The sequence below is a fragment of the Bilifractor sp. HCP3S3_D3 genome, assembly GCF_052063915.1.
In the GTDB taxonomy this organism is placed as follows: Bacteria; Bacillota; Clostridia; order Lachnospirales; family Lachnospiraceae; genus Bilifractor.
Genome location: NZ_JBQHWP010000011.1, coordinates 1 through 57,671, shown reverse-complemented (window position 1 = coordinate 57,671; position 57,671 = coordinate 1). Strand labels below are relative to the sequence as shown.

Genomic DNA, 57,671 nt, shown 5'->3' with positions numbered 1-57,671 from the left:
GCCCTCAAGGTTATGCAGCACCTGAACGACAAGTGCGCCGAGTGGCGTGCCGCGGAGCATATCAGCTACTCCCTGTACGGAACCCCGATGGAATCCACCACATACAAATTCGCGAAGTGCCTGCAGAAGCGCTTCGGCGTGATAAAGGATGTCACCGACCACAACTACATCACGAACAGCTACCATGTCAACGTCCGCGAGAAGATCGATGCCTTCCAGAAGCTTAAGTTCGAGGCCGATTTCCAGAAGCTTTCCCCGGGCGGAGCCATCAGTTATGTCGAAGTTCCGAACATGCAGGACAATATCCCCGCCGTAATCTCGGTGATGCAGTTCATCTACGACAACATCATGTACGCTGAGCTGAACACCAAGAGCGATTACTGCGAGGTCTGCGGTTATGACGGAGAGATCCAGATCAAGGAGGACAAGCACGGAAAACTGATCTGGGTATGCCCGAACTGCGGAAACACCGATCAGAGCAAGATGTCCGTCGCGCGCCGCACCTGCGGATACATCGGAACCCAGTTCTGGAACCAGGGCCGCACACAGGAAATCAAGGACAGAGTCCTTCATCTATAATCTGTGTTCTTTAGCGCTGTAATATACAGTAAACCTCATACGATAGGCCGTGCCACACACTGTATATGCTGCGGATTGCTCCGTGCTTCGCACGGTATATGTCCCCGTGGCACGAGAGCTGCCTCACAGCTTCCGTGCCGCTGACAGGTATAAGCTACGAATTGATTGAGACCGCCACACCAGCCACCTTCCATGAATATATGTCTCCCGCATGTGTCTCCGGCAGCATCTACTGCCCGACTCCGTCATCCGGAACACCAGAGCGGACCAGGCGACACACGGAATCATGGAAGCGGCCGGTGCGGCGGTTTCTTTTGCATCGCGCATCATAAAGCAGGTGATCGCGGGATGATCCGGAGTTGCCGGAGCTTGTGGCGGCATGTGACAGTTTCTTTCTGCAGTATATTTTTTCGTCTGAAAAAATAATGCAAAAGTTAATCCGTCAAACAATTCATCAGGTGTCAAAAATGTTTTTTAAAGAAACTGAACAAGTATTTACGAAAGGATTGTGTCTATGAATTACGCGAACATCAAGGAGTTTGACATAGCGGATGGCCCGGGCGTCAGAGTCAGCCTCTTCGTCTCAGGCTGCAGGCACCACTGCAAGGGCTGTTTTAATTCCATGACCTGGGATTTCAATTATGGAACGCCTTTTACCGAAGAAACCACAGAAGATATTCTGAAGGCTCTCAGACCGGATTATATCCAGGGTTTCACGCTTCTGGGCGGCGAACCCTTTGAACCGGAGAACCAGAAGGTCCTTGTCGGACTTCTGAAGCGGATCCGTGAGACATACCCCTCCAAGGATATCTGGTGCTACACCGGCTACACCTATGATGTCGATCTGATGGAGGGCGGCAAAGTATACACCGATGTCACGGACGAGATGCTCTCCTACATCGACCTCATCGTCGACGGTGAGTTCATTGAAGCGCAGAAGGACGTCACCCTTCTCTTCCGCGGAAGCCGCAACCAGCGGCTCATCGGCCTGCATGGGTACAAGGCTCCTGAGGAACGGAAGCACAATCTTAAGAAATGATCCTTATCACCGCCCACTCGCACCAGGTAAGCCTGACTTTTTTCCCAGACTTTTATCATCCAGGACAAAGCTTTTAAATCATCTTTTTGGGGCTTATACCAGGGCAAAGCTTTTAAAGCATCACTGCCTGGTATAAGCCCCCAAAAAAAAGAAAAGAAAAAGAAAACTTTTTTGAATTACCTGTTGACAACAAGGGAGGTCAGGCCTATACTATAAACAGTAATCGTTCTCATTATTATTTTAAAGAAAGGATAAAGGCATGGCAGTATTGAAACACAGCCGCCAGAGGGAAGCTATCTACAATAATCTCCAGAATCGCAAGGATCACCCCACAGCGGATATGATTTTTGCGGATATACGGAAGGAATTTCCGAATATCAGTCTTGGAACTGTATACCGTAACCTCTCCCTTTTATCTGATCTTGGCAAAATCCAGAAGCTTGCCGCAGACGGTGTCGCGGACCGGTTCGACGGAAACGTCCTTCCGCACGATCACTTTATCTGCCGCAGGTGCGGAGCTATGACAGATATGGATTTTGTGGATACGGAACGGTTCAAGGAGGAAGCAGCCCGCCGCTTTGACGGCGAAATTGAAAGCTGCAGTATTGTTTTCTACGGGATCTGCGCAGACTGCAAGAAAAAGGAAGCGATGAACCTGTCTGAAGAAGAATATTCTTCTGAGACGCAGCACCCCGTCGGGATTCAGCCCACAGCATAAGCTGTCACTCCAATAAGATTTGTTGTGTAATTGTTTCAGTTGGTTATGATGGTTTTTGTCCGATTACCCTGAGGAGGTAAAACGACAGCACAATTTTTCTTTAAGAAAGGTGGTAACTCAAATGGCTAAATGGAAATGTACAGTATGTGGACACATCTATGATGAAGAGGTTGAAGGCGTAAAGTTCGAGGATCTTCCTGCTGATTGGAAGTGCCCGACCTGCAAACAGCCGAAATCCAAATTTGTAAAGATCGATGAGACTGCTGAGCGCACATGGGCTGCCGAGCATGTAGTAGGCATTGCCGCTGACGTTCCGGAAGATATCAAGGAAGGCCTGAAGGCTAATTTCGAAGGTGAGTGCTCTGAGGTTGGAATGTATCTGGCAATGGCCCGTGTAGCATTCCGCGAGGGATATCCGGAAATCGGTCTGTACTATGAGAAGGCTGCTCATGAAGAGGCAGAGCATGCTTCCAAGTTCGCTGAGCTCCTTGGCGAGGTTGTAACCACAAGCACAAAGAAGAACCTTGAGCTTCGTGTAGAGGCTGAGTATGGCGCAACCGAAGGAAAGTTCGAGCTTGCAAAGAGAGCAAAGGCTGAGAATCTGGACGCAATCCATGACACTGTTCATGAGATGGCTCGTGATGAGGCAAGACATGGCAAGGCATTCGAGGGACTTCTGAAGAGATATTTCGGAGAATAATCCGAGAAAACTGATATATAAACTCCCCGGCATCACATCTGAACGCTGTCAAGGCAGCGAACAGCTGATGCCGGGGAGTTTTTTGTATTCGGAAATATGGTATTCTGCCAAAGGGTGCCAGGCAGCCAGAGATTTACCCATCTTCAGGGATATAGCAGTTTTGTTGCTGAAGACTGCATAGCCTGAAAAATATTTGTCATGTAACCGGAGTATGCTTTACTCCCGACGAGGAATCCACATAATCCGCAGTGTCCTCCTTGCCGGACAATGCGTCCGCAAGATCCGCAAATTGCTTCAGATCCAGTGCCTCGCCCCGGATGTTCTCCGAAAGCCCGCATTTCTCCATGGCAGATTCAATCTGTTCTCTGGAAAAATCAAGCTCACGGCTGTTTCTCAGTCCGTTGAAAAGCGTTTTTCTCCGCTGCGCGAAGGAGGCACGGATCAGACGGAACATCAGTCCTTCATCTTGCACCTGAACCCTTTCTTCCGCTGACCTGCCGGTCAGACGGATCACCGCGCTTCCTACGTTCGGCCTTGGCATGAAGCAGTTCGGAGGCACATTTGCCACAATTTCAGGTCTGGAGTAATACTGAACTGCCAGCGACAGAGCCCCGTAATCCTTTGTTCCAGGGGATGCCTGCATCCGTTCCGCGACCTCCTTCTGGACCATGACAGTCACGGACTCCAGCGGAACCTTCTTCTCAAGAAGCTCCATCAAAATAGGGGTCGTGATGTAATATGGAAGGTTTGCCACAACCTTAACCGGTCTTCCGCCGTTGTGCTCCTCCACAAAGCGGTTCAGATCAATTGTGAGAATGTCCTGATTGATAACCGTCACATTGTCCCAGTCCGAAAGTGTGTCCTCCAGGATCGGTATCAGATTGCGGTCGATTTCCACCGCATACACCTCACGTGAAGCATAGGCAAGGTACTGGGTGAGTGTTCCAATTCCCGGTCCGATCTCCACCACACAGTCATCCCGTCCGATCCCTGCAGCACGAATTATCTTCTCCAGCACGTGGGGATCGATCAGAAAGTTCTGACCGTATTTCTTCTGAAATCGAAAGCCGTACTTCTGCAATATTTCAATTGTTCTGGCCGGCGTACCGAGCCAGGGCTCTTTTCTTGATTCACTCAATTCCTCTGTCCCCTGAAAAAAAATACAGCATGACGCTGTCTCTGGTCGTGTTGTCTCCGGTTCTGTGGTCTCCGGTTCTGCGATCTCCGGTTCTGTGGTCTCCAGTTCTGCGGTCTCCGGTTCTGAGATCCCTGGTTCTGCTGTCCCTGCTCCGCAAGCAGGCGCCGACGGATTTATGAAGCTGGCCGCGCCGGCTTCGTTTCCGGTGCGGCCAGAGATTCTCTGCCTGTTCAGGTAAGATTGAAATCCTTCTCCTGAAGCACAAGCCATTTATCCTTTTTGTTTTTCCTGCTTCTGCGGCGCTTCGCCGAGGAGCGGCTGATCGCCTTGTCAATCATGTCCTTCACGATCGAAATGGTCACAGGCTCTTCCTCTGTCTGCATATTGCCGATCATGGTGTAAAGCGCAAGGATCGCCATGTCGTCGATCTTATAACCATTTTCTGTCGCATAGGTTCTGGCGAATGTGATCAATTCATCGTTTGTGAAGACAGGAATAGAGATGACTCGGTCGAACTTCGCGGCAAAACGCGGATATTTCTTAAGAAATGCACGCATCGCCACCTTCTCATCCTCGATGATTGTGATCATGCAGTCCGTCCGGAATTCCATAGCCTGGCTCAGCTTCTCAACGGTAGCCTCGTTCATCCCCGAGACATCCTCGATAACGAAGAATCCGCCCGCCATTCTGGCTACAACCTTCGCAGGATCCTTCTCATTCAGATCAGCGCCTTTGACTCTGGCAACCTTTGCCGCATCCATGCCGAGATCCTTGCACATCGCGACGACGAGTCCGTGTGTCAGACGGGTTTTTCCGGTTCCACGAGCCCCCATGACCGCGATATTGCCGTGAAGGGATGTCTTCTCACCTGCATGCTCATATACACAGCTGATCGCTTCCAGAATCTGAGCGTCCATTCCGGGGATTCTTGCAAAATATGTGAAGATCTTGCGCTGTTCCTCATTCATCCGCGTCGGCTTTGCCCGGTTCATGATACGGATCCGGCGCTCCTCCGGAGTTTCTTCACTCAGGATCTTGTCGATTGAAATCGGTACAGTGTTAGCACCGATGGTATCCAGAGGTATCGTATGCGTATGAGATGCTCTCTCTTCCTCGCTTGGCTGCGGATCCGGAATCTCAAGCTCCTCGATGTAATGAATTTCCTTTTTCTTTGGTTTCGCAGAATCGGTGTCTGCTGACGCTTCATCTGTTCTGACCTCTTTCGACGGTACGCTTCCGGCGCCTGCAGCGGTTCCTTCTGTCTCAGTCCCAGCCCCAGCCTTCAGTGTCTCTGGTGTGACCTCTCTGGACAGGTCTTCTTCTTCAAGATCACGGAGGCGGATTCCGCCCGCCAGATCCTTCGATTTTTCTGTCTCCTCCTCGACCGTCTCAGCCTCTTCCGGTGATTCTTCCTCGACCACTTCGGCCTCTTCCGGTGATTCTTCCTCGACTACTTCAGCCTCTTCAAACCGGGTCCCGGTCTTAACCCCTGTCCCGTCAGAGACCTTTTCCTCTACAATCTCAGCTTCTGCTTCAGGAGTCTCGATTTCGACGGCCTCTGCCTCTTCCACCGGAGCCTCTGCTTTTACGGTATCTGCCTTTTCCGCGGCAGCCTCAGCCTTTGAAGCACCTGTCTCTTCCACCGGGGTCTCTGCTTTCACGGTATCTGCCGTCTTCGCGGCAGCCTCTGCTTTTGAAGCACCTCTTTCTTCCGCCGGAGCATCTGCTTTCGCAGTGCCTGCCGTCTCCTTCTTCGCAGCTCCCGCCGCGATTTCACTCGAGAAGGATCCTGCTGTCTCAGCGAGAAATGCATCCAGATTAAAATCTCCGGTATTCATCTTCCTGCTGGTTCCTTCTCTGCGCGCCTTCTCGGCTGCGGCAGCCGCCGGCGTCATTTTTCTCTCTGAAACAGAATTCTGCTGCTTTAATTCCGGATTATTCGACGGTCTCGCACTTCCACCGACACTCGAAGCCTGCGATTCGTCAGTGCTCCTCCGGAAATCCGATCGCAGATCTTCATCTGAGTATCTCTCTGTATCGGCTGTCCGTCCGGCATCTGAAGTTCCGCGAAGATCAGATCCCGCATACCGGCCCGGATTCCTTCCGGAATCGACGGTAGCATTCTGATCCCGATTTCTTCCGGAATCAACACTTTCCTCTGTAAAGGAGTGTATTACATGATGGAAGCCCTTTTCCAGTCTGTCCTTGAATTCCACTGCCGCGGACTCTGCCGGATGCTCCTGCTCCGAACCCGTTCCTCTTCCGGAGCTCTGATTGTCGGATTCCATAGAACCAACGGCTTCCGCGCGATTTCTGTCACGCTTCATGAATGAGGAAGATTCCGGGACTTCCCTTTCCTCTTCCTTAAATATGCCGGCTCTCGCGGAAGCGTCCTCCTCTGTGCTCTCTGTATCCTCAGAAGGCGCCCCTGCGCTCTGCTCCTGTTTCCTGCGGTTTGCCGCTGCCTTCATCCGGTTATAGTTCTGTTCCTGTGAAGGTGTCAGAGCCGCGTACTGCTTCTTGAGCTCCATCGCCTTCATGACATATCTGCCCTCGCTGAACCACAGAATCAGATCGTCACAGGTTTCCACGCACTTCTTTGTATCACCTGCTTTCGAATACAGGACGGCAAGCTCATAAGCCCATCGCTCGGTATACTCCCGTTCCTTGTATTCCTCCAGAACATCGATCTGTGCCTCCAGCGGCGCGCCCTTTGCCTTGAACAGCTTATACTGCAGAAGACAGCGTGAATTGTCGTTTTTGGCGACCTTGGAAAATTCCCGGAAATATTTTTCCGCCTCATCGATCTGATGCAGACGGATGCAGACTTCTACCAGGCGGTACAGAATATTACGCCCGATGGAGGCGCGGCTGTACGCGAGAACCAGTATATCCTTAGCGCTCTCATAGTCCTTATTCACTTCATATACATCTGCCACCATGTTCAGGGTGTTAATGCTCTTGACACGGCGCCAGTCAATCGAATCGACGATGCTCAGGGCGTTTTCATAATCCTTCTCCCTGACATAAGCCGTCAGTTCGTCTAATTTCTGATGATATTCCTCTTTATCCAAGGTTTATCGCCTCCCGTTAATATTATCTATACTCCTTGAAACCCCTTATCCATGCGCTGCCTGCGCTCCCCGGGCACAACTGGTTATTCCGGTGAAACCTCTCCGTGAAAATCAGATGACTTCACTTCGATCTTGTCCAGCTTCCAGATATCATCGACATATTCCTGGATGGTGCGGTCCGAGCTGAACTTTCCGGAATGTGCAATATTCAGAATTGCGCTCTTGTACCACTCCTCCGAATTGCGGTACTTTGATTCCACGCGTTCCTGAGCGGCCGCGTAGGACTTGAAGTCCGCGAGAATGAAGTAAACATCTGCGCGGTTTCCGTTCTGCGGGTACAGAAGGGAATTGTAGATGTCCCGGAACATCTCCATGTCTCCGTTGGAATACATGCCGTTGATCAGCTGCATGAGAACCTGACGGATATCGGCGTCGTTGTTGAAATACTGCATCGGATCGTAGCCGCCGTTCTTCTCATAATCGATGACCTGCTCCGCAGTCAGTCCGAAGATGAAGGCGTTATCCTCACCGACCTCATCGACGATCTCCACATTTGCGCCGTCCATCGTTCCCAGCGTCAGAGCGCCGTTCAGCATGAACTTCATATTTCCGGTTCCGGATGCCTCCTTGCTCGCGGTGGAAATCTGCTCGGATACATCCGCCGCCGCAAAAATAATCTCCGCGTTGCTCACGCGGTAGTCCTCAATGAAGACAACCTTGATCTTGTTCTTAATGCTCGCGTCATTATTGATCACATCCGCGACATTATTGATCAGCTTGATGATCTTCTTCGCCCGCTCATAGCCCGCGCTTGCCTTCGCTCCGAAAATGAAGGTTCTCGGGTAGAACGGAAGTTCCGGATGCTCCTTGATCTTATTGTACAGATACATCACATGAAGAATGTTCAGCAGCTGACGCTTATACTCATGCAGTCTCTTTACCTGTACGTCGAAGATGGAACGGGGATCGACCTCGATTCCGTTGTGCTCCTGAATATATTTTGCCAGACGCAGCTTGTTCTGGTACTTGATATTGCTGAATTCCGCCTGCGCCTTCTCATCATCCGCATAAATGGCAAGCTTGCTGATCGTGGACAGATCCGTTACCCACTCCTTGCCGACATGACCGGTTACCCACTCTGCCAGAAGCGGATCTCCGTGAAGCAGGAAGCGCCGCTGCGTGATTCCGTTTGTCTTGTTGGAGAACTTCCACGGATACATCTCATAGAAATCCTTCAGCTCACGTTTCTCCAGAATCTCGGTATGAAGCTTCGCAACGCCATTTACCGAGAATCCGCCTACAATTGCAAGGTTTGCCATCCGCACCTGGCCGTCGTAGATGATCGCCATGCTGCGGATCTTCTCATCACTGTTCTGCGGATACTTGATCTTTACTGCCTCACAGAACCTGCGGTTGATCTCCTCGACAATCTGATAGATACGCGGAAGCAGACGGGAGAACAGCTCGATCGGCCATTTCTCCAGAGCCTCGGCCATGATGGTGTGATTCGTATAAGCGCAGGATTTTGTCACAATCTCCCAGGCCTCATCCCACTCCAGGTGCTGCTCGTCCAGAAGAATCCGCATCAGCTCCGGGACGGTAAGCGTCGGATGTGTGTCGTTCATATGGAAGCACGCCTTCTCCGGAAGCTTATGAATATCATCATGTCCCTTCAGGAACTTCTTCACCGCGGTCTGGATGCTTGCGGAAACGAAGAAATACTGCTGCTTCAGGCGAAGCTCCTTGCCGGCCATATGATTGTCGTTCGGGTAGAGAACCTCGGTCAGCGTCTGCGCCAGATTCTCCTGCTCCACTGCCTTGTAATAATCACCCTTGTCAAAGGAATCCAGCGAAAAATCATTGATGGCCTCCGCATCCCAGATACGCAGGGTGTCTACCACATTGTTGTTGTAGCCTACAATCGGGAGATCATAGGGAACGGCACGAACGGACTGATAGCCCTCCTGGTGGTAGTAATTTCTCCCGGTTTTCTCATCGTAGTCGACCGCGACGTACCCGCCGAATTTGATCTCCTTCGCGTACTCCGGACGCTTCAGCTCGAAGGGGTAGCTTCCGTCCTTCAGCCAGTTGTCCGGCTTCTCAATCTGATAGCCGTCCTTGATCTCCTGCTTGAACATGCCATAGTGATAACGGATTCCGCAGCCGTACGCGGTGTAGCCGAGGGTGGCAAGCGAATCCATGAAGCAGGCAGCCAGTCTTCCAAGTCCGCCGTTTCCAAGTGCAGGGTCTCTTTCTTCATCCTCGATGGCATCCAGATCAATTCCCATCTCATCCAGTGCCTGCTTTACCTCACCGTATGCGGTAAGCGCCAGAAGGTTATTGCCGAGATATCTTCCGGTCAGAAATTCCATCGACATGTAGTAAACGATCTTCGGATCATCCTTCTTCATGGTCTGCTGGGTCGCCATCCAGTTGTCGATAATGACATCCTTGACGACATAGCATACCGCCTGGTAGATCTGATGATTGCTCGCTTCCTCCAGAGTCGTCCGGAACAGTCTTCTGATCTCATCTTTAACTTCCTTCTTGAAATTATCTTTCTTGAATATCGGATTAAGCATTCTTTCCCCTTTCACTGAAAAAACACTGCCGGAAACGCACCGGCGTATCCGCGGATAACGGAATACATGCGCTCTGCCACTTCTCCGGTTTTCGTCCCGCTGCCGCGACGCTCACCTGAGTGAAACAGCCATACGCCACATCTCTCGGCAAACTGTAAAGCCGCGGACCGCTCTGCGCCCGCCGCTCCCGCGATCCCACAGGTATGACATTCTAATTATACGATCATCAATCGCTTCGATATTCCTCAATCCCGCAATCCTGCAGGTATGACATTAGGGAGTCCGGCAGATCCGGGCTCCCAGAAATATCCTTACTGTTTCTCGACACCCAGAGTGACTTCCTCAGAATTGATCTTCCAATCCTTGGTATAGCCGGCCGTCTCGCCGATCACGATATCATCGGCCAGAACGACTCTGGAGATCTTTTCTTTGTTCGCCTTCAGAATGTCCGCGATATGACGGTTGCCCTTTGCGTAGACCTTGATGCGGTCCATAACCTCAAAGCCCGCTTCCTTGCGCATCGTCTGAATCTTGCTGATCAGCTCCGCGACGAAGCCCTCCTCAATCAGCTCCGGAGTCAGAGCGGTATCCAGCATCACGGTCACGCCCTGATCCGCCTGCGCCACATAGCCCTCGGTCTGCGCGATATCAATGAGGAGATCCTCTCTTGAAAGAGAAATACTCTGTCCGTCCACAGAAATCGTCAGCACACCGTTCGCGTTGAGTTCCGCTACCGCCTCTGCGCCGTCCAGCCCGGAAAGTGCCTTCCGGATACCTCCGACCAGCTTGCCGTACTTCGGGCCGACTGTCTTCAGCTGCGGCTTGATGCTGTACTCCACCTTCAGATCATCCGAGAATTCCACGGACTTTACATTCAGCTCATCGGTCACAATCTTGGTGTAGAAGTCATCCAGACGGAAATCCGCCTTGACATACATTCTGGAAAGCGGCTGACGGTTCTTGATACCGGAAGCATTTCTCGCGGCACGTCCGAGCACAACGATTCTCGTAACCTCACGCATGTTCTGCTCGAGATCCTTATCGATCCACGCCTCGTTCACGGTCGGATAATCACAGAGATGAATGCTCTCCGGAGCACTCCTATCGACGCTGCGGACGAGATTCTGATAGATGTCCTCTGTCATGAACGGAATCATCGGAGCCGCTGCCTTGCAGAGCTCGACAAGAGCAGTATAAAGCGTCAGGTACGCATTGATCTTGTCCTGCTCCATTCCCTTCGCCCAGAATCTCTCACGGGATCTGCGCACATACCAGTTGCTCATGTCGTCGACGAAGGACTCCAGAGTCTTGGCAGCCTCCGGGATCCGATACTGATCGAGATCCGCGTCCGTCTCCTTGATCGTAGAATTCAGACGGGACAGAAGCCATTTGTCCATGACAGAAAGCTTGTCGTAATCCAGCTTATACTTTGTCGGATCAAAATTGTCGATATTCGCGTAAAGCACCCAGAACGCATAGGTGTTCCAGAGGGTTCCCATAAATCTTCTGGAATACTCCATCACAGCCTTGTCATGGAACTTGTTCGGAAGCCACGGTGCGCTGTTGATATAGAAGTACCAGCGGATCGCATCCGCTCCGAACTTGCGCAGCGCGGACATCGGCTCCACCGCGTTGCCCTTGGACTTGGACATCTTGTTGCCGTCCTTGTCCAGCACAAGGCCGAGCACGATTACATTCTTGTACGCAGGCTTGTTGAACAGCAGTGTGGACTCGGCATGCAGAGAATAGAACCAACCTCTGGTCTGATCAACCGCCTCAGAAATAAACTGCGCCGGGAACTCCCTCTCGAACAGCTCCTTATTCTCAAATGGGTAATGAAGCTGTGCATAGGGCATCGCGCCCGAATCAAACCAGCAGTCGATAACCTCCGGCACACGATGCATCTCGCCTCCGCAGTCCGGACATTTGATCGTGAACTGATCCACATAAGGTCTGTGAAGCTCGGTGTGCTCCGCGTCCGGATTTCCGGTCAGCTCCGCGAGTTCCTTTCTGGAGCCGACACAGATCTGCTTTCCGCAGTCCGGACAGGTCCATACCGGAAGCGGCGTGCCCCAGTAGCGGTTTCTCGAGATTCCCCAGTCCTGGATATTTTCCAGCCAGTTTCCGAATCTTCCCTCTCCGATCGTCGGCGGGATCCAGTTGATCTCCTTGTTGTTCCGCACGAGATCATCCTTAACGGCTGTCATCTTGATGAACCAGGACTCTCTCGCATAGTAAATCAGAGGAGTGTCGCATCTCCAGCAGTGCGGATAATCATGCTCTACCTTCGGCGCCGCGAACAGAAGCTTTCTCTCGGAAAGATCCTTCAGGACCTCGGGATCCGCGCTGACCGCACCCTCATCCTTCATCTCGTGCTCGGTCGGCTTGCAGCGCATTCCCGCGAACTTTCCGGTCTCCGGCTTCAGACGGCCGTGATCGTCTACCATCTGAACAAACGGAGCGTCGTACTTTCTCCCGACGCGGGCATCATCCTCACCGAATGCCGGTGCGATATGAACGATACCGGTACCATCGGTCATCGTTACATAATCATCGCAGTACACGAAAAATGCCTTCTTGTGCTGCTTCGCGGCTGCATCCGCCGCGCACTGATACAGAGGCTCGTACTCCTTGTATTCCAGATCCTTTCCCTTGAAGGTCTCAAGGATCTCGTATGGCTTTTCTCCCTCCTCCTTCGCGACAGGCCCGAGAACCTTGTCCAGAAGAGCGACCGCCATGTAATAGGTATATCCGTCCGCGCACTTCACCTTCGCGTATGCGTCCTCCGGATTCACGCAGAGCGCAATGTTGGAGGGAAGCGTCCACGGCGTGGTGGTCCATGCCAGGAAATATGCGTCCTCGCCCTTTACCTTAAAGCGGACGATCGCGGTGCGGTCCTTGATGGTCTTGTATCCCTGCGCAACCTCATGGGAGGAGAGCGGCGTTCCACAGCTCGGGCAGTAGGGAACAACCTTGAACCCCTTGTACAGAAGGCCCTTCTTCCAGATTTCCTTCAGCGCCCACCACTCGGACTCAATATAATCGTCATAGTAGGTAACGTAGGGGTTGTCCATATCGGCCCAGAATCCGACCTTGCCGGAAAACTGCTCCCACATTCCCTTGTATTTCCATACGGATTCCTTGCACTTCTTGATGAAGGGCTCGATTCCGTAGGCTTCTATTTCATCCTTGCCCTCAATGCCGATTTCCTTCTCAACTTCCAGCTCAACAGGCAGTCCGTGCGTATCCCATCCGGCCTTCCGGGGAACCTCATATCCCTTCATCGTGCGGTATCTGGGAATCATATCCTTAATCACACGGGTCAGCACATGTCCGATATGCGGCTTACCGTTCGCAGTCGGCGGACCGTCATAGAACATATACATAGGATGCCCTTCATTTTTCTTTACACTTTTCTCGAAGATCCGGTTCTCCTCCCAGAACTTCTCTGTCTCTCCCTCTCTCTCTACGAAGTTGAGGTTTGTATCGACTTTTCGGTACATATCAGTAATTTCCTCCTTTGGTTTACAATGTTTTCTCGTCACATGTAAAAAACCATATATGCCTTTCAGGCAATCTATTATAAAAAGACGGCTGAAGCATTGTCAAGCCATTCCACTGGTTTCATGCCTTTTTTTGCGCCTTCTCGCGCGAAGTCCGTCCCGCTTGCTGCGGATCAGATCCGCCTCAGCCTCACTGCTGATCTTGATGGTCTTCACCACGTAGACCCTTCCCTCATCGGTATGCTTCATCCGGATCTTTCCCTTCAGATAACCGTGCTCCGGACACCAGGCCACGCTGTAGTAGTTCCGCGAATTCACGGAAAACCAGCGCATCTTCTTCCGGGACTTCCTTCCGCATCTGCAGCAGTAGGTACTGCAGACCTCCGGATCCTTCATCGCTTCCTCCTTGGTTTTGAACTCCCTGGAGATGTATTTGCTGTACCCGTTGTAAATCGTGTGGATTTCCTCGGTTTTCTTCTTCGGGTTCTGATATACGTCGATGGAGTCGTAGGCAAGCACGACATCCATGTCGATCTTCTGAAAAATCAGCGCGGTATACCTGGCATCTGACAGCGCCCGGTGGAATTCCTCGTCCTTTCCGAGCTTCAGGTAATCAATCCCGTATTCCAGTGCTCTGCGGCTCTTCATGTCCTCGAACTGAACCGCGAACAGTTTCTGAACATCATAGTAATGAAGCGGTCCCTTCAGCAGTTCAAGCACCTGATAATATTTCATATTTCGCTGAAGCTCCGTCAGATCAACGGTGCCCCAGGTGCAGAAAATCGATTCCGGACCGGCCCAGGCCAGGAACTGCCGGACCGCATCCGGAAAATAATCGCCGTTCTTCAGTTCTTCTCTGCCGATATGCACAATCTCCCGTGTGCGGTAATTCAAAGATTTATAGACAACCGGCCGTATCACACGCTGAAACGTATCGACAATCTCCCGGTTCTCATCCAGCTTTACGGCCCCGATCTCAATAATCTCAAACGGAAGACGTTTCACCTCACGGCTTTTGCCGTAGGGGCTCTGGTTCCACTCAAGATCAAAGACAATATAATTCATTGTTTCATGTCCTTTTTGCATAGATAGTTTTATCATAGCACATCCCTTTGTTGCCGCGCAATGCATACCCGCACTACTTTCTAAAGCTCCACCCGCCCGGTTACTGTTCGCCCCATCTATGTACGGCAAGAACTTAAGCGGTGCGTATACAGACAACCGTCATGCCCGCAAGCGGCAATCATGCTGACGACGAATTTCGCTGTGTCGCGGTGCGTATACAGAAAAACTTTCCCGGGCACAACGAGATAAAACACGCTGCGCGAGTTTTATCTCGCTATCGCGACGCTCGCCGCACACGAATACTTCGCATTCGGCTGCGGCTCACTGTTCGCGTAAACAAAGAGGCTGCTCAAGCGTACCCGCTTTCACAGCCTCTTTCTGAATCAGTATTCAATTTCCGGATATATACCGGATCAGCCTTTCACACCTCCGGCCGTAACTCCTCCGACGATATACTTCGAGAGGAAGAGATATACAAAGATGACCGGGAAGATGGAGAAGGTGATAGCCGCATATACCTGTCCCATATCAAACTTCAGCCAGTCCGCGGAACGAAGCTCCGCAATCAGCACGGGAAGGGTCTTCATGCTTTCCTTGTGCAGAATCAGCGCGGGAGTGAAGTAATTGTTCCAGCTGTTGACAAAGGTGAAGATCGCCTGCACCGCGATTGCCGGTTTCATAAGCGGCATAACGATGGTGTTGAAGATCCGGAATTCACCGGCTCCGTCGATCCTTGCGGCCTCCAGAAGAGATCCCGGAAGATTCGAGTCCATGTACTGCTTCATATAGAAGAATACAATCGGCGACGCGACAGCCGGAACTACAAGCGGGAGATAGTGATCCATCAGATTCATCTTGCTGACCAGCTGTACAAAACCAAGCGCGGACACCTGCGTCGGAATCATCATGATCGCGAGAATAAAGGTGTAAATCGCCTTCTTTCCCTTGAAGTCATATGCGTGAATTGCGTATGCGGTCATCGTGCTGAAATACGTGCTGCACAGGGCGCTGAGGCCGGCAATGATCAGCGAATTCAGCATGCCGCGCACGAAAGGAAGCGATCCGTGCAGCATATTGTACAGATTCTCAATTAAATGTGAACTCGGGACCGGTGTAAACCCTTTGCCCAGCTCGCCGTTGGATCTGGTGGTATTGATGAACAGAATGTAGAACCAGATCAGACACAGGAAGGTCAGAAGGATGAGTATTATATAGGAAAAAATTCTTCTTCCCCTGACAGTTCCCTTCGCTGTTTTTTCTTCGTTATTTTGTACTGCAGCCATCTCCTGTCCCCTCCTTTCAGTCCTGCTTGTCCGCTGTTGTCTTAAACACAACCATACTCAGTAAACCGGTAATGATCAGCAGAATCACCGAAAGGGCACCGGCCATTCCGTAGTTCTTGCTGTACAGATGCTTATTCAGATACATGATAAGCGTCATCGAAGAACGCATCGGATCTCCGCTTCCGTTCGTCAGGATCTGCGGAACATCGAACATCTGCAGGCCGCCGATCAGGGATGTGATCATGACATACACAAAAATCGGTTTCAGAATCGGCATCGTAATGCGGAAGAAAATCTGTCTCGCATTGGCGCCGTCTACCTCGGCCGCCTCAAACAGCGACGAGTCGATGCCCAGCATACCTGCCATCAGGAGGATCGTCGTGTTGCCGAACCACATCAGGAAGTTCATAAACGCGACCATACCCCGGACGCTTCCGATATGAGACATGAACTTATAGGGCTTCGCAATCAGGTGCAGAGACATCAGAATCGAATTGACAGGCCCGCTGTCCGCAAAAAGGGTGAAGAACAGCATGGCAAACGCCGATGCCATAATCAGGTTCGGGAGATAAATCACAGTCTTGAAAAATCTCTGCGCTTTCAAGTGCAGGGACGGATCGGTGAACCAGGCTGCAAGCGCCAGCGAGACTACGATCTGGGGCACAAATCCAAGCACCCACATGATCATGGTGTTCGCGAAATACTTCGGCAGATCACCGCTCGTAAACAGCTTTGCGTAATTTGCAAGTCCGATGAAATTCGGTCCGATCTGCTTCAGACCCGATCTGTAATTTTCAAAAAAACTGTTGTAAATGGTAGAAACCAGCGGAATCATCTGAAAGATTACAAACACCGCCATAAAGGGTATCAGAAAAATATATCCGTACCGGTTATGCCTTTTGATCCTGCTTTTCTTATGCTTTTCCATACCCTGACCTCCCGACTCAAATGGCTCCGATTTATATCTGCGTATAAAAACGGGGATCCGTCAGAGCAGATCCCCGACCGGGACGACGGATCCTTAAGCTTTCACGGATCCATCGCTCCTTTCCTTTTCCTTCTGTCAGTCTACGCTGACATCCGGATATTTCTCCTGAATTGCGCTCTTGAACTGCGCCAGTGCATCGTCATAGGAAGCATTTCCATCGAAGTAGTTCTTCATAGCGGTCTGGAATTCCTCGTTGCATCCCTGATCGTAAATGGAGATGTTGCTCATATCTACCTTCTCAGCACCTGCTGACAGCATCGCGTACGGATTCTGTCCGCCGAGGATCGGGTTTCCGAAGGACTCGTCGTTTGCGAGAGCATCCAGAACGGTCTTGTTGTTTACACAGTCAGAATCATCAACAGCGATTTCCTTCATGATATCATCGTTTGTCGTCATGTTCAGGATGATGTCCTTTACAAGCGTCGGGTTGTCCGTTCCATTTGCCGCGCAGATCCATGTGCCGCCCCAGTAGAAGCCCTGCGGTCCTGTTACCAGACCCCAGCCGCCGTCCTTGCCGACGGATCCGTCCTCATCGCTGTGCATCGAGAAGTTGATCAGCCATGCCGGTCCGAAGTAGCAGAATACCGGAGTATCCTTGAAGAATCCCTTTGACCAGTCGTCGGACCACAGCTCATAGGAGTTCTCCTCGCCTGCGTCTACAAGAGCCTTGGAATCATCCGCCCATGCCTTGATGTTGTCATCAACGACAACCTTGCCGTCCTGAACCCACGGTCCGGAAACGTTGTTGGAATATACACGATAGGTATCCATAGCGGAGCACATCTGATAGCCCGCATCCTTTACCTTCTTGGCGGTCTCATTGAATTTGTCCCAGCTGGAAACCGCATCCTGAACCGCGTCCAGATCATCTGTTCCGAGAACCTTCTTCGCGATATCACGGTTGAAGATCAGTCCTGCGGAGCATGCCTGCCATGAGGAACCGCGGATATCTCCGTTCGCGTCCGTCACGACATCCTTTGTATACTGATACTGCTTGGAGAGATCGTCATCGGTAATGCCAAGGTCTGAGAGCTTCATCGCAACATCCGCGTCAGCGTCAATATACTTCAGCGCGTAATCCGCTTCTACCAGGAAGATATCAACCTTCTTGTCCGCTGATGCATCCGCATTCTCCGGAAGTACGGTGTCCAGATTGTTCTGGTATGCGTTGTCATCGGAAGGAGTAACGGTAAATTTCACGGTAACGTCGCCGATCTTGCCGCCCTTCGTGGCATCATTCGGATCAGCAGCCTCAAATCCCGGATAGTGAGCCGCAAGACGATTCGCGAACTCATCATTCCAGCACTGGATATTCAGAACGGTTCCCTCTCCGGAAGCATCTGCAGACGAAGACGTCGCCTCGGCTGCCGAGCTTGAGGAAGCAGCCGTGGTCTCTTCCTCCGCACTGGAAGAAGCAGATGTACTTGCACTGCTTGCGGACGATCCGGACGAGGATGCCGCGGATGAGGAAGCAGTGGAGCTGCTGCCGCACGCTGCCATCGGCACTACCAGTGCCGCCGCCATTGCAAGACTGAGTAATGTTCTCATACGTTTCTTCATGTTTTTTCCTCCCTTACATTAAATAGCTCTGCTGTCATGATTTGGATTTTGATACAGAGTTTATTTTAGAAACAAAAACAACAGGTTACCTCTATGTATTACATCTTGGTGCAATGTTATTGCCTGCAAATTTCATCCGCGTCCTGCGCGGCGGGGCTTTCATCAGCTCAACTGCTCTTCCGGCGCATTCACATCACTCACATGCAAGACTCATGGAAGACGATTCCATGCCTTTCCGATCACGTCCGGTCCGGCACACCGCTTACACGGAAGTCTGCGGATCCCCGGAAATATCTCTGACCGTCTGCCCCTCCAGCAGCTTTCCCTCAACGAGAAGCTCCTCTGCGACGCAGCTCTTCTTGTGCTCGATGGACTCGACCAGCTTTCTCCCGGAGACTTCTCCGATCTTTGCCGCGTCCTGATACCACGTAGTAAGCTTCGGGCGGATCACCTGCGACAGATTGATGCCATCGTATCCGACCACGCTCAGGTCTCCCGGAATGGAAATCCCCATGCGCTCACACTGATTGCTTCCGCCGATGTACGAGAAATCATCCGGGTACATGATCGCGGTCGGCGGTTCTTTCAGCTCCATAAGCCGGCGTGTCGCCTCTGCTGATACCTTTGTGTCGTGATACCTGCCCTCGATGACATATTCCTCAGGCACATCGATTCCGAGTTCACCGCACGCCTTGTAGAATCCGCTCAGCCGTTTCTGTGTAACCGACGTCTGTTCTCCGTGAATGAACGCGATCCTCCGGTGTCCCTTGTCATACAGGTAATGCACCAGCTGGTACGCACCGTTCACGTTGTCACTCATCACACAGCTGTGATTATTAAACGTATAGTCTATCGTTACCGTTGGAAACTCACTGTCAATCAGTTCCCGAACCGCGCGACCTGTGAAGTCAACGCTGGCGATCAACACTCCGTCGCACTTGCGGTATCTGCAGTGTTCCGTGAAGGATCTCCCGCCGATGGCCTGGCTGATAAAGGTAATGTCATACCCCAGCGCTTCTACCGTATTCTTCGCGCTGTTCAGAATCTGCGAAAAATATTCATGAGTCAGACCGCTCATGGTCTCGTCCTCAAATACGACTCCGATATTATGTGAGATATTAGTCTTCAGCTGTCTCGCGGCTGCGTTCGGCATGTAATGCATCTCCCGGGCTGCCCTCAGGATCCGTTCCGTCGTCTCTTTTCCTACGTCGCCGTAGCCGTTCAACGCCTTGCTGACTGTCGCCGGAGAAACCTCACACATTTTTGATAGATCTTTAATCGTCACCATGATGTCCTGATCTCTCCTTTGGTCTGTCTCACTTAATCGTTTTCGTTGTTCTCATTCTAAATCGTTTTCGGTTATTCGTCAATTATTCTCATTTCACAATTATATTCCGATATTTTTGTCTAGTTTACATATACTTTATCTTTGAAAACGTTTTCGCTATTTACTTTCAAATAATTGAAGCTTATAATGAGCTAAAAATAGTTACGAAAACGTATTCGTACAGATTCTTCGAAAACCCAGTCGGGCGGCTGTCACGACACGCGCAAGAGATATGACAGATGATGAATCTTCACGATTACAATGCCGCCTGTCGCACAGCGCGCAAAAAAACTGACAGATAATGAATCTCGTCGATTACAATGCCGCCTGTCGCGGCACACGAAAGAGATATGACAGATGATGAATCTTCACGATTACAATGCCGCCTGTCGCACGGCGCGCAAAAGAACTATCTTATAATATGTGATTATGTATGCATATACAGAGCCATCTGAAAGGAGGATATCAGATGAAATTCGGACACTTTGACGACGCGAACAAAGAGTACGTGATCAGCACTCCCCGTACTCCCCTTCCCTGGATCAATTATCTGGGTTCGCAGGATTTTTTCAGCCTGATTTCAAATACGGCCGGAGGATATTCCTTCTATAAAGACGCGAAGCTCCTGCGTCTAACCAGATATCGCTACAATAACTGTCCTCTCGATAACGGCGGACGTTATTACTATATTAAAGACGGGGATACGATCTGGAATCCCGGCTGGCAGCCGACACAGACCGAACTCGACAGCTATTCCTGCCGTCACGGTCTGGGATACACCATTATCACTGGCAGCAAAAATCAGATCGAGGCTACGCTTCAGGCATTTGTACCGATTCATGACAACTGTGAGATCAACCGCATCATTCTGACGAACAACTCCTCTTCCCAGCAGCATCTGGATCTGTTCAGCTTCGTCGAGTTCTGTCTCTGGAACGCACAGGACGACGCTTCAAACTTCCAGCGCAATTTTTCCACCGGTGAGGTGGAGGTACTCGGGAATACGATCTACCACAAAACCGAGTATCGCGAGCGCCGGAACCACTATGCCGTCTATTCCGTGAATCGCGATATCGCCGGATTCGATACCAGCAGAGAGGCTTTCATCGGACTCTACAACGGCTTTGCCAATCCTGAGGCAGTGCTTGCAGGAGAAAGCAGGAACAGCATTGCACACGGCTGGCAGCCGGTTGGAAGTCACCATCTCAAGGTCGATCTCGCCCCGGGTGCCTCGGAGAGCTTTATTTTTGTTCTGGGATACTGTGAGAATCCGAAAGATCAGAAGTTCGAGGCTCCGAATGTCATCAACAAGAAGCCGGCAAATGAGCTTCTCGCAAAATACCAGACCGACGAACAGGTTGATCAGGCTTTTCAGGAACTGAAGGATTACTGGAGCCGGCTGTTATCCACCTATACCGTGCACACCGATGATGAAAAGCTGAACCGCCTTGTAAACATCTGGAACCAGTATCAGTGCATGGTGACCTTCAATATGAGCCGCAGCGCCAGCTATTTCGAAAGCGGTCTCGGGAGGGGAATGGGGTTCCGGGATTCCTGTCAGGATCTTCTGGGATTCGTCCATCTGATCCCCGAAAGGGCGCGTGAACGAATCATCGATATCGCGAATACCCAGTTCGAGGATGGCAGCACATATCATCAGTACCAGCCTCTGACCAAAAAAGGAAACGCGGACATCGGCGGAGGCTTTAACGACGATCCTCTGTGGCTTATCGCTGCGGTCTGTGCATACATCCGCGAGACCGGCGATTTCTCGATTCTGGACGAGAAATGCGCCTTTGACTGTGATTTTTCCAGGGCAGTTCCGCTGATAGAGCACCTGAGAAGAAGTTTCCGGTTCACCTCAACACACCGGGGTCCCCACAGTCTTCCGCTGATCGGCCGCGCTGACTGGAATGACTGTCTGAATTTGAACTGCTTCTCAGAGGAACCCGGCGAAAGCTTTCAGACCTTCGGCCCGAGCGAGGGCCCGGTGGCAGAGTCTGTTTTTATCGCTGGAATGTATGTCAAATACGGAACGGAGTATGCGGAGCTGTGTGATCAGACCGGTCTTGATGAAGAAGCTGCGGAAGTCCGCAGGAATGTGAAGGAAATGGAGACAGCCATCGAAGACGCCGGATGGGACGGCAGCTGGTTTGTTCGTGCCTATGACGCATACGGCAAGGCCGTCGGCAGCCATACCTGCGAAGAGGGCCAGATCTATATCGAGCCTCAGGGCATGTGCGTAATGGCAGGCGTCGGAGTAGACGACGGAAAGGCCGAAACCGCACTGAAAAGTGTTGAGCAGAAGCTCGAGACAAAATACGGCATCGTCCTGCTGCAGCCGGCTTACACAAAATATCATGTCGAGCTCGGTGAAATTTCCTCTTACCCTCCGGGGTATAAGGAAAACGCAGGGATCTTCTGTCACAACAACCCTTGGATTGCCTGTGCGGAGACCGTTCTCGGCCACGGCAACCGCGCCTTTGAGGTGTTCCGCAAGACCTGTCCGATCTACCTGGAAGATATCAGCGAGATTCACCGCACAGAACCATATGTGTATTGTCAGATGGTCGCCGGCATTGACGCGCCAACCTTCGGAGAGGGCAAAAACAGCTGGCTCACCGGCACCGCCGCATGGACCTTCACGGCTATGAGTCAGTACATCCTCGGTGTTCAGCCTACCTTCCACGGATTGAAAATCGATCCATGTATTCCTGACACCATGAAGGGATATACCATTGACCGAACCTTCCGCGGTGTCAGATATCACATCACCGTGGACAACTCCGCTCACGTACAGAAGGGTGTGAAATCCATGACGATAGACGGCAGTCCGGTCGAAGGCAACGTGATTCCGCCTGTTCAGGATAAAACTGACGTAAATGTCGTCGTGACACTCGGATGAATTGTATATACCGTTTAAGCAGCGAAGGGGGAAATGCCTGTTCTGGTGGACGGTTTAGTGCACGGATGAATTTTATAAGGCTTTTAAGCAGCGAAGGGGCTGTCGCATCAGATGACGCGACAGCCCCTTCGCTGCATTGCAATTCATTTCACTGCCATGCATTGCTGTTAATTTTTACCAGGCATATTTAACACCGAATTTAATGCCTGAATTTAATCGATGGATCTGATTGTCTGATTTACGAGAAGTTTGTAACCAGAGATACAATTCTCAGGCAGAACAGAACGAATACCACCCACATTACCGGGCTGACATCCTTTGCCTTCTTCTCGAATACTTTCAGAATAACCCATGACAGGATACCGAACATGATACCTGTCGCGATGGAGTACGCCAGCGGCATCATCAGCATTGCCATGTACGCAGCTGCCGTATCGGCGATATCTCCGTCAAATTCAATCTTCTTCGCTGACGAGATCATCAGCATGCCGACGTACAGAAGAGCCGGTGCTGTAGCAAAGCTCGGAATTGCAAGAAAAATCGGGCTCAGGAACAGGGACAGGATGAACATCACGCCGGTTGTAACCGCGGTCAGACCGGTGCGTCCGCCTGCAGCGACACCTGCGCTGGACTCTACGAAGGAAGTAATCGTTGATGTACCAAGGCAGGCACCTGCAACCGTACCAATAGCATCAGACAGAAGTACGCGGCCTACACGGGGAAGATTTCCGTTCTCATCCAGAAGTCCCGCCTTGTCTGCAACGCCGACAACCGTTCCAACGGTATCAAAGAGATCTACATACAGGAAACTGAACATGATCGCGATGAACTGAATCAGATGCTGTCCTGCCCATGCGAAATTAAACTTGAACGCCGTGTTCGCGATACCTCCGAGCTGAAGACCTGCGGAGAAGTTCGGGAATACACTGTAGACGCCCGCGTCAACGTCAACGACATACCAGCCGGCTGCCTGTGCGATCATTCCGAGAACCCAGGTAACGATAATGCCGATCAGCACAGAACCCTTTACATTGTAATGCACCAGGATCAGGATGATGATGAATCCGATCAGCGCCAGGGCGACATCCGGTTTACTGAAGTCTCCGAGGCCGACCTTTGTGGAATCATTTGCAACGACGATGTTCGCGTTCTGAAGACCGATGAACGCTACAAACAGACCGATACCTGCGGAGATACCGTTCTTCAGGTTTGCCGGGATTCCGTTGATGATCTGCTCACGTACCTTGAACAGAGACATGATGATAAAGATAATGCCCTCAATAAATACAGCAGTCAGACAGATCGTGAAGGCATCTGCCTGTCCTCCAAGTTCGCCCAGACATACGGTATAAGCAAAATACGCGTTCAGTCCGAGACCTGCGGAAAGAGCAATCGGGTAATTTGCGAAGAATCCCATGATGAAGGTAGCGATCGCCGAAGCAAGAGCTGTTGCAACGAATACGCCGCTCCGATCCATAACCGTACCCAGAATATTCGGGTTGACGGCAAGGATGTAAGCCATCGTCAGAAAAGTTGTGAGACCAGCGATGATCTCAGTTCTCACGGTTGTGCCGTGCTCTTTGAGTTTGAAAATTTTCTCCATCTCCACTCGCCGGAATAACCGGCTCCTCCTTTTGAAAAAATTTTAAATAGTTGATTTATGATTCATCCGAAAGGCAGATTCTGCCTCTGCGGAACAATCATCCTGATTTATTAACCACTCAATCATATTCATCATTTATTCCGCGGCGCGCATCTCAGCAATCCACCGCATATACGCGTGCCTGCCGCATCAGAGTGAAAAATCAAACGCGTCGCTTCCGATCTCCTGATTCTTCCAGTTCATCAGCCAGAGCATCATTTCTCTCTCACCGGCTCTTTCGAGAGTTTTAATGCAGCCCTCAATATTCTCCGCATTGAAAAATCCCTCTTCCGCCAGAAGTTTCAGCACCGGAAGGTTCCGGTCAGCCGCGAGATGACGCAGGACTTCCTCCAGCTTTGCGTTGATTCTGCCGCGGTACTCCGCCGCCTTCTCCGGGGCGAGATCCTCCGGATACTTCAGACGCATCAGAATCATTTCCACTCTCCTGGAATCCATCCAGGTACGGTCGAGCACCCTGTCATAGACCGAGAAATCATACTCCTTCCCGTTTCTGCCGAACCCGGTGAGCAGATCATTCATCATGTAGGTATTCTCAACCGGAAACACAAGAATCGTGCCGGAATTCTGAAGTTTTATTCTGTCTGTCTCGTTTTCTCCCGCGCTACGTGCATATTTTAACAGAAGTGCGTCTTTTTTTAAATACTTATCTATCGATACCATGCACTATTCCAATCTGTTTCACAACACATTCACTTCCCGGCACCATTCTTTCTCGCATTGCATTCATTTTCCCGGTACCATTCTTTCTCGCATTGCATTCATTTTCCCGGTATCATTCTGCTTTAAATCGCATTCACTTCCCGGGACAGCTCCTTTTCCCTCTCGGAAAGCATGAACTTTTTATGGTAGCGGAAATATTCCTCATTTCCGTGCGCACTGAGAAAACGGACGCTGTAATCGTTGACGGTGAGTTCTGTCACCAGGAGAAGCATTTCATTCCCGTCGCCGAAGGCGCGGCTGACAAAATCGAATACGTTGGAAATCTCCCTGCTGATCCGGGAGGTCTCCTCCTTCATAGAGCTGACGCGCCCCGAGAAAATTCTTTTTACAATTTCAAATTCTTTGTCGGATCCCGCAGGCTTCTCCAGACGAAAATCCTTCAGACACTCCCCGGCAAAGGCGATGGGGTACTGCCTCCGGAGTCTCTCATCGTCTGTGATCCCGTTTGCCGCCGTCAGCTCCTCCAGCTTCTGCTCTTCTTTCTGCATAGCTTCTGTCAGAAGCTCCGAGACGGACCGCGCATTTTTTTCCTGTATCCCGGCACCGATCTCAGCCAGTCCGGCGTGCAGACCCTTCAGGCAGTCTTCCTCCCGCACGTTCTGCCGGATTTCCGGCAGCAGCGCCTCCGTCAGAAGCCCAAGCAGAGTGATTCTCTCGTCAAAAGGAGCCTTCCCCGCCCTCGCGACAATCTGTCTTTCCGCAGTCCCGTCCAGGATGCGGCGAATCTGGTAGTCTTCCCGGTACTTCCGGTACAGCTGATAATACGTTGCAAATTCCGCGGCGATTCTCGGGTGGTGCAGATACTGTCCGATCAGCATCTCGTCAACCGGGAAGTTCTGTTCCTCATAGAGAAAAATTGCCTCGGAGAGATCTTCCCAGCCGCGCGCCGTCACGTAGTTCTTCCCGTCAACCGTCGTCTCGATCGAATAGAAATCGTCCGGATTGATATCCAGATAAGACTGAATTGCCTTGTGAATTCCCTGCTTTTCCGCATAAGTCTTCCATGTGGCATAATCCGGCTCCGCCTTCAGGACCTTAAGGCGGTCAAGTGTGACGATGTCAAACTCATGCACCGAACGATTGTACTCCGGCGGATTGCCGGCAGTCACAACGACCCAGCCCCGCGGGATCTGATGATTGCCGAAGGTCTTGTACTGTAAAAACTGAAGCATGGAAGGACCGAGCGTTTCCGATACACAGTTGATCTCATCCAGAAACAGTATGCCTTCCTTCTTTCCGGATTTCTCCATGTTTTCATACATGGAGGCGATAATCTCACTCATCGTATATTCGGAAACATTGCAGGCCTCGCCCTGATAGCTCTTGCGGGAGATAAACGGCAGACCGAGAGCGCTCTGTCTCGTGTGGTGTGTCATGGAATATGAGACGAGGGAGATATCAAGCTCCCTCGCGATCTGTTCCATGATTGCAGTTTTTCCGATTCCCGGCGCGCCGATCAGGAACACCGGTCTCTGCCTCTCCAGAGGAATTCTGTAATTTCCATATTCATCCTTCATCAGATAGATCATCACTGCCTGACGAATCTGTTCCTTTGCCTGCTGTATATTCATTCCTATCTCTTTCTGTATCTCTGACTCTTTCTGCGTCTCCGACTGTGTACCGGTCTGTGTCTCTTTCTCCGTCTATGTTCCGGTCCGTGGCCCCGTCTGCATCTCCCGCTGTGTACCGGTTCGTGGCCCCGTCTGCGTCTCCGTTTGTGTTACAGTCCGTGGCCCCGTCTGCGTCTCTGTCTGTATTACGTTCTCTTTTTCAGGGCCAGTTCCGCAAGCCTGTCAGCGTTTTTGCGATGCGTGCCCGGCGGACGCGGCTTACTGCTCACGCATCTTCAGCTTTGCTTCCGCTAACCGAAGTCTTCCGCGTCCAGAACGAGCCTCATCGCCCACGACGGCACCTTCGGAATCTCAAATCCCTCTCTGACAAAAATAAACGCCGTCTGATACTCTGGTTTCCGCAGTGGAAACGTCCCGTATCCGTCCGTGAAATAAAGGAGTCCCCGGAGATTTCTCAGTTCTCCGGAAGCTCTCATCTGGTCTACCCGTTCAAACACGGGCCGGAAGTCTGTTCCTCCGGACCCGGAAATCTCAATGCTCTTCATGTACCGCTCAAACTCTTCATCGGAGGTTATCTTTCTGTCCTCCTGTATGTCGCTGTCACATTGTATAATATGAAGATTCATCCGTTCTGTAAAGCTCTCTGTCGTTTTCAGCACGGACCACGTCTTGTGGAGAAAGTTACGGATCGTCGATCCCTGGCAGGAGCCAGAGGTATCCAGCGCGATGACAAAATCACGGATCTTCATGGTCTCCCGATATTCAAGCGGCTCGATCAGCGGCATGTTACGGTACAGCTGCATGCCATAAGTATAATAGATATAGTCAAATTCATCCGGGTTGACGTGAATCTCTTCCGCCGATCTCGCAAACTTCCGGAGAAACGACTCATACTCTCCGCTTTTCCGGTACTGCTCGTGAAAAACCTTTTTCAATCCACCCGGAACTCTTGCCTGGTTCTTCTCGAAGGACTCCATATCCTTCTGCACGCCGCTGCTGATGGTCTGCCACTTCTGTCCGACCGAATCTCCGCCCCGGCGGATGATCATCTCCTTCCAGACATGATCTTCCATCAGCCATGGCTCGTGCAGATCAAAACGAAAGAGCTCACGGAGCTCCTCTGCTCCATTCTCTCTATGAGCATTGCCCTCTCCCGAGGCCAGATTTTCTCCCGGAACATTACCATCCCTCGAGGCCAGATTCTCTCCCCGAACATTGCCATCCTTCGTGACCTGATTTTCTCCCGGAACATTGCCATCCTTTTCCGGTACGGATTCTCCAAGGAACAAACGATAAAGGCTCTCGGCGGTCATCTTCTCTGTGTATCTGCGCAGCTGGCGGATCCGGTTTCTGCGCTCCCAGTCTTCCGGAAGCTCCAGATCACGAAGACCGCACTCCTCCACCGCGTTTTCCGCGGCGATATCGGCAGCCAGGTCCCACAGCCCCGTCTCCAGTCTCGTATACCGGAACGGATGCCGAAAGAGACAGTGGAAAATCATGTGAAGGAAGGTTCGGATCAGTCGGATCCGGTCCTCTCGAAACAACCGGATCACTGATTCCGCATCACAGTAAATGTAGCTGCCGTTAGTTCCGATGCCCGCAGGAAGATCCGCCAGACGGTACCCGCCGGCATCAATGCCGAGCAGGCTTCCGGCGAGCTTTTCCCCTAGGGTCTTCTTTTCCTGATCACGCTCTGCACCCTCACTTTCCGGATTCCGGAACTCACTCTCCGTCTTTTCCTTCTCTCCAGCGGAGCTCACCGGGCCTAAGCCAGCTGTCCCGGACCCCGGCAATACGCCCTTCGGAGCCGGATTCATCCTGTCTCCCGGTTCATCAGCTCTCTCTGCGGACGGTGTATAAAAGACCACCGGCATCGCCAGGAGCGCCCGGTTCAGATATGGCATCTCCGTGATCAGCTTGTCCCGCGCGAACTGCAGAATCTGCCCGGCAAGCGCCTCCCGCGAATCCGGATACGCGGTTTTATCCCTTTCAGTTTTCTGCGTCTTATCTGTTATCATTCACTTACTCTTCTTCGCACAGTTCTGCAGGCTGCGCCGGTTCGTTTGTTTGTTTTCTGAACGCTCTGTTTGGGTTTGTTTATTTTCTGGGCGTTCTGAACGCGCTATTCTGGTCTGTTTATTTTCTGAGCGTTCTGTCAGCTTATACCAGTTCTGCCAGCTCGCAGATCAGCTTCTCGGACTTCTCCCAGCCAAGGCAGGGATCTGTGATTGATTTTCCATAGATGCCCTCACCGATCTTCTGATTTCCATCTTCCAGATAGCTCTCGATCATGAGGCCCTTCACCATCCTGTGAATGTCTTCAGATACATGCATGCTGTGAAGAACGTCCTTGGCTATACGGATCTGCTCAATGTATTTCTTACCGGAATTCGCATGATTGCAGTCCACGATCACCGCCGGGTTCTTCAGATCCCGCTCCGCATAGAGCTCACAGACATTTCGAAGGTCTTCATAATGATAATTTGGCATACTGTTGTTAAATTTGTCAACATATCCGCGGAGAATAGCATGTGCCATCGGATTTCCCGTCGTCTGAACCTCCCATCCCCTGTAAAGGAACTTCTGTCTGGACTGAGCCGCTGTGATGGAATTCATCATAACCGTCAGATCGCCGGAGGTCGGATTTTTCATTCCTGCAGGGATGCCGATGCCGCTCGCCACGAGGCGGTGCAGCTGATCCTCCACGGAGCGCGCGCCGACCGCCACATAGGACAGCAGATCCGACAGATATCTGTGATTCTCCGGATAGAGCATCTCCTCCGCGCAGGTGAAGCCGGTCTCCCGGATCACTCTCGTGTGCATATCCCGGATCGCGATGATGCCCGCGAGCATATCCTCCTTGCCCTCGGGATCCGGCTGATGCAGCATTCCCTTATATCCGGTCCCGAGCGTTCTCGGTTTATTCGTATAGACACGGGGAATGATGAAGATTCTGTCCTTCACCTTTTCCTGTACTTTTGCCAGACGGTTCATATAATCCAGAACGGCATCTTCATTGTCCGCCGAGCAGGGGCCGATAATCAGAAGAAAACGGTCATCCTTCCCGGTAAAGATCGCTTCGATCTCCTGGTCTCTCTGCTCTTTGATGTCCTTCAGCCTCTGGTCAAGCGGAAACTCCGCCTTCAGCTCCTGCGGTGTCGGAAGTTTCCGGATAAAATTCATCTGCATTTCCATAGTGTCTTCTCTCCTTGTTTCATGATCGGATCGTTCCGAATCTATTTTCGCGCTTTAAAGTGTAAAAGAAGCGTGTCTTTATATGATACCATAAATACACATCAAATCAACCCGGCACGATATTTTTTTCACATCCCGCCAGATATTTCACATTTTCACCCTGTTGTCGCACACATATGCCCAAATTTTCTCTCCGCCCCTGGCTCAAGCCACCTTGACCTGCGTTCCATGTCGCTGAACAGAGCCATTCATCCTTTGAAAAAATCCCTCCGGATACATTCCTTTCAGATATCTTTTCCTGTACAATAGAGCTGTAGAAATTCGATATCCTTCAGATTACTAATCGAAGGAAGCAAACGAACGAGGAGAATCCGCTATGACTGAAAACAAAATATTCACCAGAAGAAATATGTTCTCTCTGGGCGCCATGATTCTTTCCTCTTTTATCATGGCCTGCGGCAATAACCTGCTGATTGAAGAAGCCAACCTGCTCCCGGGCGGAGTCATGGGCATCTCCCGTCTGACACATGTCATCGGCGGCCTGTTCCATGTAAATATCCCGCTGATCGTTGTGTATCTGGGGCTGAATATTCCGGTCGCGCTTTTCTGCATCCGCCATATCTCAAAGCGATTTGTCCTGCTGTCCCTGATCCAGATTCTGATGCTGTCTCTGTTCATGCATCTGTTTCCTCACTACCGGATTTTTGACCAGGAGATTCTCAATGTGATCTTCGGCGGAGTAATCTGGGGCGCAGGCACCACGATTGCCCTTCAGGGTGGCGGCTCCACCGGAGGAACAGATTTCATCGCCCTCTACGTATCAAACAAGACGGGAAATGAGATCTGGATGCAGGTCTTCTTCTTCAACTGCCTGCAGCTGGCAATCTTCGGATCGGTCGCAGGATGGGGCCAGGCCGGCTATTCGATTATCTTCCAGTTTATATCCACCCGGATGATTAATACCTTCCACAACCGCTACAAACGGGTCGTGCTTCAGATATTCACCAAGCACAAGACCGATGTCACAAAGGCCTACCTAAAGCGCTTCGACCATGGCGTCACCATTCTGGACGGCACCGGAGGCTATACCGGTGAAAAAACCAGTCTTCTGCTTGCCGTCACATCCAGCTACGAGGCAAGCGAAGCTATTGAAGTGATACGCAGGGCAGATCCACACGCCATCATAAATGTCGTGAAATCCGAAAAGCTCGTCGGCAACTTCAAGCAGCCCCGGCTATGATTCGAAACGAGATAAAACACGCTGCGCGAGTTTTATCTCGCTATCGCGACGCTCGCCGCACACGAATACTTCGCATTCGGCTGCGGCTCTCTGTTCGCGTAAATCAGACCTGCTCCGGGATTTTTTCCCGGCCGCAGTTGCCGTAATGTAGTATTCTCCCAAAAAAATTGAAATTCATTCATGTTTCGTATATAATCATGAGAGTGTTTTCCGCGTTAAACTGTTGCGCTGTAAACCGGCGCAATCGCCATACTACTGCGCTGTAAACCGGTGCAGTCACTAAACTGCTGCGTTGTAAACCGGCGCAGTCACTATACTGCTGCGCTGTAAACCGGCGCAGTCACCATCCTCAGTAAACTGCCATGCGATACTCAATCGACCGAAATTCCAGACAGCCCGCCTATATGCAGCTCTATCTGCAGATGCGGGAGGACATTGTGACAGGCGCATATCCTTACGGCACGAAACTGCCATCCAAACGGCTGGTTACCTCAGAGGTAGGGGTCAGCATCATCACCGTCGAACACAGCTACGCGATTCTGTGTGACGAGGGCTATGTTGAGTCGAGAGAGCGAAGCGGCTATTATGTCTGCTACCGGGAAGCGGACGTCGTTCCCGTAGCGGGAATGACAGCCCACGAAGGTGGTGCCGGAGGTCACGCACATCCTTATCCGCCGCGTTTTTCCGAGAAGCGGCTGAAACGACAGGAACGGGATGTGCTGGATGAGACGACGCGCTCCGGTGTTTCGGACAGCTCTGACGGCATTCCGTACAGCATCCTCGCGCGGACCATGCGCAGGGTTCTGACCTGTCAGGGAGAGAAGGTTCTGGTCAAGTCTCCCGGAAGCGGCATTCCCGAGCTGCGGATTGCGATCGCGTCCTATCTGGCCAGAAGCCGCGGCATCCGCATCGAACCATCTCAGGTCATCATCGGATCCGGAGCGGAATACCTGTACAGCCTGATCGTTCAGCTGCTCGGCCATGACCGTATCTACGCTCTCGAAGATCCCTCTTATGAGAAAATCCGCCGCATGTACGCGGCGAACGGTGTCGTCTGCGATATGCTCAAAATGGGACCGGAGGGTATTCTGAGCACCGAACTCGCGGCCACAAAGGCCACCGTCCTTCATGTGACGCCCTTCAACAGTTTCCCGAGCGGCATCACAGCTTCCGCCTCCAAGCGGAGGGAATACATCCGGTGGGCGGCAGACAGGAACGGAACCATCATCGAGGATGATTTTGATTCGGAATTCACGGTATCCTCAAAGGCCGAAGACACGCTCTTCTCCCTGGAGCCCATGAAGACCGTGATCTATCTGAACACTTTTTCCAAAACCGTCTCACCCTCCATCCGTATCGGATACATGATCCTGCCGGAGGAGCTTGTGGGACAGTTTCAGACAAAGGTCGGATTCTATTCAAGCACCGTCCCCACCTTTGAGCAGTATGTCCTGACAGACCTGATCAACAGCGGAGACTTCGAACGGCATATCAACAGTGTGCGCAGAAAACGCCGGAAGGAAAGGGAAACAACCGAACTTCTATAATTTTATCATTTACACTTTGGGGGAAATATGGAAAAAAGAGAAACGCTTGGATCCAGGCTTGGATTCATTCTGCTGTCGGCGGGCTGTGCCATCGGAATCGGCAATGTGTGGCGATTCCCCTACATAACCGGTAAGTACGGCGGCGGATTTTTTGTGCTGATTTACATCGTCTTTCTGCTGATTCTCGGAATTCCGATCATGACCATGGAATACTCCATGGGCCGGGCCAGCCGCAGAAGTATTCTTCCCGCGTACCGCATGCTCGAGAAGAAGGGAACGAAATGGCATCTGATGGGCTATCTGTCCATGGCAGGAAACTACGTGCTTCTGATGTTCTACTCCGTCGTATCGGGATGGATCCTCTACTATGCGGTGCAGATGGCCGCCGGGCGCTTTGATGGAAAGAGCACCGTGGAGATCACATCCGTCTACGCCCACATGATCTCCTCACCGGCGATTCTGACGGGCTTTATGCTCATCATTGTTCTTATAACCGCCGTGGTCTGCAGCAACGGGCTTCAGGGCAGTGTTGAAAAAATCACGAAATTCATGATGATCGCCCTGATCCTGATCATGATCGTTCTCGGAATCCGCAGCCTGACTCTTCCCGGCGCCGGCAAGGGCTTTTCCTTCTATCTGAAGCCGAGCATCAGCAACATCAAAAAGGCGGGCGTGTGGAACGTCATGTACGCCGCTCTGAATCAGAGCTTCTTCACCCTGAGCATCGGTATGGGAGGCATGGAGATCTTCGGAAGCTACATCGACAAGACCAAGCGCCTCGCAGGGGAAGCCGTCATCGTGACATGCCTGGACACCTTTGTCGCCATCACGGCGGGTCTGATCATCTTCCCGGCATGCTTTGCCTACGGCATCTCGCCGGACGCCGGTCCGAGCCTGATCTTCCTGACCCTGCCGAGAGTCTTCTCCTCGATGGCTCTGGGCAGACTGTGGGGAACACTGTTCTTCATCTTCCTGTTCTTCGCGGCGCTCTCCACGATGATCGGTGTGTTCGAGAACCTTCAGGCATTCGCCATCGACCTGCACCACACGCCCCGCAAAAAAGCCGGACTGATCAACGGAATCCTCATCGCGCTGGGCTCAATCCCCTGCGCCCTCGGCTTCAACCTCTGGAGCAGCTTCCAGCCGCTTAGGGCAGGCAACACAATCATGGACATGGAGGACTTCTTCGTCAGCAACATCTGTCTTCCGGTCGGATCCTTTGTCATCATTCTCTTCTGTACCTGGAAATACGGATGGGGCTTTGAGAATTACCTCAGCGAGGTCAACGAGGGCTCCGGCATCCCGGTTTCCGGAAAACTTAAGTGGTACTTCAAGTATGTGCTTCCGGTGATCGTCGGATTCCTGGTTGTGTACGGTATCGTGACCTACTTCTGATTTCTTCCTGCTAACGCAAGACTGCATATGCCTGGATGTCTGTCTTCAGCAGACTGCACATGCCCGGTCTGTGTATCTTCAGCGGTAAACGAGATAAAACACGCTGTGCGAGTTTTATCTCGCTATCGCGACGCTCGCCGCATACGAATACTTCGCATTCGGCTGCGGCTCACTGTTCGATCGGATAGGGGAGATTTTACCCTCCCCTTCCACACCACCGTACGTACCGTTCGGTATACGGCGGTTCAATAGTTTACACGAACTTTCAGATAGTGGGCTGATAAGGATGGATATCCGAGTCTGTCCACTATTATTGTTTTGGTGAGCGCCGAGTTGAGCATCGACGCCGCCCTCCACGTCCCTTTCCTACAGTAAGCCATTTCGCGTACCTTCCATTCTGGCAGATGCAGTGCTCTCAGCATCTTGTACCTCGTTCGCACTCTTTTCCATTGTATCCAGTACACTGCTCGGATTCTGTGCCGTAGCCACTCATCCAGTTCTTCCATAAGTCCCTTCATGTCCGCATACCGGAAATGGTTTATCCACCCTCTGACAGCATCATTGAGTTTCTTCTCCCTCACCGGATTGCTCCATTTGTTTCCTCTGGCGGTTAACATCCTCAGCTTGTTCTTGAATTTCGCTACCGACTTCGGATGCACCCGGAACCGGCATTTCCCCATGTAGCGGTAGAAACCGTATCCCAGGTATTTCACCTTGCTGATATGACACACTGTAGTTTTATGAAGATTGACTTTCAGAAAGAGTTTTTTCGTTATGAATGGCACTATGTTTTCCAATGTACGCTCTGCGCTCTTCTTGCTCTTGCATAGAATCATGCAGTCGTCGGCGTATCGTACGAACCTGTGTCCTCTTCGTTCCAGTTCCTTATCCAGCTCGTTTAGCATGACGTTTCCACACAGCGGACTCAGCGGACCACCCTGTGGTACGCCCTCTTCTGTTGGATGGAACCCGCCATCTTTCATAACCCCGGCCTTCAGATATTTGTGAATCAGTGAGATCACACGCCCATCTTTGATTGTCCTCGACAGCACCTCAATAAGCTTGCTGTGGTTGACAGTGTCAAAGTAAGCCTGCAAATCCATACTGACCACGTACACATATCCTTCTTCGGCGAATTGCTTGCATCTCTTGATAGCATCATGCGTACTTCTTCCCGGCCGGAATCCGAAACTGTTGTCTGAAAATTGCTCCTCGAAGATGGGTGTCAGCTCCTGCGATATCGCCTGTTGGATCAGTCTGTCCACGCACGACGGTATGCCTAACTTCCTGACCTTGCCTTTCTCCTCCTTGGGTATCTCCACCCTCCGAACCGGATTGGGCTTGTATTTCCCTCTCCTCAACTGCCCGACCAGCTCGTCCCGGTGCTGTTTCAGGTAGGGTAGAAGTTCATCCACCTGCATTCCGTCGACTCCTCCGGAACCATTATTCGCCTTTACCCTCTTATAGGCGGCATTCAGGTTGTCGCTTCTAAGAATGGTGTCGAGCAGGTTGTTCGTCCAAAAGTTCGTATTGGTGTCAGTGTCCCCGGTAATCCATTCATGGGCGTACACTCCTGATACCCTTCCCTGTTCCGCAGGTATCTCTTGCAGGTAGTCTTCGATATGAAGTTGTCTGTACTTAATTCCATGTCCGGTTTCCATTTGAGAATGGCACCTCCTACTGTTCGCCCCTTTCCCAATGTCTCAAGCCATCAGGTATTGTAATATGGGCTCTGCTGACTTCTCACGACAAGCTTTACTCCGCGGCGGCGAATGTTTTATCGCCTTTGCCGTGTCCGTGAGATCTCCCCGGGTACTCACACGTTCTTTCCCACTTATACCTGCCCCGTCTACTGATGGCGTTCTGTGCAGTTATTGGACTTCGGTTTGTACGGCAACCTCATCCACGCTTCACAGCCTATCCGGACAACTTTTACAGGCCAGTGTTTTGCCTACGGCTTCCTTCAGACCTCATCTCACGATGACGCCCTTGCTTTCAGCTGCATCCTTCCCACTGCCGGGCGGATCAGGGACTCTCACCCATTAGAACGTGCGCCCGCCGGGCGCACCGTAAAAAAACACAGCCGGCTCTCAACCGGCTGTGTTTTAGCCAAGGACCAGAATCCTTGATCTTCGATTTCAATTATTCTTTTCCGCTTTCTTTGCTTTTTCTTCCTCTGCATCCGCTGCATTCGCCTTCGCCCGGAAGGCTGCTCCCGGATCGTGTCTGCGAAGATAGAGCAGAATGATGATTCCCGCCGCAACCGTAAACAGTCCGATGAACTGAGAGGTTGACAAGGGCCCGACCTGTCCGCGGATCAGATCACCTCTCCAGAACTCCACGATGAAACGTCCGATGCTGTAGAGTGTCAGATACCATCCGGCAAGCTCTCCCTCTTTCTTCTTCCACTTCTTGTCATACAAAACCAGAAAAGCGAAAAGCAGAAAGTCGCCCGCGCTCATGATCAGCTCGGTCGGCACCAGGTGCACGCCATTCGGCGCGTAATCCGAATGTGTGAATTCCAGATACAGCGGGCCACTGGTCTCCACGCCATAGCAGCACCCCGCGAAAAAGCATCCGATCCGTCCGAAGCCCTGTGCAAGGGCAACTGCCGGGAAGGCTACATCAAAATACAGCCAGACATTCAGCTTCTGCCACTTACAGTAAAGGATGCCGCCGAGAAGTCCTCCCAGCAGTCCTCCAAAGATCACCCAGCCGTTTGAGATCGCGTCGCTCAGGGTCAGTGTTCCGGACACAAGTTCCGGAATAATCGTTATGATGTACAAAATCTTTGAACACAGGAAGCCAAAAACCACACAGGCAATGACCAGTCCGAAGATTTTATCCCTCTCTCTGGCGGTCATGCCCTTCTGCTTCGCTCTGTGTTCCGCGAGAAAATATGCGCAGATAATTCCGATCCCGATCATCAGACCGTAGGTGTGCACCGTAACCGGTCCGATTGAGAATAAATCGTTGTACAATTCTGTCCGTTCCTTTCTCTCCGTATATGCCTGCTGCCCGGCGCCGCAAATCTACAGGCATGCCGCTTCGTCGGTCTGCCGCAGCGTTCACCTCACTGTTTCACACCTTGTGTGAGCGGATGTGGCTTACTGTCCCGAAGACGATACCGTAGAGCTACCCGATGCTGCCGCAGAGGATGACGCTGCGCTGCTGCCTGAAGTCACTGCCGAGGATGATGTTACAGAACTTCCCGATACAGCAGAAGATGACGATACAGATGAGGAAGCTACAAGCTCGGTATAAGCATCGGTGTCATTCACCTCAAGCTTCTTCCACGGGCTTTCCTCAACGACCTGTACGGCGTCCTTCCACTCCTGAAGCTTCTTGTTATAATTGGTCTGCTTTCTCTGCGATACGATGTCCTGTTTCTTGCTCTCGGTCGCATCCTTATCGAAGGTCTTGTCCATTCTCACCAGGTAGTAATAATCCCCGGTGTCGATCACTCCGTCATAGATCTCTCCATCAGAAAGGCTGTTCGCCGCGTCAATGACCGAATCCGGCATTACCGTGTCGTCCGCGCCGTAGGAGTATGTGGTGCACGCGATATTGGTGCTGTCCAGGTTGCTTGCCATCGTCTTCATATCGGCATTCGCGACATCGCCGCTGTCCTTTACCTGCGTCAGAAGCTCTTCCAGTTCCTTCTTGTAGGTGGCCTTCTCATCATCCGTGGCATCTGTCGTCGTACCGGTGCTGCTGTCCGTCTTGGTCAGCGCAATACGCGCATACGTAATACTCGACTGCTTCGCCTCATCATCGGTGACGTTTGTATCCGTGTCTGCCGTCATCGGCTCAAACATCAGCTGCTGATAGGTCTGAAGCTCCAGAACCTCCTTGATGTTATCCTGAGAAACTCCCATCTTGTCCAGCTTCTTCTGGTTCTTCTCATAGGTTGTCTTCGCCGCGTCCTCAATCTGTGTCGCCAGCTCGTCCGGAATGGTTACGCTGTAATCCGAAGCGTGCGCGCGCAACAGAACATCCTGAACGATCGTGTCCTTGACGGAGTTCTTGAGGTTATCTCCATACGTCATGGCATCCTGTGAACTGGTTGCCGCTGAATACTGGTTGCTCCAGAACGTACCGGAAGACAGTCCGTACTGCTTCAGCATATAGGTCGTAGATGCCTGCTGGTATCTCAGGAAAAATCCAGCCGTACCGAGGCTGACCTTCTCGTCTCCAACTGCCAGGGCAGTCTTTGTGCCATCAACTTTTCCGCATCCCGCAAATACAGAGACCATCATAGCCATCGCCAGAACTCCGCACAGAGATGCCTTCTTAAACTTGTTCATTACCGATTCCTCCGAATCATCCATACTTTATCGATCCCTTCACACGCAACAGATAAGGCAATGCTTTAAACCCCTGCCTTTCATGCCTGCTGTGAAGAGTTATACTATTCCGGTGCCCGTCTTCCACGGCACCAATGTTTAAATTATATACTCAATGCCGTAGCAGGGCAACTTGAAATTCCACATTTCACAACCGCCCTGCATCGAAGCGGAACTTCTGCAGCCTCTCTGCAGAATTCGTCAATGCTCATTCTGCGAACCTTCTCCCGCATCGAGGCGGATCTTCTGCAGTTCCTCTGTAAAGGCAGTCATCGCCTTCCGGATCCTCTCAAAACGTCTGTCAGATGCCTTCCGCAGGACATAAGAGAAGTAAGGCTTTGCCCCCGCCTTGAAGAAGAGGCGGTTCCGGAACTGCTCTTGCTCCAGAATTCCCGGAATCTTCGCGGCATTGATCCCGGCCTGCGGGTAAAGAGTGATCCGGACCTCATCTCTGGTCTGCTTGATCTCGGAGATATAAGCCCTGTGCGCCTCTGCCTTCAGGAGCGCCACACTCACAAGATTCATGACGGACTCCGGCGGTTCTCCGTAACGGTCCAGAAGCTCACTGATCATCTCATCCGCCTCCTCATGCGTCTCAATCCCTGCGATTCTCTTATAGATATCCAGCTTCTGTCCCTCCTCCGGGATATAGCTCTCCGGGATAAAGGCATCCACGGACAAATCAATCGTCGTCTCGAAGTCCGCCTCTTCTCTTCCGCCCTTTGCCTCACGGACAGCCTCATTGAGCATTTTGCAGTACAGATCGTAGCCGACCGACTCCATATGGCCGGACTGCTCAGCTCCCAGAAGATTTCCGGCGCCGCGGATCTCCAGATCCCGCATGGCGATCTTCACGCCGCTTCCGAGCTCTGTGAACTCACGGATCGCGTGAAGCCGCTTCTCCGCATCCTCCCTGAGCATCTTGTTCCTGCGATACATCAGAAACGCATAGGCGTTGCGGTTTGACCTTCCGACCCTCCCGCGAAGCTGATACAGCTGCGAAAGTCCCAGCCGGTCCGCGTCGCAGACGATCAGTGTGTTGACATTTGAGATATCCATTCCGGTCTCAATGATCGTCGTGGACACCAGCACGTCAATATCGCCGTTGATGAACTGATACATGATTTTTTCCAGCTCATTCTCCTTCATCTTCCCGTGCGCATAGGCCACAGAGGCATCCGGCACCAGTTCCTGAATCCTTGCCGCCATATCCGCGATCCCGTTTACGCGGTTGTAGACAAAAAATACCTGACCGTCTCTGGCAAGTTCCCGGCTGATCGCCTCCCTCACCAGTTCCTCGTCATATTCCATCACGTAGGTCTGGATCGGCATGCGGTCCAGCGGCGGCTCCTCCAGAACACTCATGTCCCGGATGCCGATCAGGCTCATATGGAGCGTCCTCGGTATCGGCGTCGCCGTCAGGGTAAGCACATCCACGTTCCGCTTCATCTGCTTGATTTTTTCCTTATGGGTCACACCGAACCGCTGCTCCTCATCAACGATCAGCAGTCCGAGATCCTTGAAGGTGATATCCTTCGACAGCACGCGGTGGGTTCCGATCAGAATGTCCACCATTCCCTTGCGAACCGCCTCAATGGTCTTCTTCTGCTGGGCATTTGTCCGGAAACGGCTCAGCATATCGATCCGGACAGGAAAATCCTTCATCCTCTGGGTAAAGGTATTAAAATGCTGCTGCGCAAGTATTGTCGTCGGACACAGGAGAACGACCTGCTTGTTCTCCTGCACAGCCTTGAAGGCGGCGCGGATCGCGATCTCGGTCTTCCCGTAGCCGACATCGCCGCAGATCAGGCGGTCCATGGCCTTGCTGCTCTCCATATCCCGCTTCGTGTCCTCGATTGCCTGAAGCTGATCCTCCGTCTCTTCAAACGGGAACATCTCCTCAAACTCTCTCTGCCACTCCGTGTCCGGTCCGTACTGATACCCCTCCGTTCTCTCACGGGAGGCATACAGAGCCACCAGCTCCTTCGCGATATTTTTTACCGCGCCCCGGACCCTGCTCCTGGTCTTTGACCATTCCCTGCCTCCGAGCGTATTGATTTTGGCTTTTCTTCCGCTTCCGGCTTCTCCTCCGGAATACTTCTGCAGGGAGTCCAGCTGCGTGGCGAGCACGTAAAGATTGCTTCCGCCCGCATATTCGATCTTGATATAATCCTTCGCGACACGGTCGACAACCACCTTCTCGATCCCCCGGTAAATGCCGAGACCGTGGTTCTCGTGCACCACATAATCTCCAACGGTGAGATCCGCAAAGCTCCGGATCTTCCCGGCGCCGCTGCTGTCGGCTTTTTTTCTCCGCTTCCTGCGTTTTTCCGCTCCAAAGATATCCGACTCCGTGATGAGCACAAACTTCTGCAGCGGATATTCAAATCCCTTGCCGATATTTCCCCTGGTGACCATGATCTCGTCCGCGGAGATCTCCCGGTCCGCATCCTCACTGAAAAAAGCCGGTAGCCCTTCTTCCACGAGATTCTCCGCAAGTCTTTTTCCTCTCGTCCTCGAAGCGGACAGCAGCACCGCCCGATAATGATTTTTCCGGTAATTCTTCAGATCATTGACCAGCATCGGAAACTGGTTGTTGTAGGAGCTGACCGACCGCACGGTGACCGAGACCCGTTCCCCGATCTCCAGAGGAAGGTGATGCTGTTCCATCAGTGACAGAATCACACAGCTCTTCCGGCTGAGATTATAGCCCAGCTGCTCTTCCGTCAGCATGCGGTTCGCCTCAAGACTGGTTATCCGCCCCTCCTCGATCCGGTGCTTCATCGCCTCCTGATACTCACTGACAATCGCCCCGGCGTTCTCAAACAGTCTCGCTGGCTCATCCAGGAAAAAAACGCTTCCCTCGGGGAAGTAGTCGATGAAGGTATCCGTCAGTCTCCGGTAAAATGCTCTCGCCTTCTCCGCCCGCTGACCGGCTCCGCCGCTTTCCTCGCGAAGCGCATCATCGTCCCGTCCGATTTCCTCGATGGCCGGATATATCGTGATCTCCTCCAGGTTGCTGTCGATGGATCTCTGTGTCTCCGCGTCAAAGCTGCGGATCGAATCCACCTGGTTGTCCCACAGCTCAATCCGCCACGGATCCTCTTCCGTCAGCGGAAAGACATCAATGATATCTCCACGGACAGCGAACTGCCCGGACGCCTCCGTCTGGCCGACTCTCTCATATCCCATCTCCGCAAGCCTGCGGCTCAGCTCCTGAATGTCAATCTCACTGTCGCTCCGGATCGTCACGGCAGCTTTTCGGAGCACGTCAAGAGGCAGAAGATAGTCCATGCATCCCCCTGTCGAGGTAATCACCGTGACATTCTTCTGCTCAATCAGCGCTTTTATCACCTGCATCCTCTGTTTTGTCAGCAGGTTTCCCGATACATCCGCCTGGTAGAAAATCAGGTCTCTTCTCGGAAAATACATGACATCCGGATTGAAGAGTCTGAAATCCTCGTACAGCGCCCTTGCCTTCAGCTCATTCTCCGCAATCAGCAGAGCAGCCGGCCTTCCCTCGGCGAGCCCCGCGGCAATATGCGCCTTCTGAGAATCCAGACAGCCGGAAATCTCAATTGCTTTGCCGTCGGATCCGATCTTCTTCTTCAGATCCTCGAAACCGGCCATCATCTCCAGCGGCTGTTTCAATGCCTCAATCATACTGTTCTTCTCTTTCTCTTTTCTCCATTCGTACGTTCTGTCACCCGGCAACGATACTGCAGGCGCTGCGATCCTATGGATCGCAATGACGGCTGTATCCTTCTGCTCCATCAGGCGGCGATACTGCAGGCGGTGCGATCATATGAATCGCAATGTCGGCTGTATCCTTCTGCTCCATCAGGCGGCGATACTGCAGGCGCTGCGATTCTATGAATCGAAATGACAGCTGTAACTTTCTGTTCCCGGCAGCGATACATCCGCCCGGGCTGTACGATACATGTCTCAGCCGTTATACACGTTAAATCTCCTCCGCCTTCCTGCGGTTCTGATTGTATTTCCCCATGGCCTTGTCAATATCACCCTGCAGAATCATCTCGACCGCATCCGCGGCATCCCGGATCGACGCATCAACCGTCTCTCTCACCGCTCCGGGAAACGGAGCCAGAACGTAATCCGCCAGATCCCAGTGCTCCGGCTTTGCGCCGATCCCCACACGGATTCGCGCGAACCGGTCGGTTCCGAGACACTGAATGATATTCTTCATACCATTATGGCCCCCGGCGCTCCCCTTCTTCCGGATTCGAAGCTGACCGGGCTCCAGATCGATGTCATCATATATGACGATCAGCTGTGTCTCCGGATCAATTTTGTAGTAATGCACATACTCCTGTATGGCCTCACCGGACAGATTCATATAGGTAAGAGGCTTGATCAGGATTGCCCTTTCTCCGCCAATCACGGCCTTGCCGTACATCGCTTTCATCGAAAGCCCTGACGACGGCACATTATAACGGTCCGCCAGCTCGGTGATGACGTCAAAACCCATGTTGTGCTTCGTACCGTCATATTTTCTTCCCGGATTTCCCAGTCCTGCTATCAGATACATAATTTTCTCCCCGAATTTCCCAGCCCTGCTGTCAGATACATGATTTTCTCGCCGAATTTCCCAGCCCTGCTGTCAGATACATAATTTTCTCGCCGAATATCCCAGTCCTGCTGTCAGATACATAATTTTCTCGCCGAATATCCCAGTCCTGCTGTCAGATACATAATTTTCTCGCCGAATTTCCCAGCCCTGCTGTCAGATACATGATTTTCTCTCTGTTTCTTCACAATACAGACACAGCCGGCAACCCGCCAGAAGCGGGTCCCCGGTTCATATCTGTAAGCTGTTCTTTTTCGTCGGATCACACAGACAGCTGAGAGCTCATGTCAATGCTCTTCCTATGCTGCCAATGACTCCACAGCCTTGATCAAAATACACCATCCCGGCTGCCGGCTGCTCCGCGGCTTTCTGTTAATTGAAATACACCGTCTCGACTGCCGGCGGCTCCGCGGCCTTGATCGTGATCGCCTGGAATACCGGCTCCTCTTCCTGCGCCATCGGTACGAACTTATAATCGACTCTCGCCGTCAGCTGCACCCAGCTTCCCTCGGTCAGCTTCGCGGCGTTCTTACTGTGACACAGATAGCCGATGTACTGCATATCCGCCGCGCAGCACGTCATCGCCGTGCGCGCCGGCATGAAGAAGTCCGCTCCGGCCTCCCGGCTCTTCAGCACCATGCCCTTGAAGCGTACTTTTTTCCCCTTATAGCGATCCGGATTATCCTGAAGATCCACGAAGAAAATTCCGTAATCCACATCATCAATATCGATAATATCCTGATCCAGATCATAGGGAACCGAATCTTCAAAGATATCCACCGGCTGTCCGTCCACATCCAGGAACTGCACATCACAGCCCGGATTCACTACCTTAAAGCTCCGGCGGAAATTGGAGAGCGGCATATCTCTCTTGCAGCGATTGAACAGCACCATATCCGCCTGCCGGCTCATCTCCGCGAACAGAGACTTCATGTTGGTCTGATAGACCTGGAAGGTAGACGCATCCACTGTCACGATCTGCTGCACAATGCCCCATCCCCTGGGAAGCCGCATCTGCCAGAGCTTGTCCACGCTCCACAGCGGGTTGAATTCGATAATCACACGTTCCGGGCTGTATTTTCTCTGAAACGCCCGAAGGTTCTCATAGCTGAACTGCTCTTGTTCATCGATCGTCTCGATCACTGTATTGTACTTCAGCAGTTCCTTTTCATCGTATTCCTCTTCCCCTTCCTCTGTATTGATCAGAAGGGTCGGCCCGTCGATCTGGAAATAATCCTGGGCAATCGTAAAATTCAGGAAAGATGTTTTTCCACTTTCCAGAAATCCCGTGATCAGATAAATCGGGACTTCGATTTCATTCTCATCCATAGTTTTAACTTTCTATACTATATGTATGTATCACAAAGCTCCATCTGTTTTCGTATCTCCATATCGGCTGCCAGATCCGGGTGCAATCACATTTTGTCTGTCTGATCCGGGTGCAATCCTAAATTGCCTCCCTGATCCGCGTGCGATCCTATATTGCCTGTGCCCAATCCGGGTACAACCCAATATTGCCTGCCCGATCCGGGTACAACCCAATATTGCCTGCCCGATAAGGAAAAACTGAGTTTGTTTCGGCATTCACCCACGTCCATGCGCCGCTTCGCATACTTTGGACACGGATCAGAGCTTGAAGAGCTCCTTCAGCTTGTCTTCCTTCAGATCGGATCCGATCACGCACAGCCGGCCGGTATACTCCGGTGCGCCCTCGCGGACGTCTGCTTCTTCCGGAACCATGTCAAAATAAATCCACTTTCCGTCGGTTCCCTCTACCATGCCCTTTGCACGCAGAATTGTTCCATAGGTATTGTCCGCGGAAAGAGCCTTAAGAATACTGCTGATCTCATCGCTGGTGTACTTCCGGATCGTCTCCTGCCCCCAGCTGGTGAAGACCTCATCCGCATCGTGATGATGATGGTGGTGATGGCCGCATCCGCAGTGATCATGATGGTGCTCATGACCCTCCTCATCATGATCATGATGGTGATCACAGTGGTCATGCTCATCCCCGTCGTGATCGCCATGATGGTGCCCGCAGTGGTCATGCTCATCCCCGTCGTGATCGTGATGATGATGCTCGTGCTCCTCTTCGTCCTCGTCATCATCCTCAACGAGCGAGAGATCAATCTTCACGCCCTCCATGGTATCCAGAACCTTTTTGCCGCTGAGCTGCTCTACCGGTGTGGTGATGACCGTTGCCTTCGGATTCAGCTCACGGATCAGCGCCAGCGCTTCCTCAACCTTCGCGTCTGTCGCCTTCGGTGTATCCATACGGCTCAGGATGATCGTGCCGGCAGCCTCGACCTGATTCTTGAAGAACTCGCCAAAGTTCTTCAGATACATCTTTGCCTTTGTGACATCGACAACCGTCGTTGCGCTGTTCAGCTCAAGATCCGCGGCGCCGGCATTCTTCTCGACTGCACGGATGACATCCGAAAGCTTCCCGACACCGGAGGGCTCGATGATCACGCGGTCCGGATGATACTTGTCAACGACCTCCTTCAGCGCGACGCCGAAATCGCCGACCAGGGAGCAGCAGATGCATCCGGAATTCATCTCCTTGATTTCAATGCCCGCGTCCTTCAGGAAACCGCCGTCGATTCCGATTTCACCGAACTCGTTCTCAATCAGAACCACCTGCTGTCCCTTCAGGGCATCCGCAAGAAGCTTCTTGATCAGCGTAGTCTTGCCTGCACCCAAAAAACCTGAAATAATATCTATCTTTGCCATATAAAATCACTCTCCTGTTCTGTGAACCGCCGCTGTGAGCGGCTGATTAGGTTGTGCACTATTCTATTGCGTAGCTTTACCATTATACTGCAATCCGTAGAAATGTCAAATTACAATTGGTTTCGCCTCTCATCACTCCTTCAGCTTTCGTTCGAGCATTTCCGGATTTGTCGCACAGTCAAGCGCGGTCTGCCTGGTGATTTTTCCGGCCTCATACAGCGAAAAAAGGCTGTTGTCCATGGAGACCATCTCCTCCGTCGCGGAACCGTAGATGACGCCGTTGATCTGATAGATCTTGTTGTCCCGGATCATATTCCGGATCGCGGGATTGACCGTCATGATCTCAAAGGCCGGAATTCTGCCGCCGTCCACGGACGGAACGAGCTGCTGTGAAATGACGGTCATCAGAACGGTGGACAGCTGCACCGCGATCTGCCTCTGCTGATTAGCGGGGAAGACATCGATGATCCGGTTGATCGTATTGGCCGCCCCCATGGTATGCAGCGTGGAAAAAATAAGATGTCCGGTCTCGGCAGCGGTCATCGCGACGGAAATCGTCTCGTAATCCCGCATCTCACCGAGCAGAATAACGTCGGGGCTCTGCCGGAGCGACGCCCGAAGCGCCGTCAGATAGCTGTTCGAATCCGAGCGGATCTCTCTCTGGCTCACAATGCTGTTCTTGTGCCTGTGAAGGTATTCGATCGGATCCTCCAGTGTGATAATATGCGCGTTTCTCTGCATGTTGATGGCATCTATGATACAGGCAAGCGTCGTTGTCTTCCCGCTTCCCGCAGGGCCTGTGACCAGCACCATCCCCCGTCTCTCCGCTCCTGTGCGGATCACACTTTCCGGTATTCCAAGTCTGGCAGGATCCGGCAGCTCAAAAGCCACGATCCGGATAACCGCCGAATAAGATCCTCTCTGCTTATAGGCACTCACCCGGAATCGGGAAAGTCCCGAGATATGGAAAGAAAAATCATCGTCTCCACCCTTTTTCAAGGGCGTCCGGTCGCGGTTTTCCGCCAGCTCATAGATCCCGATCAACAGCTGCCTTGTGTCATCCGCCGTCAGTTTTGTATCTGAAACGCTCTGAATCTCACCGTCTTTTCGTATCGTGAGAGTTGCTCCGGCAACGATAAAGATATCCGATGCGTGCATCTCTACTCCCTTTTTTAAAATTTCTGTGATGTCCATCTCTCTGCTTGTCCTCCGATACTTCTCCGTCTTGTCCGAGTGCATTCTGTATGCTGATGCTCCGTTCATTCTTCCATCCGGATAATTTACCGGTTCATCATACCCTGCACTTTCATCCGTTCACGATTGTCGCCGGTCGCCTTTGCAATTGTGATATAAGTTCATCATGCCCGGCTGCTCTCATCCATTTAAGATACGCCCGGTGTCATCACGGGAATCGTTGTCTCGGGCTCCCACTCACCCGTTGAAATCACTTTCCATTCCACGATCCGGTAGCCGCTCTCTGCACCTTCTCCCGTCCTGTTCTCCGTTACGTTTTCCGAGGAAGCCCCCGCTCCGTTCTCTATATTATCCTTCGCTCCGTTCTCCGTGTTTTCCCCCGTATTTTCGCTTTCAGCCTCCACAACAACCGAAAGAACGCTTTCGCTGTCAACCTCAATCTGGAAGGCCACCTTCTCAGGCATCTTCTTCCCGCTTTCTTCCGCGCTCTTCCACTCTTCGTCCAGCTCCGCGATCCGATCCTCTGCCTTGTTGGATGCGGCATAATACGCAGACTGATGCTCTGCGGTCTTCTGGCTGATCTTATACTCATTTCTCGCCGTAAGCAGGGAAAGCACCGCAAAGGAAAAGATACACAGCGCGAGAAAGCAGACAAACAGGAGCGACATGCCCAGGGGAAAGGGAAATGTTATGCCCTCTTCCGTTCGTTTTTTTCTAAAATAAGGAACATTCATGACGTCTCCCCTTCCCAGGTATCCGGGATAACACTCCTTATCGCAAGATCATACACGGAATCTCCTGTATTCTGCCCTTTCCGATCCACCGGGTAAAAATGCATGTCCGCATGAACCATGCCGTTTTCCGTATGGATATCGGCTGTCAGCTGATAAGACGCTCTTTTCTCCGTCTGCTTCAGCTGAGAATCATACGGAATGACAAGGGATACGCCAGGTTCCTCTGCCTGATCTTTCCTTGCCTGTTCTTCCTCTGCCTGATCTTTCCCTGCCTGTTCTTCCTCTGTCTGATCGGAAAACTCCGCCTCGGGAAAAGCCTCACGGATCAGTTTCTCTGCTTCTTCCATGCTCCCTGCACTGCTGATCAGTTCCGCCAGATTTGCCTCCGCCCGGGAGGCAAGATTCAGCTCCTGCGAAGAACGGTTCATCCGATGGGCTTTGGAAAAAATCAACAGACAGATCGCGGCGACCACAAAGAATATCAAAATTGAAATCATCAGTTCGATCAGGAACAAAAACGATTCCCGTTTTTTCATGAAGCAATCCCCTCACCTTCTGATTCTGACACCGGTTTCTGAGCTCCTGCTTCCGGTTCTGGATCCTCTTCCTCCGTCTCGCCCGAGGCGGCAGAGCGTACATATACATAGGTATCCGCCCGCTCTCCCTTGCTGTCAAGGCAATCAAAATACAGAAGTCCCGGCTTTCGTTCCTCCGGCTTGAAACTCTTAACTTCCAGAATCGGCTCTCCCGCATCCAGCTGCCACCCGGTCTCCTCTGTCACGGTCAGTTCCCGCACACTGTCATCGTATTCATAAATGAGAGTCTCATATCTGGTGCCAGAATCCGCACTTTCAATCACCAGGACCGGTATTCCGTCTGTCTCCCGGATGCTGACATTGCCTCCGGCGTCGCTATGATGAATCTTTTCTGTGATATAGGTAAGCAATGTGCGTGACGAAAAATCATCGGATGATTTTCTCACCGTTGATTCATACTCCCGCGCGCCGAACAGAAGGACCAGAATCGCGCTTCCGGCGAAAAAAAACGCCAGCAATACAGCAGCGAAGGCTCCGATCAACGAAGCCTCTGATTTTCTGTTTCCCCGAAACCGGTTCATGATATCACCTCCGGAACATTCTGCAGTATCCTGTTGCTCTCAACTGCCGTACATCTCATTCTGCTGTCCCACACTCCTGCGCCTTACTGCACTTACTCCTGCACCGTACTATGCCTTACTCCTGCGCCTCACTCCTTACCGTCTTTCCGGATGACGGTAACGACCGGGCGGATGTTGGAGCCTGTCACCTGATAGTCCACATAAAACATCTTCTCATTGTAGATAAGACCGTAATTCTGCTTCAGATACGACAAACTCTCCGGGTACCTCCCCTCCATCGAATAACAGGCTGTAATGTCATTCTCGAGAGCCTGCCGCAGATTCTTTTCCTGACGGTTTACGTCACCGACAGAAATCAGATGAATCCCGATGCCAAAGGCCACAATCACCAGAACTGCCGCGACGAGCCGCACATAGGCATGATTTCGGCTGTGTCTCTTTCTTGCAAAACGCGCCATCGATCAATCCCCTCCTATTTGATATTGATGAAGTCCGTCTGTTCCCGTATTCTTTGCAGCACTGCGGTTTACAGGGAGGTCATCACACACACTGGCCTACTCGGTACTTGCCACCGGCGGTTTTACAGAGAGGTCATTACAGGGAGGTCATCACACCCAGCAGCGGGAGCATGACACTCAGCAGAATTCCGCCCGTCAGCACAGAAAGAATGATGATCAGAATCGGCTCGATCGATGAGATAAAACGGTTGAGCCGCTCCTGCGTCTGCTGTCTGTAAAATCCGGAAATCTCGCCGAGAACCTGATCCAGAGAGCCGGACTTTTCTCCCAGAATCGCCATTCTGGCGTACATCCCGGAAAAGACCTCATGATCCTTCAGACTCTGCGCCATGGACATTCCCGCATCCATATCCCTGCGAACCGCCGATAGCTTGTTCCGGTAGTTCTTTTCCGAGATCAGGTCAATCGCCATATCCATCCCCTCCTCCGGAGTCAGCCCGCTTGAAAGTGTCATCGACATCACCCGGGAAAAACGATAGGCGTCCATCTCTTCGTATCCCTTCCGGGCAGCCTTGAAATGCCTGCCGAAATTGTGCCAGAACGTCCGGCCCTCCTCCGTCAGCCTGCTAACAAAAATCACCAGCACAAGCGATCCGACAATCAACAGAACAGAAATGGAATAGGTCCGGATCATATCTCCGATCTCCTTGAGCACAAGCGGAAATCCGGTCAGCTCTGTTCCCAGCTCCCGGTACACCTGCTCAAAGACCGGTATCACCCTCACCACAAGAGCAATGATAATGGCAAGCATGACACAGGTGAGAATCAGCGGGTAGAGCATGGCGTCCGAGGATTCTCTGCGCATCTCTTCCTCATTTTCATAATATTCCTCAAGAGCAGCCATCACCGTATCCAGATTTCCGGTTCTCTCGCCGATCCGGACCAGCCGGACCATGTAAGACGGAAAGACTCCGGTCTTCTTCATCGCCGGTGCCAGCGATCCGGGAAAATCAGACTCATCCAGGATCTGCTTCAGAATCTCACGCTCCTCCGGGTCCTCCGCATTATCATACATCAGAGTGATCCCCTCAATTCCGGAAAGACCGGATTTCAGGACAAGCGCCATCTGGCCGGCAAAGGCGGCCGCTTCCAGATTCGAAAGATGCCGGATCCTCCGTGCTCCGCCCGGCTTTTTCCGACCGAACACACTGCGGTGCGCCTTTCTGCGATCTGTGCTCTCCGCGCCGTGGTTCACCCTGCCCAGTTCCTTTTTTGCTTCTTCTCCGTTCATCTCAATCACTCTCCCTTCGGGCTGATTACTCGGGACCGCTCAGTACACGTATTTCTCCGTGTAATTAGATCCGTCTCCCACGTATTTTTTGACTTCTTTCTCATCATTATTGGCGCCCAGCGTCGGATCCATCAGGGTCCATTTTTTTCCGTCAAAAAAAATAATGTGATCCACCCAGCCCCGTTTCTCCAGATAGACACTTACCCAGGCGTGGTAGGCTTTTCCGGAATAACCCGTCACCAGCTTCGTCGGCACCTTCTCGCACCTCAGAAGCGCCGTCATCAGAGACGCATAGTCAAAGCAGATTCCCTTCCCGGAACTCAGCGTCTCGTCCGGCTCCGGGATATAGTTCACAGGTGTACTCTCCGCCAGCTGCTCATCATAAGAAATATTGGAAATCACATAATTATAGACGTTCTGCACATACTCCAGATCAGACTTTGCCTCCCCCGCAAGCTTCTCTCCCAGCTTCACGACATCGCTCGAGGCGGAATAGTCCACGTACTGACTGGGGTACAGAAACGGCTGAAATTCATCCAGAAGTTTAACTGTAAAATCCTGCGACAGACCGACCGCATACTGGTCACCGGAAACATTCTCCAGCACCTTTATGGAATAATCTCCGTTCCCGCAGGTCAGAGGCAGCGCTTCAAACTCTCCGCCCTCCTTCAGCGGATACGGGTACATCTCTCCGTTCGGATTGGTGATCTGAATCTGAATACTTTTGTCATTCGTATCCTTGATCATCAGATAGCCGTTATCTGTATGAGACAGATCCAGTACTATGCTCCCGTCCTCATTCTGAAAGGTCTTCGTTCCATCCGCGCGAGTAACCAGAAGATCTTCTGAGGAAGCCAGCGGCTGCCAGGAATATCCGCCGGACGAAGCGTCCGCCGATTCCTCCGCTGCGTTGCCGCTCCCCGGACTTCCCGGCTTTCCTCCGCATCCGGAAAGGAGCAGCGCAAATGACAGAAAAAGAAGCCGGAAGGCAGTCTTGCGTCTTGCCGGCAGCTTAACGTATCTGTTCTCGTGCATCTGCATGAGCATATGCGCTTTTCCCTCCTTTCCGGTTCTTTTCCTTTGCCCCAGGGCTTATAAACTGTACTGTACCACAAGAGCTCCGGTATATCCGCAATCAAGTCCGGTTTCTGCTCCTCGTGGCCTGTAAACTGTACTGTACTCTACGCGCCGAACAGCCTGCCCTTGATCGCAGCTCCGACAATCGCCTTGAAAGATCTTGAATCCACGGAATGTTCCCGGTTGTCCCCCATCACGAAATAGCTGTCTTCCGGCACCTGATACGGGTAAGTCACCTCGCCCTCTTCCGTCTCTGTGCTTCCATGCGCGTAGGCTGACTCGTTCAGCGCCTTGCCATTTACCAGAACCTCGCCATTCTTAAGATCGACGGTGTCCCCTCCCACGGCAATCACTCTCTTGATCAGCAGCTCTCCGTCCGGAAGGCGGAAGCAGATGATATCCCCGGGCTGATAGCTGTGTTCCAGGCGGTTGTACCAGACGGTCTGGCCATTATGAAACGTCGGGTCCATAGAATTTCCGGAAACTCTCGCGACTCCGATCACCAGCCGGAACAACAAAGCAATTCCTATCGCAAAAAGCACCAAGTACTGAATCAGAATCTGAAGTCTCCGCTTCCAGGTTCCATATCTTCCCGCTGTATTCTTTTTCAGGTTCTTCTCCCTTGCATGATCCTTCAAAACGTTTCCTTCTCCATCATATATCTTTAACTACTCCGCCCAACTGAAGCAGGATGGGATTCCCATGGTTCAGCCTTGCAGCTTCACCATTAATCTGTCGCGCTGCAGTTCCGCTGCGAACTTTAAATCACACCACGGCTACGGATTTAAAATAAGCCGCAGTACATTTCCGGTCCGATCCGGAATGGAAACCTCGATTTTCTCCGAAGGATACGCAAAAGCAACTGCTCCCGTGCTTTCCTCCCACGACACCGGCTCTATTGTTCTGCCCTTCTCGTCGCTTCCGTTGATTCTGTCATAATCGATGCCGCTTTCGTCCGTCAGGAACAGCGTCACCGCATCCCTGCCATCTGTTTTGCGTCTCACCAGCTCCGGCGGCTTCGTATCCTTCGTGTCGACCAGCATAGACGTGCTGACACGCCGGCGATTTTCCCCCGTAACCGTAATCTTCATGCTGCCATTCCGTGTCGGCCGGACGGTATAGACCGATGCGCCCTCCTGATAGACCGGCATCTGGTCCCCGCCAATCTCCGCTGTCACGGAATAGATCTCCAGAATCGAAGAGACATGTAAGGTATATACCGGCCTTCCCGCCTCATCGGCATTCGATGTTTTCTCCATTGTCATATTCGGACGTATCAGTAGCAACGGCAGGAGAATGATTATTGCCGCCATGATCCATACGACCAGGATCATCAGCCGGCTTCGCTGTCTCCGGTAGCCCATATAAATGTCCAGGTTCTGAAGCGGCACCGTGTTCTGCTCCATTCCAAGCGTATCCAGAATATTATACAGCATCTGTTCCGCCGTATCATCATCCAGTACCGCCATTGCGCCTCGATTTTTATCTGCGTCTCCCGTATGCCACACAGCAGATTCTCTCTTCTCTGCTGATTCTCCCATCTGCCCTGGATCGGATTCTATTTTCTCTTCCGCGTCCTTCTTCTGCCCCGGAGCGGATTCTATTTTCTCTTCCGCGTCCTTCTTCTGTCCCGGAGCAGACTCTCTCTTCTCTGCTGCATCACCATTATACCGCAGGATCTTGTCACATACACCATCCGTAATCTCCAGCAGCCACCGGAGCATCGGAATGTCCGCAGGCTTTTCCGTTTCTCCGGCATGCAGATAGGTCTCTGTCACTGCATCCTGCGTCAGATAAATATCCGCCAGCCTCCGGTATGCATGCTCATAAACCTTTCTGCATGTCACATCGTAAATCGCCGCAAACGCATTGGCGTCGCCCTCACGCCACTCATCGATCAATTCTCGGATATATTCGGGGTCATGCCTTCTCACTTATGCTCCTCACCCACTCTCCTGTCCGCAAGGGAAATCAGGTCTGTAACCTCCCTGACCTCTCCACCCTCATGAAATGCGATGCCATACTCAAACTTCATCGGAGGATTGCTGCTGTCCGCATTGTTCGCGTCTACCTTGTCACGAATTCGTTCCAGAAAATGGCTGATCATTTCCTCCGATCCATTTTCAAACATCGCCACGAACTTATTGCCGCCGTTTCTGCCCACGAAGCAGTGACCGACAGACGCCATTTTCAAAATCAGGGAAAAACGTCGAATGGCTGCGTTCCCTTCCTGCCTGCCATACTTCTCATTGATCTCCCGGATATTGGACAGAGTAAGCACCACACATCCAAAGTTCGAAGGAAGCGGCAGGTTGTCATATTTATCAATCAGCTTGTCTATGCTGTACCGGTTCCCGATCTTCGTCATCTGATCTGAGCTGAGATTTCGAAGCAGCTTCGCATACGCCTCTTCTTCTCTCGCATAAAAGCTGAAATCCAGAAAGATAAAAAAGAAAGACAGCGCCAGTGACAGCCATAACAGAAGACTGACTACCCGCACATTTCTGCCATTGTCCGCCACTACCGCAAGAATAACCACCGCCGCCAGAATGCCGAAGACAAGCAGCTGAATGGTCTTCACAAGATTCATTTTCTTCATATGGACGAAATCCTCCCATTCCGGTGGATCTTCCGCTGGGTAAAAGTATCCCACTCTGGCGGAACTTCCGCCGGGTAAAAGTATCCCACTCTGGCGGATCTTCCGCTGGGTAAAAGCATCCCGCACTGGCGGATCTTCCACCACGAAGTACCACACCTTGCATTTTATCATGAATTGCCATGATTCAGTTAATAAGAATTACCATGATGATAGTCAAAATGAAATGCCGTCATATAAGAAGACTGGCGTACCCGCGCCTTGTGAAGCGTGTACGCCAGTCTCTCTATGATCCCCTGTGCCTGCTCTCTTGCATCCATTCAAACTCAGGGGCTGTGTCCCTGCCTGAACGGCAGGAGCACAGCAAATCTGTTTTCATTGCAAATCAGCTCTTATGAGCCCTCTGGTCACGTCTTCTGAAGTACAGGACAATCAGCACTGCACCTGCTGCCGCAAACAGAAGAATGTACATTGCAAGATTCGAAACATCTCCTGTCTTCACGGCCTTTGCATTCGTCACATAGACCACCTTGTCCTTGCCCTGAATCACCTTCTCGTACTTAACGGTCTTCTGCATTCTGGTCTTCTTTGTCTGATATTCTACCGGCACATCGATCATGTCCAGAGTATTATCGCTTACCCACTTATCGATTGCTTCCTGATCAGCCACAAGATTACCATTTTCATCAAGCTTGTAGATCGTGATGCTGCTGTCATATTTGTTGATCCTGAACAGAATATCATCTGCAAGCTGATAACCATCCGGCGCAGATACCTCGTGCAAGATGTAGTACGTGTCTACATTCATCGACTTGGTCTGTGCTTCGTCAAACCATCTTGCGAAGGTTTCCGGACCATCCGTCGTTGTCCAGTCAGCCATTACTCTTCCGGTTGCCTTTTCAATGATCTGCAGTCTAGCGCCCTTCAGGTACTTTCCGGAAGTATCCAGCTTTGCAATGTTCAGTCTGGATACCTGGTCGGATACGCCTGCCGCAGTTACCAGATAATTGCTGTTCAGTGAACTGTTGTCCGCAGACGGCTCCACAATACCGAATTTCGAGAAGCTGTCCGATGTGAAGCTTGCCTGAAGCAATTTATCCGAATTTGCAGCAATGGATCCTGCAACCGCCTGAACCTCCGTTCCGTCGGATTTTTCCTTCAGATGAACGATCTTCAGTGCCTTCGCATCCGTGCCCTCCGGCAGCGCCAGGCTGTCCTTGTACTGAATCGTAACGGTAACATCACCGAACTTCGGCTCTGCTACCTTGCCATTCTTATCCACAAATTCAACATTGTAGTAAACAACATTGCTTGCGATCTTTCCGCAGGCGATCTCTACCTTGTTCTGTGCATCCTTCAGCTCACTTCCGGTAAGAGGCTCCACCTTCATCGTGGTTCCTGCCTCAAATGCTCCGTCAGCAGCCTGTGCCGTCGCGGTGATCTTTGAATCGGAGTATGTCAGAGCTCCTGCCGTGTCAAGTGTTGTCTTCGCAGACGTATGCTGAACAAGAAGATTCTCTGCATTCTGAGATGTAATGTCACCGATGGTAACCGGTGTCTGTCCGTCTTCGCTGAACAGAGCGATCTCACCATTTCCGGTATATCTTACCTGGAACTTCTGTCCGATGTACGGATCAACCTCATGGCCTTCCGGTGCCGCAATCTCCTTGAAGTAGTAGATATGCGTATTTCCATCTGTGCTCGGCTGAATCTTACCGAAGTACATGTATCCATTCTCATCGGATACCTGAGATTCGATCAGGATATCATTGCCTCCCTTTACAACCTCGTACAGGCCATAGGTAGCACCCGGCAGCGGATCATAAGGAGCTGTCCTTGATCTCTTCTGTACTCTCAGAACAATCGGTCTTACTGTATTCGTCAATACTGCATGAGAGCTGCTGGTCACGTTACCCTCGGCGTCATATTCGATCGCATCGCTGTCATACGCGACAGAAGCATCGCTTCCCTGGATCTCGCGAACCGTGTAGCCCTTCTCATCGTATTCCACATCTGTGAAGAAGATCTCGCCCGCCGCATTATTCGCAGCTGTCCTGTAAACCTTCTCCGGATCACTGTTTCTGTAGAGCGCGAACATAAATTCGCCATTTGTCAGCGTTCCGCCGTTCAGAACCTTATTCGCATAAACGGTAACCGGCTTATGAATAAACTTGTTCGTCAAATCAACCAGTGTGCCGTTCACATCAGCTGTCACAACCTGATCGTTGTTCAAAGCCTTATAGAATTCATCGTTCTCTTCCTCATGAACGGTGTAGCTCTTTCCTGCTTCAAGCTGATCAAACGTTCCCTGCCAGTTGTTCACATCCGAAAGCTCCAGCTTCTGAACCGTAGCTCCAGTATTCGTATCAATCAGATCAATTACTACCGTAGACGGACGGTAACTCTCATTGCCTGCGTCGTCCCAGTCCTTTCTGACTGTAACTTTCGCGAACTGTTTGTTGTCGAAAGCGGTTACTGTCGCTTTGTTTGCTACCAGCTTACCCGTTCCATCGTCTGTTACCGTGATAGTAACAGTTCTTTCTTCATCCGAATACTTGATTCCATCAATTATTTCTCCGGCATTCTGTTCTACAATTCTGTACTCATGCGTACCGACGGATGTATATCTCAAGTTGCTGAATACATAGTTCCCCTCCGAATCGTTTGTCGCGGTATCAATTACTTTCTTACCTTCGATCAGATTGAACCGGAACTGGCCTGCCTTCACCTTTACAGTGCCGCCATTAATTGTCTTGCTGCCATTGATTATAGCTGAAGCGGCTTTTGCTTCATACTTGTTGGTGAAATCAAGTCCAACGCCTTCCGCATTGACATTCCTGTAAGCTTTACCATCTTTCGTTGCAGATATTGTTGCTTTCAGCTCACCCTTTCTGTTATCCGTTACATTTACGGTTACTTCATATGTTGTAGAATCGTAGGTAATTCCTGCGTTGTCGCCGACAGCCTCAGTAACCTTGTATACATGCTGTCCAGGGACCTCGTAAATAATCTTCTTGAATCTGTATTGTCCGGAACCTTCAACTGTTGCCGTATCCTGATAGTCACCATTCTCCTCATTCAGTTTAAACGTGAATACAGGATTCTGTATACCCGTCGGATAGTTCTCTAATACTTTGGTTCCACCCAACGTTACGCTTGTGCTCGATGAACTATACGTATTCGTAAAGCTGATGGGTTCACTGCCCTTCGATACGAATGCTTCCAGTTTGCCCTTTCCGTTATCTGTAACGCTGACATGGACTTTCTTTTGGTTCTTATCAACCGTTATCCCGTCGCCGTCTTTGCTTGTCTCCTTAACCAGATAGTAATATTCACCGGCCTTGTTATAGCTGATATGGTCGAATGTGATCGTGCTGCCCTTGCTGCTGCCATTTGCAACTAAAGCACCAGTCGTATCATATGCTTCATTTGATGCATATACCGCATATGTGAACTGATCATTGTCCGTAAGCGTGCGGCCTGTCATCGCCTTCGTTCCCGTAAGGTCAATCCCGCCCGTTGCGCTGTACGCATTTGTAAAGCTGATTGGCTCACTGCCTTGCGATACAGATGCCTCCAAGTTCCCCTTTCCGTCATCCGTTACGCTGACATGGACTTTCTTTACGTTCTTGTCAATGGTTATGCCATTGCCGTCTTTACTTGTCTCCTTAACCAGATAGTAATATTCACCGGCCTTGTTATAGCTGATATGGTCGAATGTGATCGTGCTGCCCTTGCTGCTGCC

General features: G+C 51.6%; 40 protein-coding genes (1 of these 40 running past the window's edge). 8 read left to right on the top strand and 32 right to left on the bottom strand.

The window, feature by feature from the left end; translation table 11 throughout:
• The 4 genes from nrdD to ACTNDI_RS08115 form a co-directional block, all read left to right on the top strand.
• A protein-coding gene (gene nrdD, locus ACTNDI_RS08130) for an anaerobic ribonucleoside-triphosphate reductase (protein ID WP_441100465.1) crosses the window boundary here: on the top strand, window positions 1-579 show its end. Its footprint begins 1,656 nt before the window's first position; only the last 579 of its 2,235 coding nucleotides appear in the window; the start codon falls outside the window, past its left edge; the stop codon is at window positions 577-579.
• Window positions 580-1,093: 514 nt separating this feature from the next.
• Window positions 1,094-1,618: an anaerobic ribonucleoside-triphosphate reductase activating protein gene (gene nrdG, locus ACTNDI_RS08125; protein WP_441100464.1), complete on the top strand. Its 525-nt coding sequence runs from the start codon at window positions 1,094-1,096 to the stop codon at window positions 1,616-1,618.
• Between the two features lie 259 nt (window positions 1,619-1,877).
• Window positions 1,878-2,336 (top strand): Fur family transcriptional regulator, encoded by a 459-nt coding sequence (locus ACTNDI_RS08120; protein ID WP_441100463.1) that lies wholly within the window; start codon window positions 1,878-1,880, stop codon window positions 2,334-2,336.
• Between the two features lie 121 nt (window positions 2,337-2,457).
• Window positions 2,458-3,036 (top strand): ferritin family protein, encoded by a 579-nt coding sequence (locus ACTNDI_RS08115; protein WP_441100462.1) that lies wholly within the window; start codon window positions 2,458-2,460, stop codon window positions 3,034-3,036.
• A 196-nt stretch (window positions 3,037-3,232) separates the two neighbouring features.
• Here the strand turns inward: ACTNDI_RS08115 and rsmA are convergent, their stop codons facing one another.
• The 9 genes from rsmA to ACTNDI_RS08070 all read right to left on the bottom strand — a co-directional run bounded on the left by rsmA (window position 3,233) and on the right by ACTNDI_RS08070 (window position 19,517).
• Entirely contained in the window at window positions 3,233-4,174 is a 942-nt protein-coding gene (gene rsmA / locus ACTNDI_RS08110) for a 16S rRNA (adenine(1518)-N(6)/adenine(1519)-N(6))-dimethyltransferase RsmA (RefSeq protein ID WP_441100461.1), read from the bottom strand.
• 230 nt (window positions 4,175-4,404) lie between these two features.
• Entirely contained in the window at window positions 4,405-7,248 is a 2,844-nt protein-coding gene (locus ACTNDI_RS08105) for a hypothetical protein (RefSeq protein ID WP_441100460.1), read from the bottom strand.
• Between the two features lie 83 nt (window positions 7,249-7,331).
• Entirely contained in the window at window positions 7,332-9,830 is a 2,499-nt protein-coding gene (locus ACTNDI_RS08100) for a glycogen/starch/alpha-glucan phosphorylase (RefSeq protein ID WP_441100459.1), read from the bottom strand.
• 311 nt (window positions 9,831-10,141) lie between these two features.
• Entirely contained in the window at window positions 10,142-13,333 is a 3,192-nt protein-coding gene (ileS, locus tag ACTNDI_RS08095; protein WP_441100457.1) for an isoleucine--tRNA ligase, read from the bottom strand.
• A gap of 102 nt (window positions 13,334-13,435) precedes the next feature.
• On the bottom strand, window positions 13,436-14,398 hold the full coding sequence (locus ACTNDI_RS08090) for an exonuclease domain-containing protein (protein ID WP_441100456.1): 963 nt from the start codon (window positions 14,396-14,398) through the stop codon (window positions 13,436-13,438).
• 413 nt (window positions 14,399-14,811) lie between these two features.
• Complete coding sequence (locus tag ACTNDI_RS08085) at window positions 14,812-15,681, bottom strand: carbohydrate ABC transporter permease (protein ID WP_441100455.1); 870 nt, start codon at window positions 15,679-15,681, stop codon at window positions 14,812-14,814.
• Between the two features lie 16 nt (window positions 15,682-15,697).
• Entirely contained in the window at window positions 15,698-16,609 is a 912-nt protein-coding gene (locus tag ACTNDI_RS08080; protein WP_441100454.1) for a carbohydrate ABC transporter permease, read from the bottom strand.
• 135 nt (window positions 16,610-16,744) lie between these two features.
• Window positions 16,745-18,229: a carbohydrate ABC transporter substrate-binding protein gene (locus ACTNDI_RS08075; protein ID WP_441100453.1), complete on the bottom strand. Its 1,485-nt coding sequence runs from the start codon at window positions 18,227-18,229 to the stop codon at window positions 16,745-16,747.
• Window positions 18,230-18,491: 262 nt separating this feature from the next.
• Window positions 18,492-19,517 carry a LacI family DNA-binding transcriptional regulator gene (locus ACTNDI_RS08070; RefSeq protein ID WP_441100452.1) on the bottom strand — a complete coding sequence of 342 codons (1,026 nt, stop codon included), beginning with the start codon at window positions 19,515-19,517 and terminating at the stop codon, window positions 18,492-18,494.
• Between the two features lie 508 nt (window positions 19,518-20,025).
• Here ACTNDI_RS08070 and ACTNDI_RS08065 point away from each other — a divergent pair.
• Complete coding sequence (locus tag ACTNDI_RS08065; RefSeq protein ID WP_441100451.1) at window positions 20,026-22,461, top strand: GH36-type glycosyl hydrolase domain-containing protein; 2,436 nt, start codon at window positions 20,026-20,028, stop codon at window positions 22,459-22,461.
• Between the two features lie 238 nt (window positions 22,462-22,699).
• Here ACTNDI_RS08065 and ACTNDI_RS08060 read toward each other — a convergent pair whose 3' ends face one another.
• The 5 genes from ACTNDI_RS08060 to ACTNDI_RS08040 form a co-directional block, all read right to left on the bottom strand.
• A complete protein-coding gene (locus ACTNDI_RS08060) occupies window positions 22,700-24,064 on the bottom strand; it encodes an NCS2 family permease (RefSeq protein ID WP_441100450.1) in 1,365 nt (454 codons plus the stop codon).
• Between the two features lie 189 nt (window positions 24,065-24,253).
• Window positions 24,254-24,784 (bottom strand): hypothetical protein, encoded by a 531-nt coding sequence (locus ACTNDI_RS08055; protein WP_441100449.1) that lies wholly within the window; start codon window positions 24,782-24,784, stop codon window positions 24,254-24,256.
• Window positions 24,785-24,906: 122 nt separating this feature from the next.
• On the bottom strand, window positions 24,907-26,415 hold the full coding sequence (locus ACTNDI_RS08050) for an ATP-binding protein (protein WP_441100448.1): 1,509 nt from the start codon (window positions 26,413-26,415) through the stop codon (window positions 24,907-24,909).
• A gap of 290 nt (window positions 26,416-26,705) precedes the next feature.
• The gene (locus ACTNDI_RS08045; protein WP_441100447.1) at window positions 26,706-28,433 is read right to left on the bottom strand and encodes a vWA domain-containing protein; all 1,728 of its coding nucleotides are present in this window, start codon (window positions 28,431-28,433) and stop codon (window positions 26,706-26,708) included.
• A gap of 142 nt (window positions 28,434-28,575) precedes the next feature.
• Window positions 28,576-29,610, bottom strand: coding sequence for a 3-deoxy-7-phosphoheptulonate synthase (locus ACTNDI_RS08040; RefSeq protein WP_441100446.1), 1,035 nt, complete (start codon window positions 29,608-29,610; stop codon window positions 28,576-28,578).
• A 376-nt stretch (window positions 29,611-29,986) separates the two neighbouring features.
• Between ACTNDI_RS08040 and ACTNDI_RS08035 the strand changes: the two genes are divergently transcribed.
• From ACTNDI_RS08035 to ACTNDI_RS08025, 3 genes are all read left to right on the top strand, one after another.
• The gene (locus ACTNDI_RS08035) at window positions 29,987-30,850 is read left to right on the top strand and encodes a YitT family protein (RefSeq protein ID WP_441100445.1); all 864 of its coding nucleotides are present in this window, start codon (window positions 29,987-29,989) and stop codon (window positions 30,848-30,850) included.
• 362 nt (window positions 30,851-31,212) lie between these two features.
• Window positions 31,213-32,397: a MocR-like pyridoxine biosynthesis transcription factor PdxR gene (gene pdxR / locus ACTNDI_RS08030; RefSeq protein ID WP_441100444.1), complete on the top strand. Its 1,185-nt coding sequence runs from the start codon at window positions 31,213-31,215 to the stop codon at window positions 32,395-32,397.
• Between the two features lie 27 nt (window positions 32,398-32,424).
• Window positions 32,425-33,792, top strand: coding sequence for a sodium-dependent transporter (locus tag ACTNDI_RS08025; RefSeq protein WP_441100443.1), 1,368 nt, complete (start codon window positions 32,425-32,427; stop codon window positions 33,790-33,792).
• Between the two features lie 245 nt (window positions 33,793-34,037).
• Here the strand turns inward: ACTNDI_RS08025 and ltrA are convergent, their stop codons facing one another.
• The 18 genes from ltrA to ACTNDI_RS07935 all read right to left on the bottom strand — a co-directional run.
• Complete coding sequence (gene ltrA / locus ACTNDI_RS08020; protein WP_441100442.1) at window positions 34,038-35,453, bottom strand: group II intron reverse transcriptase/maturase; 1,416 nt, start codon at window positions 35,451-35,453, stop codon at window positions 34,038-34,040.
• 477 nt (window positions 35,454-35,930) lie between these two features.
• Entirely contained in the window at window positions 35,931-36,773 is an 843-nt protein-coding gene (gene lgt / locus ACTNDI_RS08015) for a prolipoprotein diacylglyceryl transferase (RefSeq protein WP_441100441.1), read from the bottom strand.
• A 126-nt stretch (window positions 36,774-36,899) separates the two neighbouring features.
• Window positions 36,900-38,099 carry a hypothetical protein gene (locus ACTNDI_RS08010; protein WP_441100440.1) on the bottom strand — a complete coding sequence of 400 codons (1,200 nt, stop codon included), beginning with the start codon at window positions 38,097-38,099 and terminating at the stop codon, window positions 36,900-36,902.
• Between the two features lie 240 nt (window positions 38,100-38,339).
• Entirely contained in the window at window positions 38,340-41,801 is a 3,462-nt protein-coding gene (mfd, locus tag ACTNDI_RS08005) for a transcription-repair coupling factor (protein WP_441100439.1), read from the bottom strand.
• A gap of 298 nt (window positions 41,802-42,099) precedes the next feature.
• Complete coding sequence (pth, locus tag ACTNDI_RS08000) at window positions 42,100-42,687, bottom strand: aminoacyl-tRNA hydrolase (RefSeq protein ID WP_441100438.1); 588 nt, start codon at window positions 42,685-42,687, stop codon at window positions 42,100-42,102.
• 411 nt (window positions 42,688-43,098) lie between these two features.
• Window positions 43,099-44,055: a TIGR03943 family putative permease subunit gene (locus ACTNDI_RS07995; protein ID WP_441100437.1), complete on the bottom strand. Its 957-nt coding sequence runs from the start codon at window positions 44,053-44,055 to the stop codon at window positions 43,099-43,101.
• A gap of 297 nt (window positions 44,056-44,352) precedes the next feature.
• Complete coding sequence (locus ACTNDI_RS07990) at window positions 44,353-45,459, bottom strand: CobW family GTP-binding protein (RefSeq protein WP_441100436.1); 1,107 nt, start codon at window positions 45,457-45,459, stop codon at window positions 44,353-44,355.
• A gap of 132 nt (window positions 45,460-45,591) precedes the next feature.
• Complete coding sequence (locus tag ACTNDI_RS07985) at window positions 45,592-46,653, bottom strand: type IV pilus twitching motility protein PilT (RefSeq protein WP_441100435.1); 1,062 nt, start codon at window positions 46,651-46,653, stop codon at window positions 45,592-45,594.
• A 188-nt stretch (window positions 46,654-46,841) separates the two neighbouring features.
• The gene (locus tag ACTNDI_RS07980) at window positions 46,842-47,387 is read right to left on the bottom strand and encodes a hypothetical protein (protein ID WP_441100434.1); all 546 of its coding nucleotides are present in this window, start codon (window positions 47,385-47,387) and stop codon (window positions 46,842-46,844) included.
• Window positions 47,384-47,923 carry a hypothetical protein gene (locus ACTNDI_RS07975; RefSeq protein WP_441100433.1) on the bottom strand — a complete coding sequence of 180 codons (540 nt, stop codon included), beginning with the start codon at window positions 47,921-47,923 and terminating at the stop codon, window positions 47,384-47,386. Before ACTNDI_RS07975 ends, ACTNDI_RS07980 begins: the two co-directional genes overlap by 4 nt.
• A complete protein-coding gene (locus ACTNDI_RS07970; protein ID WP_441100432.1) occupies window positions 47,920-48,504 on the bottom strand; it encodes a DUF4860 domain-containing protein in 585 nt (194 codons plus the stop codon). Before ACTNDI_RS07970 ends, ACTNDI_RS07975 begins: the two co-directional genes overlap by 4 nt.
• Before the next feature lie 128 nt (window positions 48,505-48,632).
• Window positions 48,633-48,962, bottom strand: coding sequence for a hypothetical protein (locus ACTNDI_RS07965; protein ID WP_441100431.1), 330 nt, complete (start codon window positions 48,960-48,962; stop codon window positions 48,633-48,635).
• A gap of 136 nt (window positions 48,963-49,098) precedes the next feature.
• On the bottom strand, window positions 49,099-50,253 hold the full coding sequence (locus tag ACTNDI_RS07960) for a type II secretion system F family protein (RefSeq protein ID WP_441100430.1): 1,155 nt from the start codon (window positions 50,251-50,253) through the stop codon (window positions 49,099-49,101).
• A 39-nt stretch (window positions 50,254-50,292) separates the two neighbouring features.
• On the bottom strand, window positions 50,293-51,300 hold the full coding sequence (locus ACTNDI_RS07955) for a transglutaminase-like domain-containing protein (protein ID WP_441100429.1): 1,008 nt from the start codon (window positions 51,298-51,300) through the stop codon (window positions 50,293-50,295).
• A 134-nt stretch (window positions 51,301-51,434) separates the two neighbouring features.
• Window positions 51,435-51,968: a signal peptidase I gene (gene lepB, locus ACTNDI_RS07950; protein WP_441100428.1), complete on the bottom strand. Its 534-nt coding sequence runs from the start codon at window positions 51,966-51,968 to the stop codon at window positions 51,435-51,437.
• Window positions 51,969-52,106: 138 nt separating this feature from the next.
• Complete coding sequence (locus ACTNDI_RS07945; protein WP_441100427.1) at window positions 52,107-53,264, bottom strand: hypothetical protein; 1,158 nt, start codon at window positions 53,262-53,264, stop codon at window positions 52,107-52,109.
• Entirely contained in the window at window positions 53,261-53,929 is a 669-nt protein-coding gene (locus ACTNDI_RS07940; protein WP_441100425.1) for a diguanylate cyclase domain-containing protein, read from the bottom strand. Before ACTNDI_RS07940 ends, ACTNDI_RS07945 begins: the two co-directional genes overlap by 4 nt.
• Window positions 53,930-54,311: 382 nt before the next feature.
• Window positions 54,312-57,671, bottom strand: a 3,360-nt coding sequence (locus ACTNDI_RS07935) for a Spy0128 family protein (protein WP_441100424.1), incomplete at its 5' end; no start/stop codon positions are given.

What these genes read in the sequence shown, in the direction of transcription:
- ACTNDI_RS07995 (WP_441100437.1), bottom strand. Translation starts at nt 44,055, where the DNA reads ATGGATGAGAATGAAATCGAAGTCCCGATTTATCTGATCACGGGATTT.
- mfd (WP_441100439.1), bottom strand. Translation starts at nt 41,801, where the DNA reads ATGATTGAGGCATTGAAACAGCCGCTGGAGATGATGGCCGGTTTCGAG.
- ACTNDI_RS08120 (WP_441100463.1), top strand. Translation starts at nt 1,878, where the DNA reads ATGGCAGTATTGAAACACAGCCGCCAGAGGGAAGCTATCTACAATAAT.
- ACTNDI_RS08055 (WP_441100449.1), bottom strand. Translation starts at nt 24,784, where the DNA reads ATGGTATCGATAGATAAGTATTTAAAAAAAGACGCACTTCTGTTAAAA.
- ACTNDI_RS08100 (WP_441100459.1), bottom strand. Translation starts at nt 9,830, where the DNA reads ATGCTTAATCCGATATTCAAGAAAGATAATTTCAAGAAGGAAGTTAAA.
- ileS (WP_441100457.1), bottom strand. Translation starts at nt 13,333, where the DNA reads ATGTACCGAAAAGTCGATACAAACCTCAACTTCGTAGAGAGAGAGGGA.
- ACTNDI_RS08080 (WP_441100454.1), bottom strand. Translation starts at nt 16,609, where the DNA reads ATGGAAAAGCATAAGAAAAGCAGGATCAAAAGGCATAACCGGTACGGA.
- ACTNDI_RS08040 (WP_441100446.1), bottom strand. Translation starts at nt 29,610, where the DNA reads ATGGAAATGCAGATGAATTTTATCCGGAAACTTCCGACACCGCAGGAG.
- ACTNDI_RS08060 (WP_441100450.1), bottom strand. Translation starts at nt 24,064, where the DNA reads ATGGAGAAAATTTTCAAACTCAAAGAGCACGGCACAACCGTGAGAACT.
- ACTNDI_RS07990 (WP_441100436.1), bottom strand. Translation starts at nt 45,459, where the DNA reads ATGGCAAAGATAGATATTATTTCAGGTTTTTTGGGTGCAGGCAAGACT.
- ACTNDI_RS07960 (WP_441100430.1), bottom strand. Translation starts at nt 50,253, where the DNA reads ATGAACGGAGAAGAAGCAAAAAAGGAACTGGGCAGGGTGAACCACGGC.
- ACTNDI_RS08045 (WP_441100447.1), bottom strand. Translation starts at nt 28,433, where the DNA reads ATGATAACAGATAAGACGCAGAAAACTGAAAGGGATAAAACCGCGTAT.
- ACTNDI_RS08025 (WP_441100443.1), top strand. Translation starts at nt 32,425, where the DNA reads ATGGAAAAAAGAGAAACGCTTGGATCCAGGCTTGGATTCATTCTGCTG.
- ltrA (WP_441100442.1), bottom strand. Translation starts at nt 35,453, where the DNA reads ATGGAAACCGGACATGGAATTAAGTACAGACAACTTCATATCGAAGAC.
- ACTNDI_RS07975 (WP_441100433.1), bottom strand. Translation starts at nt 47,923, where the DNA reads ATGAAAAAACGGGAATCGTTTTTGTTCCTGATCGAACTGATGATTTCA.
- ACTNDI_RS08085 (WP_441100455.1), bottom strand. Translation starts at nt 15,681, where the DNA reads ATGGCTGCAGTACAAAATAACGAAGAAAAAACAGCGAAGGGAACTGTC.
- ACTNDI_RS07940 (WP_441100425.1), bottom strand. Translation starts at nt 53,929, where the DNA reads ATGAAGAAAATGAATCTTGTGAAGACCATTCAGCTGCTTGTCTTCGGC.
- nrdG (WP_441100464.1), top strand. Translation starts at nt 1,094, where the DNA reads ATGAATTACGCGAACATCAAGGAGTTTGACATAGCGGATGGCCCGGGC.
- ACTNDI_RS08050 (WP_441100448.1), bottom strand. Translation starts at nt 26,415, where the DNA reads ATGAATATACAGCAGGCAAAGGAACAGATTCGTCAGGCAGTGATGATC.
- ACTNDI_RS07980 (WP_441100434.1), bottom strand. Translation starts at nt 47,387, where the DNA reads ATGAATGTTCCTTATTTTAGAAAAAAACGAACGGAAGAGGGCATAACA.
- ACTNDI_RS07985 (WP_441100435.1), bottom strand. Translation starts at nt 46,653, where the DNA reads ATGGACATCACAGAAATTTTAAAAAAGGGAGTAGAGATGCACGCATCG.
- ACTNDI_RS08010 (WP_441100440.1), bottom strand. Translation starts at nt 38,099, where the DNA reads ATGAACAAGTTTAAGAAGGCATCTCTGTGCGGAGTTCTGGCGATGGCT.
- ACTNDI_RS07970 (WP_441100432.1), bottom strand. Translation starts at nt 48,504, where the DNA reads ATGAACCGGTTTCGGGGAAACAGAAAATCAGAGGCTTCGTTGATCGGA.
- ACTNDI_RS08035 (WP_441100445.1), top strand. Translation starts at nt 29,987, where the DNA reads ATGACTGAAAACAAAATATTCACCAGAAGAAATATGTTCTCTCTGGGC.
- pth (WP_441100438.1), bottom strand. Translation starts at nt 42,687, where the DNA reads ATGTATCTGATAGCAGGACTGGGAAATCCGGGAAGAAAATATGACGGT.
- ACTNDI_RS07955 (WP_441100429.1), bottom strand. Translation starts at nt 51,300, where the DNA reads ATGCTCATGCAGATGCACGAGAACAGATACGTTAAGCTGCCGGCAAGA.
- ACTNDI_RS08090 (WP_441100456.1), bottom strand. Translation starts at nt 14,398, where the DNA reads ATGAATTATATTGTCTTTGATCTTGAGTGGAACCAGAGCCCCTACGGC.
- ACTNDI_RS08115 (WP_441100462.1), top strand. Translation starts at nt 2,458, where the DNA reads ATGGCTAAATGGAAATGTACAGTATGTGGACACATCTATGATGAAGAG.
- pdxR (WP_441100444.1), top strand. Translation starts at nt 31,213, where the DNA reads ATGCGATACTCAATCGACCGAAATTCCAGACAGCCCGCCTATATGCAG.
- ACTNDI_RS08070 (WP_441100452.1), bottom strand. Translation starts at nt 19,517, where the DNA reads ATGGTGACGATTAAAGATCTATCAAAAATGTGTGAGGTTTCTCCGGCG.
- ACTNDI_RS08075 (WP_441100453.1), bottom strand. Translation starts at nt 18,229, where the DNA reads ATGAAGAAACGTATGAGAACATTACTCAGTCTTGCAATGGCGGCGGCA.
- ACTNDI_RS08065 (WP_441100451.1), top strand. Translation starts at nt 20,026, where the DNA reads ATGAAATTCGGACACTTTGACGACGCGAACAAAGAGTACGTGATCAGC.
- ACTNDI_RS07965 (WP_441100431.1), bottom strand. Translation starts at nt 48,962, where the DNA reads ATGGCGCGTTTTGCAAGAAAGAGACACAGCCGAAATCATGCCTATGTG.